Here is a 56,519-nt window from a genome sequence, read left to right as displayed (position 1 = left end):
CAGCTCGCGCAGGATGTCGATGTGGCCGTTGTGCCGGGCCGTCTCCTCGATGAGGTGCAGCACGATCCAGCGGAGGTCGACCGCGCTGCCGTCGTCCCGCTTCCGCTGTGCCTTGGTGTCCAGGTCGTGCGCGGCGATCAGCTCGTTGTGCCGCGCGCATTCCTCGGCGTACTCGTCGAGCAGCCGGGACAGCGGGAGGTCGACGGCGATCCGCATCTCGCGGTCGGGGTCCTCGTCGGTCCAGGGGCCCTCGTCCTCCTCCCCCAGGAAGACGACCCGGAACCAGTGGTACTCGACCCAGCGCAGATGGCTGATCAGTCCGCTCAGCGTCATCAGCGGCGAACCGGGCAGGTGCGCCCTGCGGGCGTCCTCGTCGGAGAGGTCCTCGCACTTTTCGCGCGCGGTGGCGCGGACGTAGTCGAGGAAGGTGGTCAGCTGGGTGCGCTCGTCCCAGGCGGGAGGCGTGTCGGTGCGTGTCATCGCCGCGATGATGAACCGGCGCCCGACTCGCTGTCGACCGGATTTTCGACGGCCTTGCCCCGGGGCTCCTGCTTGGGGAAGACGGTGTAGCTGACGGCGATGACCAGGTTGATGCCGATCACCCACAGCATGCGCAGCTGCCACGCCCGCAGCGAGCCGGTGTCGCCGTCGCCGCCGACGTACCAGACGGCGGCCTGGAGCAGCGCGCAGGCGACCAGCGAGGCCAGGATCCAGCGGCCCGCGACCTTCCACTCGTGGACCGCGCGGGCCGTGCCGTACTTCGGCGGCCTGACCGGCGGCGGGCCGCCGGCGAAGCGGTGGGCCACCCGGGCGTCGGCCCACTTGATGGTGGAGTGGCCGAGACCGACCGTGAAGCCGATGTAGACCGCGGCGAGGCCGTGCCGCCAGTCGGGTTCGGCGCCGTTCTTGAGGTCGATCGCGGTGACGGCGAAGAGCACGACCTCCAGCAGCGGCTCGCACAGCAGCAGGGCCAGGCCGGTGCGCGGCATCCGCAGCGCGTACCGGAAGGCCAGCCCGGCCGCCAGCAGCACCCAGAACGCCACCTCACAGGCGATGATCAGTCCGACGATCACGTTTCGCTCCCCTCGTTCACCCTTCCAGGCTCCCGGCCGGATCCGCCGGTTTCGTCGTCGGCGCAGAGGAATCCGCGGGTAAGCGAAAGTCGCAGTACGGCACCCTTCCCCGGGTGCAGGCGGCCCGCCCCGGCGCCGTGTTGGATAAGGGGCATGGCCCGCACGCTCCCCCGCCCGCACCACGACGACTGGTACATCGCCGTGGGCGGACTGCTCGGCGGGGTGCTGCTGTGGGCGCTGGGGATCCATCCGCGCGTGTCCTCGGACGACCTGGTGCTGTGGGGCGCGCCCTGGGCGCCGCTGGTGCCGCTGGCGGTGACGGCGGCGTGCGAGCCGTTGCGCCGCATCCGGCCGCGCACCGGCCTGCTGATCGGTACCGGCGCGCTGGCCCTGGACACGGTGACCCTCGGCAGCATCGTCACGATCGTGCTGTACACCGACCTGGTGTACGCGGCCGTCCTGTACGGCACCCCGGCCTCCGCCCGCCGCATCCCGTGGATCACCGGGATGCTCACGGTCCTCGGCGGGGTGGTCCCGGCGGCGCTGTGGCGGGATCCGCAGGGGCTGCTGATCGGGGTGGGCATCGGGGTGGTGGCGCTGGCCCCCGCCGCCACCGGGGCGACCGTGCGCGACCACCGCGAGGCCGCCGAGGCCGCCCGGCTGCGCGCCGAACAGACCGCGCTGCTGGCCGAGATGGACCGCACGCAGGCGGTCACCGCCGAACGGGCCCGGATGGCCCGCGAGTTGCACGACATGGTGGCCAACCATCTGTCGGCCATCGCCATCCACTCCACGGCGGCGCTCTCCCTGGACGACCCGAAGACCACCCGGGACGCGCTGGCCGTCATCCGGGAGAACAGCGTGGCGGGTCTGGCCGAGATGCGCCGGCTGATCGGCATCCTGCGCACCGGCTCCGGCGATCGGGAGCCCGCCGCTTCCCCCACGCTGGACGGCCTCGGCGCCCTGGTCGACCGGGCTCGGGCGGGCGGCCTGGACGTCACCCTGGACGCCGGTCACGGCAAGGTGCCGGCGCCGGTGGAACTGGCCGCCTACCGGATCGTGCAGGAGTCGCTGACCAACGCCCTCAAACACGCGGCGAAGGGGCGCGTCCAGGTCTCCCTCCGGCAGCACAGCGACCTGCTGGACATCCGGGTGACCAGCCCCTACCGGCCCGGCGACGGCCCCCGCGCACCCGGCTCCGGCTCCGGCCTCACCGGGATGCGCGAGCGGGCCGCGCTGCTCGGCGGCGCGTTCGAGGCCGGGCCGCGGGGCGCCCAGTGGGCCGTACGCGCCACCCTGCCGCTCACCGAAGGAGACTGAAGCATGATCCGTGTCCTGGTCGCCGAGGACCAGTCCGCCGTCCGTGCCGGGCTCGTCCTGATCCTGCGCAGCGCGCCGGACATCGAGGTGGTCGGGGAGGCGGAGGACGGCGAGCGGGCGGTCGAACTGGCCCGGAGCCTGCGGCCGGACCTGATCCTGATGGACGTTCAGATGCCCCGCCTGGACGGGGTCTCCGCGACCCGGCGGGTCGTCGCCGAGGGGCTCGCGGATGTGCTCGTGCTGACCACCTTCGACCTGGACGAGTACGTGTTCGGCGCGCTGCGGGCGGGCGCGGCCGGATTCCTGCTGAAGAACACCGAGGCGAGGGATCTGCTGGAGGCGGTACGGACGGTGGCGCGCGGGGAGGGGATCGTCGCGCCGGCCGTGACCCGGCGGCTGATCGCCGAGTTCGCCGCGGCGCCGGCGCGGGAGGCGGGGGCCGACCCGGCCGTGCTGGAGGACCTCACCCGGCGGGAGCGGGAGGTGCTGGGCTGTATCGGCGAGGGGCTGTCGAACGCGGAGATCGCGGCCCGCCTGGACATGGCGGAGGGCACGGTGAAGACGCACGTCAGCCGGTTGCTGGCCAAGCTGGAGCTGCGCAGCCGGGTGCAAGCCGCCGTCCTCGCCCGGGAGTTGGGGGTCTAGTACCGCTCGGCACCGCTCCGCCCCGGAATGGTCCAGACCTATTGACCTGTGGTCCAGACCTTTCTACCCTCGCAGCACCGTGGGCGTGAAGGCTCAGTCATGCCCCTGACACCCCCGATGACGAGGGAGGCGCAGCATGCGCTTCAGACACAGAGCCGCGGCAGGGTTCGCGACCCTGTTGCTCCCCCTGGCCGGTCTGGTCGGTCTCGCGAGCCCCGCGCAGGCCGCGACGAACGCGACGGCCGGCTTCACCAAGACGAGCGACTGGGGAACCGGCTTCGGTGGTCAGTGGACCATCAAGAACACCGGTACCAGCAGCATCAGCTCCTGGACCATCGAGTGGGACTTCCCCTCCGGCACGTCCGTCACCTCCGCCTGGGACGCGGACGTCACCGGCTCCGGCACCCACTGGACGGCGAAGAACAAGTCCTACAACGGCACCATCGCCCCCGGCGCCACCGTCTCCTTCGGCTTCAACGGCGCGGGCTCCGGCTCCCCGTCCAACTGCAAGCTGAACGGCGACAGCTGCGACGGTACGACGGTCCCGGGTGACGCGGCCCCGTCCGCCCCCGGCACCCCGACCGCCTCCTCCGTCACCGACACCTCGGTGAAGCTCGGCTGGAGCGCGGCCACCGACGACAAGGGCGTCAAGAACTACGACGTGCTGCGCGACGGCACCAAGGTCGCCACGGTCACCACCACGTCGTACACCGACACCGGCCTGACCGCCGGCACCGACTACTCCTACACCGTGCGGGCCCGCGACACCGCCGACCAGACCGGCCCGGTCAGCGGCGCGGTCAAGGTGCACACCACCGGCGGCGGCACCACTCCCCCGCCCAGCGGCGACAAGGTCAAGCTCGGCTACTTCACCGAGTGGGGCATCTACGGCCGCAACTACAACGTCAAGAACCTGGTGACGTCCGGCTCCGCGTCGAAGATCACGCACATCAACTACGCCTTCGGCAACGTCACCGGCGGCAAGTGCGCGATCGGCGACTCCTACGCCGACTACGACAAGGCGTTCACCGCCGACCAGTCCGTCAGCGGCACCGCCGACACCTGGGACCAGCCGCTGCGCGGCAACTTCAACCAGCTGCGCCAGCTGAAGGCGAAGTACCCGAACATCAAGGTGCTGTGGTCCTTCGGCGGCTGGACCTGGTCCGGCGGCTTCGGCGAGGCCGCGAAGAACCCGGCCGCCTTCGCCCAGTCCTGCTACGACCTGGTCGAGGACCCGCGCTGGGCCGACGTCTTCGACGGCATCGACATCGACTGGGAGTACCCGAACGCCTGCGGCCTGAGCTGTGACACCTCCGGTGCCGCCGCCTACAAGAACCTGATGGCCGCGCTGCGCGCCAAGTTCGGCTCGAACAACCTGGTCACCGCCGCGGTCACCGCCGACGGCTCGGCCGGCGGCAAGATCGAGGCCGCGGACTACGCGGGCGCCGCCCAGTCCGTCGACTGGTACAACGTGATGACGTACGACTTCTTCGGCGCCTGGGACGCCAAGGGCCCGACCGCCCCGCACTCCCCGCTCACCTCGTACGACGGCATCCCGAAGGCGGGCTTCACCACCGCCGACGCGATGGCCAAGTTCAAGTCGATCGGCGTGCCCGCGAGCAAGCTGCTCATCGGCATCGGCTTCTACGGCCGCGGCTGGACCGGCGTCACCCAGGACGCCCCCGGCGGCACCGCCACCGGCCCGGCGGCCGGCACCTACGAGCAGGGCATCGAGGACTACAAGGTGCTCAAGACGTCCTGTCCGGCGACCGGCACGATCGCGGGTACGGCGTACGCGCACTGCGGCAGCAACTGGTGGTCGTACGACACTCCGGCCACCATCGCGACCAAGATGGCGTGGGCCAAGAACCAGGGCCTCGGCGGCGCCTTCTTCTGGGAGTTCAGCGGTGACACCAGCAACGGCGAACTGGTGAGCGCCATCAGCAACAACCTGTAAGAGCGAACAGAACCACTTAAGCGACGTTGACGCTCCCCCCAGACTTCGTCCGGGGGGACCCCCACCCAGCGAGTGAATGTGGCTACGCCACATTCACTCGCTGTCCGGGCGGGGCTGCTTCCAGCCACGCGAGAAACCCGGTCAGCGCGTCTTCGCTCATGGCGAGTTCGAGGCGGGTGCCCCGGTGCGTACAGGCCAGCACCACCGCGTCCGACAGCAGCGCCAGCTCCTCCTCGCCCTCGGGCAGCCGGCGGCCGGCCACCTCGATCTGCGCGCGCTCCAGGACGCGGCGGGGGCGAAGCGCGTAGGAGAAGACCCGGTACCACTCGATGCGGTCGCCGTTGTAGCGGGCGACGCCGTAGCTCCAGCCCTTGCCGCCCGCGTCCGGTTTCTCCGCCACGTCCCAGCGCAGCGAGCAGTCGAAGGTGCCGCCGGAGCGCTGGATGAGCCTGCGGCGCAGTCCGAACAGGAACAGCCCCACCACCACGAGCGCGACCACGATCCCGCACACAGTCAGAGCGAGGATCATCGGCACCGACCTCCTCGTCTCCTAGGAACTGCTTCTGTCACTGAGTAATGAAACGGAAAAAACACCTACATCTGCCTCAGCCGCGACCGGCACCGGATTGCTCCGGGCCGGCCGCGGCTGAGTGACGTCAACGTACAGCGCGGCTGGTTCAGCGCGCCGCCGCAGCACGCAGTCGGACGTCCGCGCGGCGTTCGGCGGCGGCGTCGCCCTCCGCCTTCGCGCGCTCCAGCTCCCGCTCCGTGCGCTGGACATCGATCTCGTCCGACAGCTCGGCGATCTCGGCCAGCAGGGACAGCTTGTCGTCCGCGAACGAGATGAAACCGCCGTGCACCGCGGCGACGACCGTTCCACCATCACTCGTACGGATGGTCACCGGGCCCGACTCCAGCACACCGAGCAGCGGCTGGTGACCGGGCATGACGCCGATGTCGCCGGACGTGGTGCGCGCGACGACCAGGGTGGCCTCACCGGACCAGACCTGGCGGTCGGCGGCGACCAGCTCGACGTGCAGCTCAGCAGCCAAGGGTGGCTCCTCGGGTCACCACCCGGCGGTAGTGCCGGGTGTTGGGGTCAATTCTAGAGGGCGTGGATGAGGGGGCGGGACGCACCCGCCCCCTCACACGAGCGCGAGGCTCAGGAGACGCCCAGCTCCTTGGCGTTGGCCTTGAGGTCCTCGAGGCCACCGCACATGAAGAACGCCTGCTCGGGGAAGTGGTCGTACTCACCGTCGCAGATCGCGTTGAACGCGGCGATCGACTCGTCGAGCGGCACGTCCGAGCCGTCCACGCCGGTGAACTGCTTGGCGACGTGGGTGTTCTGGGACAGGAAGCGCTCCACACGACGGGCACGGTGGACGACGAGCTTGTCCTCCTCGCCCAGCTCGTCGATACCGAGGATCGCGATGATGTCCTGGAGGTCCTTGTACTTCTGCAGGATCGTCTTCACGCGCATGGCCGCGTTGTAGTGATCCGCCGAGATGTAGCGCGGGTCCAGGATCCGGGACGTGGAGTCCAGCGGGTCCACGGCCGGGTAGATGCCCTTCTCGGAGATCGGACGGGACAGAACCGTCGTCGCGTCGAGGTGGGCGAAGGTGGTGGCCGGGGCCGGGTCGGTCAGGTCGTCCGCGGGGACGTAGATCGCCTGCATCGAGGTGATCGAGTGACCGCGGGTCGACGTGATGCGCTCCTGGAGGAGACCCATCTCGTCGGCCAGGTTCGGCTGGTAACCCACCGCGGACGGCATACGGCCGAGCAGCGTGGAGACCTCGGAACCGGCCTGCGTGAAGCGGAAGATGTTGTCGATGAAGAACAGCACGTCCTGCTTCTGGACGTCACGGAAGTACTCGGCCATGGTGAGGCCGGCCAGCGCGACGCGCAGACGGGTGCCCGGGGGCTCGTCCATCTGACCGAAGACCAGGGCGGTCTTGTCGATGACGCCGGAGTCCGACATCTCCTCGATGAGGTCGTTGCCCTCACGGGTGCGCTCACCGACACCGGCGAACACGGAGACACCGTCGTGGTTGTTGGCGACGCGGTAGATCATCTCCTGGATGAGCACCGTCTTGCCGACGCCGGCGCCGCCGAACAGGCCGATCTTGCCGCCCTTGACGTACGGGGTGAGCAGGTCGATGACCTTGACGCCCGTCTCGAACATCTCGGTCTTCGACTCGAGCTCGTCGAAGTTCGGGGCCTTGCGGTGGATGCCCCAGCGCTCGCCCTCGTACTGCTCGTCGACGTTCAGCACCTCACCGAGGGTGTTGAACACCTTGCCCTTGGTGAAGTCACCGACGGGCACCGTGATGGAGTTGCCGGTGTCGACGACCGGGGCCTGGCGGACCAGACCGTCGGTGGGCTGCATGGAGATGGTGCGGACCAGGCCGTCACCCAGGTGCTGGGCGACCTCCAGGGTCAGCGTCTTCTTCTCGCCGGCGTTGGCCGGGTCGGCCACCTCGACGTGAAGGGCGTTGTAGATGTCCGGCATCGCGTCGACGGGGAACTCCACGTCGACGACCGGGCCGATGACCCGGGCGACGCGGCCCGTAGCCGTCGCGGTCTCAACAGTGGTGGTCATTATCGGTCACTCCCCGCGGTCGCGTCGGCCAGGGCGCTCGCGCCACCGACGATCTCGCTGATTTCCTGGGTGATTTCGGCCTGGCGGGCCGCGTTGGCAAGACGGGAGAGCGTGTTGATCAGCTCGCCCGCGTTGTCGGTGGCCGACTTCATCGCGCGCCGCGTGGCGGCGTGCTTGGAGGCGGCCGACTGGAGCAGCGCGTTGTAGATCCGGCTCTCCACGTAGCGCGGCAGCAGGGCGTCGAGGACGTCCTCCGCCGACGGCTCGAAGTCGTACAGCGGGAGGATCTCGCCCTTGGGCTTGGCCTCCTCGGCGACCTCTTCGAGACGCAGCGGCAGCAGCCGGGCGTCGAGCGCGGTCTGCGTCATCATCGAGACGAACTCGGTGTAGACGATGTGGAGCTCGTCCACGCCGCCGTCCGCCGTCTCCTTCTCGATGGCCTCGATCAGAGGCTCCGCCACCTTCTTGGCGTCCGCGTACGACGGCTCGTCGGTGAAGCCCGTCCACGACTCCGAGATCTTGCGCTCACGGAAGTTGTAGTGGGCGACACCACGGCGGCCGACGATGTACGTGTCCACCTGCTTGCCCTCGCGCTCCAGGCGCTCGGTCAGCTGCTCCGCCGCCTTGATGGCGTTGGAGTTGAAGGCGCCGGCCAGACCGCGGTCGCTCGTGAGGAGCAGGACCGCGGCACGGGTCGGGTTCTCCGCCTCCGTGGTGAGCGGGTGCTTGGTGTTCGAACCCGTACCGACCGCCGTGACCGCGCGCGTCAGCTCGGTCGCGTACGGCGTGGAGGCCGCCACCTTGCGCTGCGCCTTGACGACGCGCGAGGCGGCGATCATCTCCATCGCCTTGGTGATCTTCTTGGTCGCGCTGACGGATCGGATGCGACGCTTGTAGACCCGGAGCTGGGCTCCCATGAGTCAGGTCCCTTCCTTACGTCACTTGGAAGCAGCGGCAGGAGTGTCCTCGCCGAGCAGCTTCCCGTCCGAGGTCTCGAACTGCTTCTTGAACTCCGCCACCGCGTCGTCGATCGCCTGGATCGTGTCGTTCGACATCTTGGCGCCCTCGCGGATGGAGGTGAGCAGGCCCGCCTCCTTGCGGTGCAGGTAGTCCAGCAGCTCGCGCTCGAAGCGGCGGATGTCGGCGACCGGGACGTCGTCCATACGGCCGTTGGTGCCGGCCCAGACGGAGACGACCTGGTCCTCGGTGGACATCGGCTGGTACTGGTCCTGCTTCAGCAGCTCGACCATGCGCTGACCGCGCTCCAGCTGCGCCTTGGAGGCCGCGTCCAGGTCGGAACCGAAGGCGGCGAACGCCTCCAGCTCACGGAACTGGGCGAGGTCCACACGGAGGCGGCCGGAGACCTGGCGCATCGCCTTGTGCTGCGCGGAACCACCGACTCGGGAGACGGAGATACCGACGTTCAGCGCGGGGCGCTGACCGGCGTTGAACAGGTCCGACTCCAGGAAGCACTGGCCGTCGGTGATGGAGATGACGTTGGTCGGGATGAACGCCGAGACGTCGTTGGCCTTGGTCTCGACGATCGGCAGACCGGTCATCGAGCCGGCACCCATGTCGTCGGAGAGCTTGGCGCAGCGCTCCAGCAGACGGGAGTGCAGGTAGAAGACGTCACCCGGGTAGGCCTCACGGCCCGGCGGGCGGCGCAGCAGCAGGGACACGGCGCGGTAGGCGTCGGCCTGCTTCGACAGGTCGTCGAAGATGATGAGGACGTGCTTGCCCTCGTACATCCACTGCTGGCCGATGGCCGAACCGGTGTACGGCGCCAGGTACTTGAAGCCGGCCGGGTCGGACGCCGGGGCGGCGACGATGGTCGTGTACTCCAGGGCGCCGTTCTCCTCCAGCGCGCGGCGCACGCCGGCGATGGTGGAGCCCTTCTGGCCGATGGCGACGTAGATGCAGCGGACCTGCTTCTTCGGGTCGCCCGTGCGCCAGTTGTCGCGCTGGTTGATGATCGTGTCGACGGCCAGGGCGGTCTTGCCGGTCTGGCGGTCACCGATGATCAGCTGACGCTGACCACGGCCGATCGGGGTCATCGCGTCCACGGCCTTGTAGCCGGTCTCCATCGGCTCGTGCACCGACTTGCGCTGCATGACCGTGGGGGCCTGCAGCTCGAGGGCGCGGCGGCCGGACGTCTCGATCTCGCCGAGGCCGTCGATCGGGTTGCCGAGCGGGTCGACGACACGGCCGAGGTAGCCCTCGCCGACCGCGACGGAGAGGACCTCACCGGTGCGCTGCACCGGCTGACCCTCCTCGATGCCGCTGAACTCACCGAGGACGATGGCACCGATCTCGCGCTCTTCCAGGTTCAGCGCGAGGCCGAGGGTGCCGTCCTCGAACTTCAGCAGTTCGTTGGCCATGGCCGAGGGCAGGCCCTCGACCTTCGCGATGCCGTCGCCGGCAAGGGTGACCGTACCGACCTCCTCGCGCGAGGCCGCGTCCGGCTTGTACGACTGGACGAAGGTCTCCAGTGCGTCCCGGATCTCCTCCGGCCGGATCGTGAGCTCCGCCATCTGGGTTCCCTGCTCTCCTTGTTGGGCCCGAAGTTTCACTTTGGGGGTCTGGGGGCGACCCCCAGGAATCCTCTGCACGGCCCAACCAGGGCCGTAAGTACGTACTGCTTTTCTCGAAATATCGAGTTGCTGCTAGCTCGCCATGCGGCGGGCGGCCTCGTCCAGCCGGTCCGCGAGCGAGCCGTTGATGACCTCGTCACCGACCTGCACCCGGATGCCTCCGACGACCTCGGGGTCGACGTCGAGGTTCAGGTGCATCCGACGCCCGTAGAGCTTGGTCAGAGCGGCGCCGAGGCGCTGCTTCTGTCCGTCGCTCAGCGGCACCGCCGAGGTGACGACGGCGACCAGGCGGTCCCGGCGCTCGGCGGCGAGCTTGGACAGGGACTCCAGTCCCGACTCCAGGCTACGTCCCCGCGGCGCGGTTACGAGGCGCGTCACCAGACGCTCGGTGGCCGGCTTGGCCCGCCCGCCGAGGAGCCGGTTCAGCAGCTCGGTCTTGGCCGAGGCGCCGGCGGCACGGTCGGTGAGCGCGGCACGCAGCTCGGTGCTGGAGGAGACGATCCGGCCGAACCGGAACAGCTCGTCCTCGACGTCGTCGAGGGTGCCCGTCTTCTCCGCCGCCGTGAGGTCGGCGATGTCCGCCAGCTCCTCCAGCGCGTCCACCAGGTCGCGGGGCTGCGACCAGCGGGAACGCGCCAGCCCGGACACCAGGTCGGCGGTCGGGCCGCTGACCTGGCCACCGACCAGACGCTGGACCAGCTGGGCCTTCGCCTCTCCGGGCTGCGCCGGGTCGGTGAGGACCCGGCGCAGGCCGGCCTCGCGGTCGAGCAGCGCGGTGACGGCCGCCAGCTCGTCGGCGAGCTTCGCGGCGTCCACGGACGTGGAGTCCGTCAGCGCGTCGAGACGCTCACGTGCGGCTGCCAGGGCCTCGCGGCTCGCTCCGTTCATCGCGTGGCCTCGGCCTTCTCCTCAAGCTCGTCGAGGAAGCGGTCGATCACACGGCTCTGGCGGGCGTGGTCCTCAAGGGACTCGCCGACGAGCTTGCCGGCCAGTTCGGTGGCGAGCCTGCCGACGTCCTGACGCAGCGCGGAGGCCGCGGTCTTGCGGTCGGCCTCGATCTGGGCGTGACCGGCGGTGACGATCTCCTCGCGCTGCCGCTGGCCCTCGGCCCGCATCTCGGCGATGAGCGCGGCACCCTGCTCCTGCGCCTCCTGACGCAGACGCGCGGCCTCGTGCCGGGCCTCGGCGAGCTGGGCCTTGTACTGCTCAAGGACGCTCTGGGCCTCGACCTTCATGGCGTCGGCCTCTTCGATGCCGCCTTCGATCGCCGCGCGACGCTCCTCCAGAACCTTGTTGATGTTCGGAAGCAGCTTCTTCCAGAAGAAGAAGAACACGATGGCGAAGGCGATGGTGCCGACGAGCAGCTCGGGGCCGGCCGGGATGAGCGGGTTCTGCTCCGTCTCCTCGGCCGCCAGCTGTGCCAGGTTGGCGATCACATCAGTGCCTTTCGTCGAAACGTGTCGGTGGGTGGCTCAATTACCGACCGAACACGAACGGCATAACGATGCCGATGAGGGCGAGCGCCTCACAGAAGGCGAAGCCCAGGATCTGGTTGGCGCGGATCAGACCGGCCGCCTCGGGCTGACGGGCGAGGGCCTGGGTGCCGTTACCGAAGATGATGCCGACGCCGATGCCGGGGCCGATGGCCGCGAGGCCGTAGCCGACGGAACCGAGGGAGCCGGAGACACCAGCGGCGAGTTCGATGGCAGCGGACATGCCGTTTCTTCCTTCTCTTTTACGGACCGGTGGGGGTTGGCCACCGGACGACCAGGGGTGGTGGTGTGACTCAGTGGTGCTCGGCGAGAGCGCCCTGAATGTAGGAGCAGGCGAGGAGTACGAAGACGTACGCCTGGACAGCCTGGACGAAGAGCTCGAAGCCGATCATGGCGACCGTCATCACGAAGGACACGCCGGCGGCCGGGACCATCCAGCTGTTCAGCAGGTACCAGGAGGCGACGGTGAACATCACCAGCATCAGGTGACCGGCGAACATGTTGGCGAAGAGTCGCACCGCGTGCGTGAACGGGCGGACGATCAGGTTCGAGAGGAACTCGATGACCATGACCAGCGGAAGGACCCCGCCGAGCGACTTGTCGTACCCCGTGACGTTCTTGAAGAAGCCGACGAAGCCGTGGCGCTTGAAGGTCAGTCCGACCCAGAGGATCCAGACGAGCGCGGCCAGGACGACCGGGAAGGCGAAGACCGAGGAGACCGGGAACTGGGCCAGCGGGATCACGGACCAGATGTTCATGATCCAGATGAAGAAGAAGAGGGAGACCATGAGCGGCACCCACTTCTCGCCCTCGCGCTTGCCGAGGGTCTCGTACACGATGCCGCGGCGCACGAAGTCGTAGCCGGCCTCGCCGATCATCTGGAGCTTGCCCGGGACGACCTTGGCCTTGCCGAAGGCCGCCGAGAAGAACAGGACGACGAGCAGCGTGGTGATGAGCGCGAGCAGCATCACCTTGTTGAACTCGAACCCGCCGACCGTGGCGATCGGCTTGAACAGGAACGAGTGCAGGCCCGGAGCCGGGAAGCCACACCCGTTGTCGGACATGATCCGACAACTCCAGTCAAAGGCGAGCTGGGTCTGGTCAGCACTCACCGCGGGCTCCTTCGGCGTGACGCATGGGTTCGGCAACCTCGTTGTGTCGGCGCGGCACACGGCCGCGGATCGGCACCGGACTGGTGTTACGGATGTGGGGGCGGCTGGGGGGCATCGAGCCTCGCGATCGAGCAGGCGTCAGCTCAGATGCCCGCGCCCGCGATGCCGCAGTTGGCACCGGACGATAGCAGGAGATCTCACAAGCCTTTATCCCGCCCCTACCCCTCACGGCTTGGGCCCTGTCTTCTCGGGCTTCTCACTCTTCGCGGAGTCCGGGTCGATGTAGAAGATCTTGGCCTTCATGTGCGCGCGTGCCTGCGCGGCCATCCACACGACGGTCGCGACGACGAGCGACACGGCGAACGTCTTCGCGTTGAAGAGGGAGGTGTCCTTGAAAACAGCGACGAAAGTCAGGAGGAGCAGCAGCTGGGCGACGTAGAGCAAGAGCCCCATCGCCTGGAACAGCTGCGGGAGCGTTTTTGCCGTCCACTGCAGCACGAGGAGGCCGACTCCCATGAACAGGATGGCCAGCACCGTGCCGACGGCCGCCCCGAGCGCACCCTTGCCTCCCGCGACCGCGGCGCTCACGGCGACAGCGATCGCACCCGCGGCCGCTGTGGGCACAGCGATCCGCAGTAGGTTCCGGGCGTCATTGGACGGCATGGCGGCAACTCCGCTTTCACAAGGGGGCAGGGTGTCGTCATGGACGAGCGTAGTCCCGGGCTGAGTGATCGAGACCTCACACCCAAGGACCGTCGCACTCAGGTCCTTCGGTCCTATCCGGGGTTCTCGTGAACCGTATCACAAACTATTTGATGAGGTCTTTACCTGCTGGGTGTGCTTGCTGTCACACATGAGAGTGACAGTGCCCGTCTGTGCAAAAACCGAGCCGTCTTGTCTGGTATTAGGGGACTTTGCTCCCCCACGAGTTGGCAATGCTCTAGTCAGATTCTTACCTTGACCGGCTCACCGGCGATCAATGAAACGCGAACGAGCGCCGATCGCTGTTGCCCCGTTGACGCCTGAGACCCCGGCCGTGACCGCAGTGCGCTGGTCCGCCCCGGCGGTCTCCGGCTCCGTGCTGTCCGTCGCCACGGCCGTCTCGGGGGCGCGGCGGCGCCTGCGGTAGCGGGGCGGTACGAAGCGCTGGGCCCAGAGCGGGACGCGCGGGGTGAAGCGGGGCAGGAGCAGCAGGACCAGGCCCACCGCGCTCAGGAAGACCACGCCCAGCACGATCCACATCGACGCCGAGTTGACCGAGTAGGCGAGGGCCCCGAAGCCGATCAGCGCCGACCAGAAGTACATGATCAGCACGGCCCGGCTGTGCGAGTGGCCGATCTCCAGCAGGCGGTGGTGCAGATGACCGCGGTCGGCGGCGAACGGCGACTGGCCGCGCCAGGTGCGGCGGACGATGGCCAGGACCAGGTCGGCGGCCGGCACCGCGATGATCGTCAGCGGGAGCAGGAGCGGGATGTAGACGGGGACCGTCTGGTGCACCGCCGCCTTCTCCGAACCCGTGAACAGGGCCAGCGCGTCCGGGTCCACCTGACCGGTGATCGAGATCGCGCCCGCCGACAGCACCAGGCCGATCAGCATCGAGCCCGAGTCGCCCATGAAGATCCGCGCCGGGTGCATGTTGTGCGGCAGGAAGCCCAGGCACATGCCCATCAGGATGGCCGCGAACAGCGTGCCGGGGGCCGCGGCCTCGATGCCGTACGAGTACCAGATCCGGTAGGCGTACAGGAAGAACGCGCCCGCCGCGATGCACACCATGCCGGCCGCGAGGCCGTCCAGGCCGTCCACGAAGTTCACCGCGTTGATCGTGATGACCACCAGGGCCACCGTGAGCAGCGTGCCCTGCCACTGGGTCAGGGCGACGTTCCCGACGCCCGGGATGGGCAGCCACAGGATCGTCAGACCCTGCATGACCATCACGCCCGCGGCGATCATCTGACCGCCCAGTTTGATCAGCGCGTCGATCTCGAACTTGTCGTCCAGGACGCCGATCAGCCAGATCAGGGCCGCGCCGGAGAGCAGCGCGCGCGGCTCGTTCGACTTGGCGAAGACCTCGTTGAGGTTGGACAGGTGGTCCGCGACCAGCAGGCCCGCGCACAGGCCGAAGAACATGGCGATACCGCCGAGGCGCGGAGTGGGCTCCCGGTGCACGTCACGTGCCCGGATCTCCGGCATGGCTCCGGCCACGATCGCGAACTTACGCACCGGCCCTGTCAGCAGATACGTCACCGCGGCCGTGATGCAGAGCGTCAGCAGGTATTCACGCACGGGCTTCCCCACAGGTCTCGCTGGCCATCACAGCCCCACACCCTAGCGACGGATGCATATGGATGAGGACTGCCGGGTAGCGACGATGGTTGCACGCGTGGCTGTGCACCCCGGTCGGCTACCCCGGCTCAGCCGGGATACGGCGGAAACCGGCCGGTGAGTGCGCGCACCTCCTCCCGCGCCGCGGCCGGCTCCGTCCCGCCCCGCAGCACGGCCGCCAGCAGTGCCGCGATCCGCACCATCTCCGGCTCGCCCATCCCCTGGGTGGTCACCGCGGCCGTGCCCAGACGCAGCCCGCGGCCGTCGCCGTGCGGCAGCACACAGCAGTCCAGCACCAGGCCGGCCGCGAGGAGCCGGCCGCGCGCGGTGCGGCCGTCCACGCCGAGCGGGGCGGGGTCGGCGGTGATCAGGTGGGTGTCGGTGCCGCCGGTGGTGACGGCCAGCCCCTCGGCGGCCAGGTGACCGGCGAGCACCCGCGCGTTGGCGACCACCTGATGGGCGTACACGGTGAAGGCCGGTGTTGCCGCCTCGCCGAACGCCACGGCCTTGGCGGCGATGGTGTGCATCTGGGCGCCGCCCTGGGTGAACGGGAAGACGGCCCGGTCGACGCGTTCGGCCAGTTCGGCGCCGCACAGGATCATCCCGCCGCGCGGGCCGCGCAGCACCTTGTGGGTGGTCGCGCACACGATGTCGGCGTACGGCACCGGGTTGGGCGCCGCTCCCCCGGCGACCAGCCCGATCGGATGCGCGGCGTCGGCGATCAGATAGGCCCCGACCTCGTCGGCGACCTCGCGGAAGAAGGCGTAGTCGACATGGCGGGGGTAGGCGATCGAGCCGCACACGATCGCCTTCGGCCGGTGGTTGCGGGCCAGGTGGCGCACCTGGTCGTGGTCGATCAGCCCGGTCTCCGCGTCGACGCCGTAGCCGACGAAGTCGAACCAGCGGCCGGAGAAGTTGGCCGGCGAGCCGTGGGTGAGATGGCCGCCGTGGGGCAGGCCGAGGGCGAGGACGGTGTCGCCGGGGCGCAGCAGGGCCGCGTAGGCGGCCAGAACGGCCGAGGAGCCGGAGTGGGACTGCACGTTCGCGTGCTCGGCGCCGAAGAGGGCCTTGGCCCGGTCGATGGCGGCGCGTTCGGCGACGTCGACGATCTCGCAGCCGCCGTGGTGCCGGGCGCCGGGGTAGCCCTCGGCGTACTTGTTGGCGAGCGGCGAGCCGAGCGCCGCGAGCACGGCCGGCGAGCAGAAGTTCTCGGCCGCGATCAGCTGGAGCGTGGTCGACTGCCGCTCCAGCTCGGCGATGAGGATCTCGGCCATCGCCGGGTCCTGCCGCCGCAGGACGTCGGTCTCAAGGGCAGGGGTGACCGACATGGCGGGCTCCCGGGGCGGTCGACGGGGACGTATCCCCAATGTAGGCCCGGGTTGCGGCGCACGCGCGGTTGTTACGCCCGTTTATGTCGGATTATGCGGCGTCAGGTGCGCGCCGGTACGCCCGTCAGCGCCGTCACCACCGGGTCCAGCGCGTCCCGTATCTCGTCGCCGATGGACCGGAAGAAGGTCAGCGGGGCGCCGTACGGGTCGTACACCTCGTCCGCGTCGGCGGTCGGGGCGAGCAGCCAGCCGCGCAGCGCCGCCGCCGCCCGCACCAGGGCACGGGCCCGCAGGACCACGCCGTCCTCCAGCGGGGGCAGCGTGGCCGGGTCTATCGCGCGGACCAGCCGGGTGAACTCCTTCAGGGTGAAGGTGCGCAGGCCCGCCGAGTGGCCCATGGAGATGACCTGGGCGCGGTGGTCGCGGGTGGCGGTCAGCACCAGGTCGGCCATGATCACATGCTCGTCCAGCAGTTCCCGGCCGACGAAGCCGGCGGTGTCCGCGCCGAACTCGCCCAGCACGGTCTCCGCGTGGGACTCCATGGGCGCGCCCTCGTGACCCCAGGTGCCCGCGCTCTCCACGACCAGCCCGCCGCCGAGTACGCCGAGCCGCTCCGCGACGAAGTGGCGGGTCAGCCGCTCGGTGATGGGCGAGCGGCACACGTTGCCGGTGCTGACATGGAGGATGCGGAAGGTGTCGCGGGGGAACCCGAACGTCGTCGTCTCCTCCGCGCTGTAGCTCCCGCCGCCTATGCCACGCCCCGCTTCAGGGGCCGTCAATTCGCCACCTCAAGGTCGGGTACGACCTTCCGCAGCTCGTCCGGGGAGATCGCGCCCTCGCGCAGCAGCACCGGCACGGAGCCGGTGACGTCCACGATGGACGACGGGACGTTGCCGGGGGTGGGGCCGCCGTCGAGGTACACGGAGACGGAGTCGCCGAGCATCTCCTGGGCGGCGTCGCAGTTCTCCGGCGCCGGGTGGCCGGTGAGGTTCGCGGAGGAGACGGCCATGGGGCCGACCTCGGTGAGCAGCTCGATGGCGACCGGGTGCAGTGGCATGCGCACGGCGACCGTGCCGCGGGTGTCGCCGAGGTCCCACTGCAGGGACGGCTGGTGCTTGGCGACGATCGTCAGGGCGCCCGGCCAGAAGGCGTCGACCAGTTCCCAGGCCAGCTCGGAGAAGTCGGTGACCAGACCGTGGAGCGTGTTCGGGGAGCCGATCAGGACAGGGGTGGGCATGTTGCGGCCCCGGCCCTTGGCGTCGAGCAGCTCGGCGACCGCCTCCGAGGAGAACGCGTCGGCGCCGATGCCGTACACCGTGTCGGTCGGCAGCACCACCAGCTCGCCCCGGCGGACGGCGGACGCGGCCTCGCGCAGACCCGTCACGCGGTCGGTCGCGTCGTTGGTGTCGTATCGCCGTGCCATGTCTAGCGGGCCTCCTCGTACACGTACTGCGGGGTTGAAGTCTGCGGGGTGCTCACGGCAGCGCCTTGCGCGCGGTGGCGAAGCGCGGCCGGTTGTTCAGGTCGGGGTGGTCGGCCGCGTCGGCCCAGCCCCGCTCCTCGGTGAAGATCCACGGCACCTGGCCGCCCTGGGTGTCGGCGTGCTCGATCACGACGACACCGCCCGGGCGCAGCAGCCGGTGCGCGGTGCGTTCGATGCCCCGGATGAGGTCGAGTCCGTCCTCGCCGGAGAACAGGGCCAGCTCCGGGTCGTAGTCACGGGCCTCGGGGGCGACGTACTCCCACTCGGTGAGCGGGATGTACGGCGGGTTGGAGATGACCAGGTCGACCTGGCCGTCGAGGTCGGGGAAGGCGGTCAGCGCGTCGCCCTGGCGCAGGTCGACCCGTGATCCGGCCACGTTCTTCCGTGTCCACACGAGGGCGTCCTCGGACAGCTCCACGGCGTGCACGCGGGAGCGCGGCACCTCCTGGGCGAGGGCCAGCGCGATGGCGCCCGAGCCGGTGCACAGGTCGACGATGCAGGGCTCGACGACATCCATGGCGCGCACGGCGTCTATGGCCCAGCCGACCACGGACTCGGTCTCCGGCCGGGGCACGAAGACGCCCGGCCCGACCTGGAGCTCCAGGTAGCGGAAGTAGGCCCGCCCGGTGATGTGCTGCAGCGGCTCGCGCTGCTCACGCCGGGCGATGACCTCCCAGTACCGGGCGTCGAAGTCGGCGTCCTTCACGGAGTGCAGTTCGCCGCGCTTCACGCCGTGCACGAACGCGGCCAGCTCCTCCGCGTCGGTGCGCGGCGAGGGCACGCCGGCGTCGGCCAGCCGCTGGGTGGCCTGGGCCACCTCGGCGAGCAGCAGGTTCACGCGAGTCCTCCGTGTCGTACTCGTGCGTGCGTACGGGTCTTACGCGGCGGCGAGCTTCGCCGCCGAGTCGGCGTCGACGCAGGCCTGGATCACCGCGGCGAGGTCGCCGTCCAGGACCTGGTCCAGGTTGTACGCCTTGAAGCCGACGCGGTGGTCCGAGATGCGGTTCTCCGGGAAGTTGTAGGTGCGGATCTTCTCGGAGCGGTCGACGGTGCGGACCTGGCTGCGGCGGGCGTCCGCGGCCTCCCGCTCCGCCTCCTCCTGCGCCGCGGCGAGCAGCCTGGAGCGCAGGATACGCATCGCCTGCTCCTTGTTCTGCAGCTGGCTCTTCTCGTTCTGGCAGGAGGCGACGACCCCGGTCGGCAGGTGCGTGATGCGCACCGCGGAGTCGGTGGTGTTGACCGACTGGCCGCCCGGGCCGGAGGACCGGTAGACGTCGATGCGCAGGTCGTTCGGGTTGATCTCGACGTCGACCTCCTCCGCCTCGGGCGTGACGAGCACACCGGCGGCGGAGGTGTGGATACGGCCCTGGGACTCGGTGGCCGGGACGCGCTGCACGCGGTGCACCCCACCCTCGTACTTCATCCGGGCCCACACGCCCTGGCCGGGCTCGATCTGCCCGCGGGCCTTCACCGCGACCTGGACGTCCTTGTAGCCGCCCAGCTCGGACTCGGTGGCGTCGATGATCTCGGTCTTCCAGCCGACGCGCTCGGCGTAGCGCAGGTACATGCGCAGCAGGTCGCCGGCGAACAGCGCCGACTCGTCGCCGCCGGCGCCCGCCTTGATCTCCAGAATGACGTCCTTGTCGTCACTCGGGTCGCGCGGGACCAGCAGGAGGCGCAGCTTCTCGGTCAGCTCCTCGCGCTGCTTCTCCAGGTCCTTGACCTCGGCGGCGAAGTCGGCGTCCACGGCGGCAAGCTCGCGCGCGGTCTCGATGTCGTCGCCGGTCTGCTTCCAGGAGCGGTACGTGGCGACGATCGGGGTCAGCTCGGCGTAGCGCTTGTTCAGCTTGCGCGCGTTGGCCTGGTCGGCGTGGACCGACGGGTCGGCGAGCTTCTTCTCCAGGTCGGCGTGCTCGGCGACGAGTTCCTCGACGGCCTCGAACATCTTGGGCTCCTGATACTGCGGTGAAGAAAGGGGAAGGGCGGGCGACCAAAAACGCCGGTCCCGGGCACACCCCTGTCGGGGTGCGGCCGTGGACCGGCGAAATGGGGCTCGCTACTTCTTGGAGCCGGCAGCCTTGCCGAAGCGGGCCTCGAAGCGGGCCACACGGCCACCGGTGTCGAGGATCTTCTGCTTGCCCGTGTAGAACGGGTGGCACTCGGAGCAGACCTCGGCCCGGATGGTGCCGGACTCGATGGTGCTACGGGTGGTGAACGACGCGCCACAGGTGCAGCTGACCTGCGTCTCGACGTACGCGGGGTGGATGTCGCGCTTCAAGGTGTCTCCTAGGTTCCGGGAGGGCGCCGGGTCGCCGCCGCGGGATGCGGGAGCGTGAACCGGAGCCGACGTACCAGTCTGCCAGGACTGGGGCCATCCACCCAAACCGGGGGTGCGGTTGTTCTATTCCTGCGGATGAGCGCCCCGCGCGGGGTCAGCTCACCACGCCCTTCGCCTCGCCGGTGGCCGTGCCCTCGGTGGCCGACTTCGGGATCGGGCGGTCGTTCTTCAGGGCGTCCCACACCAGCTGCGCCTTGGCCTTCGCCAGGAGGACGCGGTTGGGGTTGGCCGGGTCGTACTCGACCGGCATCGTGACCATCTTCATGTGGGAGGAGCCGATGCCCTTGAGGCCGTCCGCGAAGTCCATCAGGGAGTTGACCGAGCCGATGTCGGAGTCGGTGGTGACGGCCTTGGTGGCGGTGTCGGCGAGGTCGTACAGCTTCTTCGGGTTCGTGAAGACGCCGACGTGCTTGACCTGGTCGATCAGGGCCTTGATGAACGCCTGCTGCAGCTGGATGCGGCCCAGGTCGGAGCCGTCGCCGACGCCGTGCCGGGTGCGGACCAGGCCGAGGGCCTGCTCGCCGCTGAGGGTGTGCGGGCCGGCCTTGAGCTTCAGGTGGCTCTGCGGGTCGTCGATGTCCTTGGTCGTGGTGACCTGGACCCCGCCGAGGTCGTCGATGAGCTTCTGGAAGCCCTCGAAGTCGACCTCCAGGTAGTGGTCCATGCGGATGCCGGTGATCGACTCGACGGTCTTGACCGCACAGGCCGCGCCGCCGGTGGAGTACGCCTCGTTGAACATCACCCCGGACGCGGCGGAGTGCGTGGTGCCCTGGGTGTCGGTGCACTGGGGGCGGTCGACCAGGGTGTCCCGCGGGATGGAGACCACGCTGGCCTTCTTGTGGCCCTCGTACACGTGGACGATCATCGCGGTGTCCGAGCGGGCACTGCCGTCGTCGGTGCCGCCGCCCAGCTTCTTGTTCTTGCCGGAGCGGGTGTCCGAGCCGAGGACCAGGATGTTCTCGGAGCCGTTGTCGATCTTCGTGGGCCGGTCGCTGCCGAGGGCCTGGTTGATGTCGACGCTGTGGAGGTTGCCGTTCAGCTTGAAGTACACGTACCCCGCGCCGGCACCGCCCAGCACGACCACGCCCGCGGTCGTCCAGGCCGCCCCGCGCAGGGCCTTGCTGCCCGTGCTGCGCGCCTTGCGGCGGCGTCCCTTGCCCCCACGGCGGGGTGCGGTCCTGCCCGGCTCGGATATCGCGGGCTCCGGCGTGCTCTCGGCGGCCACATCGCTCCTAGGTCTCGGCGGTCGGTGTTACCCCCTGAGGTCAGGGTCAGGCGCGGTCGTCACCGCTCCATCGTCGCTCCGCCTGGTCAGACGGAGAAACTCGGGAAAGGGTTGCACAACGCAAAGTACCCATCGCGTACGGCGATGGACACGCTGTGTAGTCGCCCGGTACCCGCCAAACCGCGCTCACCTGCGGATTCGCCCCCATATCGCACAGCCCTGGAAGCCGGTGCCCGCCGGGGCCCCTGTGGCAAAGATCTCGGACCACGCGTCGGCGGAGCCGTCGTCGCATCGGCCTTGGCCGCTCCTGAGCAGGTGAGGTCCTCCCCAGGGATGCCGAAGGCGATGTACGTGCCCCGCAGGAGCCCCGAACTGCCCTGGAACAGCGTCCGGTTGACGCTGCCGGGCAGGGGAAGCGGCGCCCGTGTCCGGCTCCTGGTCGAGCGTGGGCTCGCCGCCTGCGGCGCTGAGCGCGATCGAGAAGTGCGAGGGCCGCCTCCACGCCGAGCGCGTCACCCGGCCCGGAGGGCTCGGTGACCGGCACGAAGACGGTCGTCACCGCGTACGCGGTCCCCGCGACAGGCCCCTTCGCCGCGACAAGAGGGAACCAACGCACACAGCGCGAAGGGCCGCCCCCGGTCACGGGAGCGGCCCTTGCCACGTCGTACGGCGCGAGGTCAGTCGTTGCCCGGCGTCGGCGTCGTCTTCTGGATCTGCATCAGGAACTCGACGTTCGACTTGGTCTGCTTCATCTTGTCGAGAAGCAGCTCGATCGCCTGCTGCTGGTCCAGCGCGTGCAGCACCCGGCGGAGCTTCCAGACGATGCCCAGCTCCTCGGCACCGAGCAGGATCTCTTCCTTACGGGTGCCGGACGCGTCCACGTCCACCGCCGGGAAGATGCGCTTGTCGGCGAGCTTCCGGTCGAGCTTGAGCTCCATGTTGCCGGTGCCCTTGAACTCCTCGAAGATCACCTCGTCCATGCGGGACCCGGTGTCCACCAGGGCGGTGGCGAGGATGGTCAGCGAGCCGCCGTCCTCGATGTTCCGCGCCGCACCGAAGAACCGCTTCGGCGGGTACAGCGCGGTCGAGTCGACACCACCGGACAGGATGCGGCCGGAGGCCGGCGCGGCCAGGTTGTAGGCGCGGCCCAGACGGGTGATGGAGTCGAGCAGGACGACGACGTCGTGGCCCAGCTCCACCAGACGCTTGGCGCGCTCGATCGCCAGCTCGGCGACCGTGGTGTGGTCCTCGGCCGGGCGGTCGAAGGTCGAGGAGATGACCTCGCCCTTGACCGACCGCTGCATGTCGGTGACCTCTTCCGGACGCTCGTCGACGAGGACGACCATCAGGTGGCACTCGGGGTTGTTGTGCGTGATCGCGTTGGCGATCGCCTGCATGATCATGGTCTTGCCGGTCTTCGGCGGGGCCACGATCAGACCGCGCTGGCCCTTACCGATCGGCGAGACCAGGTCGATGATGCGGGTGGTGAGCACGCCCGGGTCGGTCTCCAGGCGGAGCCGGTCCTGCGGGTAGAGCGGGGTCAGCTTGTTGAACTCCGGGCGGCCACGGCCGTGTTCGGGCGCCATGCCGTTGACGGAGTCCAGGCGGACCAGCGCGTTGAACTTCTCGCGGCGCTCGCCCTCCTTGGGCTGACGGACCGCACCGGTGACGTGGTCGCCCTTGCGCAGGCCGTTCTTGCGGACCTGGGCGAGGGAGACGTACACGTCGTTCGGGCCCGGCAGGTAGCCGGAGGTCCGGATGAAGGCGTAGTTGTCGAGGATGTCCAGGATGCCCGCGACGGGGATCAGGACGTCGTCCTCGGCGAGCTGCGGCTCGGCGATCTCGTCGCGGCCACGACGGCCCCGGCGGTCGCGGTAGCGGCCACGACGGCCGCGCCGGCCGCCCTCGAAGTCGTCGTCGTCCTGCTGGCGGTCCTGCCGGCCGCCGCCCTGCTGCTGGCCCTGCTGCTGACGCTGCTGGCCGCCCTGCTGCTCGTCGCCCTTGTTGCGCCGGTCGCGGTCCCGGTCGCGGTCGCGGTCCCGGCCGCGCTCACGGCGGTCGCGGCGGCCACGGCCCTCGCCGTCGGCGTCGCCCTTGGCCTCGCCCTGCTGCGCCTGCGGCTGCTGCGCGGGCGTCTCGGCCTTGGGCTCGGCCTTGGCCTCGGCGGCGACGGTCTCGGTGCCGCTCGCGGCCGGGCTGCCCGCCTCGGCGGTGGCACGGCGGCGGCTGCGGCGCTCGGTCGGCGCGTCGTCGGAGGCCGGCTGGCCGGGGATCTCGATCTGCTGCTGGGCCACGGCCTTCTCGGCGGGGGCCGCAGCGGCCTTCTCCGCCTTCTTCTCGGCGTCCTCGCCGGTACGGGCCTTGGAGGTGGCCCGGCGCTTCGGCTTGGTCTCGGTGGCGGTGTCGGCCTTGGCGGCGGGGGCGCCCCCGGCGGCCTGCGCCTCCTTGATGACCTCGATCAGCTGGCTCTTGCGCATCCGCGCGGTGCCCCTGATGCCGAGGCCCGAGGCGACCTGCTGCAGCTCGGCCAGCACCATGCCCTCAAGGCCGGTACCGCGGCGCCGCCGGGAGCCGGCACCGGCGGCAGGCGCGGAGGCGTCCGTGGCGGGCGCGGCAGCGGTCTCCTCGACACGTGCGCCCATCAGATCGGTGGTGTCGCTCACGAAGGGTCCTTCCCTGGAGCGGACGTCGGCCTGTCTGGCTCGGCGACCGGTTGTGCTGTCCGGCTACGGTCCTGTCTTCTGTGAACCGTGCCGGGGCGGTGGTCCGCCAAAGCGGCGGAAGAAATGTGCGGTGATGGCGCTTCCGCGAGCCGTGGCACCCAGTGTCACGTGGCGTGGTAGCACCGATTCCGGAGCGTGCCCGCCGGCCCGCTCAGTGTCCGCATACGACGTACTGCCCAGGTACGACGCAAGGAACACGGAGTGGCGCGGGAGGCTCCCGGAAGAATGTCTGTCCCGGACGGGGACACGAGGCACCTCGCCATGGTGGGGTCGGGTGCAGACTTGAGGTTAACACTACCGGATCCAACAAACATTCCCCCTCTCCAAATCCGGCAACCGTACGCTTTTAAATGTCGCCGGAGGTCGCAAGCGGGAGCACGCTCGCTCCCTGGACGTCCAGGCTCAGCCGGTTGGCGGCCCAGTCGGCGCCGGCCAGTGCCTCCACCTTGTCGGCGGTGCCGACGTCGGCGAGGGCCATGACGGTGGGCCCGGCCCCCGAGATGACGGCCGGGATGCCGTCGGCGCGCAGCCGCTCCACCAGCGCGGCGCTCTCCGGCATGGCCGGGGCGCGGTACTCCTGGTGGAGGCGGTCCTCGGTGGCGGGCAGCAGCAGCTCGGGGCGCCTGGTCAGGGCCTCGACGAGCAGGGCGGCGCGGCCCGCGTTGGCGGCGGCGTCCACGTGCGGCACGGTGCGCGGGAGCAGGCCGCGCGCGGTCTCGGTCAGGACCGGCTTTCCGGGCACGAAAACCACCGGAACGATGGAATCGTTCGGCTCCATCCTGATGGCACGGGCGTTGCCGGCCTCCATCCAGGACAGGGTGAAGCCGCCGAGCAGACAGGCGGCCACGTTGTCCGGGTGGCCCTCGATCTCGGTGGCCAGCTCCAGGAGGGCGGCGTCGTCGAGCCGGCTCTCGCCGCCTATGGTCACGGCGCGGGCGGCGACGATGCCGGCGCAGATGGCGGCGGAGGAGGAGCCCAGGCCCCGGCCGTGCGGGATGCGGTTCGCACAGACGATCTCCAGGCCACGGGGCTGTCCGCCCAGCAGATCGAAGGCGGTGCGCAGGGAGCGGACGAGCAGGTGGCTCTCGTCCCTCGGCAGGGTCTCGCTGCCCTCACCCGCGATGTCGATGTGCAGCCCGGAGTCGGCCACCCGGACGACCACGTCGTCGTACAGCCCCAGCGCGAGGCCCAGGGCGTCGAAGCCCGGGCCGAGGTTGGCACTGGTGGCGGGAACGCGCACCCGGACGGCGGCGGCGCGGAACGCTGGACCGGCCATCGCTCGTTGACTCTCCTTGCACTGCGGAACTGTCGAATGACATGCGAGGTGAACGGAAAAACCCGAGCCGCCCCGGGACGGCGCTGTACTGCGGCACATGCGAGCGGGGCATATGCGGCGGGCGGGTTACATACAGCCTATCGAAGGAAGGTTCTGTGGCGACATAGGGCGCACAGGAGGCGCACGATGCGTGTCGTAAGCCCCCTGTGCCCCCGGTCAGGGGTTCCCCGGGCCCGGGGCACCTTTCAGGATGACCCGGGCCCAGGGGGGCGCTCAGGCGAGGCCGAGACGCTCGGCCGCGGTGGCCGCGTCGACCGGGACGGTGACCGGCTGCGGCGCGCCGGCCACGGCCCAGTCGGGGTCCTTCAGGCCGTTGCCGGTGACGGTGCACACGATGCGCTGGCCCGGGTCGACCTTGCCCTGCTCGGCGGCCTTGAGCAGCCCGGCCACGGAGGCGGCGGAGGCGGGCTCCACGAAGACGCCCTCCTGCGCGGCCAACAGACGGTAGGCACGCAGGATTTCACGGTCCGTCACCTCGTCGATGGCACCGCCGGACTCGTCCCGCGCGGCCAGCGCGTACTGCCAGGAGGCGGGGTTGCCGATCCGGATGGCGGTGGCGATGGTCGACGGGTCCTTGACGACCTCGCCGCGCACGATCGGGGCGCTGCCGGACGCCTGGAAACCCCACATCCGGGGGGTCTTGCCGGCGATGCCGTCGGCGGCGTACTCCTTGTAGCCCTTCCAGTAGGCCGTGATGTTGCCCGCGTTGCCGACCGGGAGGACATGGATGTCGGGCGCGTCGCCGAGCATGTCCACGATCTCGAAGGCGGCCGTCTTCTGGCCCTCGATACGCACCGGGTTGACCGAATTCACCAGCGCCACGGGGTAGTTCTCGCTCAGTTCCCGCGCGAGGGTGAGGCAGTCGTCGAAGTTGCCGTCGACCTGGAGGATCTTCGCGCCGTGCACGAGGGCCTGGCCCATCTTGCCGAGGGCGATCTTGCCCTGCGGCACGAGCACGGCGGAGACCATGCCCGCCCGTACGGCGTAGGCGGCGGCGGACGCGGACGTGTTGCCGGTCGACGCGCAGATGACCGCCTTCGCCCCCTCCTCCTTGGCCTTGCTGATGGCCATGGTCATGCCGCGGTCCTTGAAGGAGCCGGTGGGATTGGCCCCCTCCACCTTCAGGTGGACCTCACAGCCCGTGCGCTCGGAGAGCACCTGCGCCGGCACGAGGGGGGTGCCGCCCTCGCGGAGCGTCACGACCGGCGTGGTGTCGGAGACCGGCAGCCTGTCCCGGTACTCCTCGATGATTCCGCGCCACTGGTGGGTCATTGCTGGTTACTCTCCTTCAACCCGCATGATGCTGGCGACACCCCGCACGGTGTCGAGCTTGCGCAGTGCCTCGACGGTCCCGGAGAGGGAGGCGTCCGAGGCCCGGTGGGTGACGACGACGAGGGAGGCCTCGCCGTCCTTGCCCTGCTGCCGAACGGTGTCGATCGACACCCCGTGCTCGGCGAACACGGTCGCGACCTGGGCGAGCACGCCCGGCTTGTCCGCGACGTCGAGGCTGATGTGGTACCGCGTGACGACCTCGCCCATCGGGGAGACGGTCAGGTCGGCGTACGCCGACTCGCCGGGCCCGGTGGCACCGTTGAGCCGGTTGCGGCAGACGGCGACGAGGTCGCCGAGGACCGCGGAGGCGGTGGGCGAACCGCCGGCGCCCGGGCCGTAGAACATGAGCTGCCCGGCGGCGTCGGACTCCACGAAGACGGCGTTGTACGCGCCGCGCACGGAGGCGAGCGGGTGGGTGAGCGGAATCATGGCGGGGTGCACCCGCGCGGTGACGGAGGCCCCGTCCTTGGACCGCTCGCAGATGGCGAGCAGCTTGATGGTGCAGCCCATCTCCTTGGCGGAGCGGAAGTCGGCGGAGGTGACCTCGGTCATGCCCTCGCGGTAGACGTCGTCCAGGCGCACGCGCGTGTGGAAGGCGATCCCGGCGAGGATGGCGGCCTTGGCGGCGGCGTCGAAGCCCTCGACGTCGGCGGTCGGGTCGGCCTCGGCGTACCCGAGGGCAGTGGCCTCGTCGAGAGCCTCCTGGTAACCAGCCCCCGTGGAGTCCATCTTGTCGAGGATGAAGTTGGTGGTGCCGTTGACGATGCCGAGCACCCGGTTGACCTTGTCGCCGGCGAGGGACTCGCGCAGCGGCCTGATCAGCGGGATGGCACCGGCGACGGCGGCCTCGTAGTAGAGGTCCTTGCCGTGCTCCTCGGCGGCGGCGTGCAGGGCGGCCCCGTCCTGGGCGAGCAGGGCCTTGTTGGCGGAGACGACGGAGGCGCCGTGCTCGAAGGCGGTGGTGATGAGCGCCCGGGCGGGCTCGATCCCCCCGATGACCTCCACCACGACGTCGATGTCGCCGCGTTTGACGAGGGCGGTGGCGTCGGTGGTCACGAGAGCGGGGTCGATGCCCTCCCGGACCTTGGAGGGACGGCGGACCGCGACGCCGGCGAGCTCGACCGGGGCCCCGATCCTCGCCGTGAGGTCGTCGGCGTGCGTCGTCATGATGCGCGCCACCTCTGAGCCAACAACCCCACAGCCCAGCAGCGCCACCTTCAGCGGACGCGTACGCATCATCCGACCTCGTTTCCTCATACCGTCTACGGTTGGACCAGTCTCACTCACCGGACGGGAGTTTCTACCCTTCGTCCGGATCGTGAGACATCTATTTCATTTGTACGGGGGTGGCAGACCGCAGATCTTCCACCCCGCTGTCGTTCCGGCTCACCCGACGTCGAGACGCAGGAGATCCTCCTCCGTCTCGCGCCGGACGATCACCCGGGCCGCGCCGTCCTGTACGGCGACGACCGGCGGCCGGAGCACGTGGTTGTAGTTGCTGGCCATGGACCTGCAGTACGCGCCCGTGGCCGGTACGGCGATCAGGTCGCCCGGCGCCAGGTCCGCGGGCAGGAACGCGTCCTTGACCACGATGTCCCCGCTCTCGCAGTGCTTGCCGACGACACGGGCGAGCATGGGCTCGGCGTCGCTCGTCCGGGACACGAGGGCGACGCTGTACTCGGCGTCGTAGAGCGCGGTCCGGATGTTGTCGGACATGCCGCCGTCGACGGAGACGTAGGTGCGCAGCCCGTCGAGCGGCTTGACGGTGCCGACCTCGTAGAGCGTGAAGGCGGTCGGCCCGACGATGGCGCGCCCGGGCTCGACGGAGATCCGGGGCGTGCGCAGCCGGGCCGCCTCGCACTCACGGCCGACGATCTCGGTGAGCGCCTTGGCGATCTCGTGCGGCTCACGGGGGTCGTCGGCGCTGGTGTAGGCGATGCCGAGGCCACCGCCGAGATCGATCTCGGGCAGCTCGACGCCGTGCTCGTCCCGGATGTCCTTCAGCAGTCCGACGACGCGATGGGCGGCGACCTCGAAGCCGGACATGTCGAAGATCTGCGACCCGATGTGGGAGTGGATCCCGATCAGCTCCAGCCCGTCCAGCTGCAGCGCCCGCCGCACGGCCTCGGCGGCCTGCCCCCCGGCGAGCGGGATCCCGAACTTCTGGTCCTCATGGGCCGTGGCGATGAACTCGTGCGTGTGCGCCTCGACGCCGACGGTGATCCGGATCTGGACCTTCTGCCGCTTGCCCAGGGACTGCGCGGCATGAGCGACCCGCACGATCTCCTGGAAGGAGTCGAGCACGATCCGCCCGACACCGGCCTCGATGGCCCGGTGGATCTCCTCGGCGGACTTGTTGTTGCCGTGGAAGGCGATGCGCTCGGCGGGCATCCCGGCGGACAGCGCGGTGGCCAGCTCGCCCCCGGAGCACACGTCGAGATTGAGCCCCTCCTCGTCCAGCCACCGCACCACGGCCCGGGAGAGGAACGCCTTCCCGGCGTAGAAGACGTCGGCGTCCGGCCCGAACGCGGTACGCCAGGCACGCGCGCGGGACCGGAAGTCGGCCTCGTCGAGGATGTAGGCGGGGGTACCGAACTCCTCCGCGAGCCGGGTGACGGGGATCCCCCCGACGCTCACCACGCCGTCGTCGGCGCGCGTGACGGTCTGGGCCCACACCTTCTGGTCCAGGGCGTTGAGGTCGGCGGGCGGCGCGGAGTAGTGCCCCTCGGGCAGGACGTCGGCGTGGCGGGGCCCGGCGGGATGGGCGGAACGGCTCATGACTCTCAGACTCTCTGTCTCTCTCCGGGGCGCATCTGCTCTCGGTCGCCTCAGAGGTGTTCGGGTGCGTCGATGCCGAGCAGGGACAGGCCACCGGCCAGCACCGTCCCAGCGGCTTCGGCGAGGGCCAGCCGGGCACGGTGGGCGGCCGAGGGTTTCTCCTCACCGAGGGGAAGCACGAAAGGAAACAGGGGCAGCACGGCATCGGCGACGGTGACGAGATGCCGGGCAAGCCGGTCCGGGGCACGGTGGGTGGCGGCCGCGGTGAGGATGCGGGGGTGGTCGGCGAGGGGGCTGAGAAGAGCCCGGACGACGAGGGCGACGTCGGGCTCGGTACGGGGGGCGTCGGCGGTGCCCTTGCCGGCGCCGGCGTCGATGGGGGAGTCAGTGTTGAGGGGGCCGGGCTCGGCGGTGAAGCCCAGGCGGGCGGCGTTGCGGCTGAGGGAGCGGACGCGGGCGTGGGCGTACCGGACCCGGAAGAGGGGGTTGCTCTCCCGCTGGACCAGATGATCGGCGGTGATCCGGGGCCGGTCGTGCGGCGCGGGATGGAGCAGGGCCCACTGGGCGGCGTCGGCCCCGAGCGGAGCGGGATCCTCCGGCGCCGGCACGGGCCGCAGATTGACGGGCTCTCCGTGCTCGACGGTGGCCCGCCCGTCCTGGGTGGCGACGATCCGTACGACGGCGTCGGCGACGACCTCGGCCCGCACCTCGTACGGCACGCGCAGCGCGACGACCTGCCCGCCGAGGGCGTCTCCATGCCCGTACCGGACGCCCTGCTCCCGGATCTCGCGCACCAGGGCGGCGACGGGATCGGCTTGCCCGTCGAGGCTGAAGTTGAGGAACCCGGGCCCGGTGACGACGACGTCCCGGATCCCGTCGGCCTCGGCGAGACGGTTCTGCAGAATCTCGGCCACCCGCTGCGGGGGCTGCCCGGCCGGCCGGGCGAGCTGCAGCGCGATGGTGGTGGCGAATTCCCCGCACCCCCCGGGCCCCGGCTCGGTCACCACGGCCCGCTCGGGCACGGTCACACTCAGCTCCCCGTCAGCGACAGCACGACGCACCGCGTGCAGCACGGTGCGGGAGAGCTCGACGGGGGTCACGGGACAAGCGTAGGGGAGGAGGGGGGTGGGTACGCGAGGCGGTTATGCCTGCCGGCCTACGCCACCGGGCGCCCTGCCGCCATGGGGAACACCGGGACCGCCAGGTGCGGTGCTGCCGCTCGGGGCACTGTGCTCCTCGGGCCCTGAGCCACTACGGGAACCCCCGTGACCGTGGCCGCCGGAGTTTGCCTGCCCATCGGAGGCCCCACCATTGGAAGGGACACCCGGAGCCTGAGCCTGCCCGTACTCGGGAAAGCCGGAACCCGCGGCAATCCCCCCTCCTTTCACCCCGGGAACTTCACCGTCACCCCCTCCACCACCATCGCCATCCCGCCCCCCTCCGCCGTCTCCTCCGCGCTCCTCATGCCCGGGCTTCCGCTCGATGAGGTGCTTCACCAGCCGTACCAGCTCGGCGGGCTCGAAGGGCTTGGCGAGGAAGGCGTCCACGCCGACGTCGAGACCGGTCTCGACCTCGTACTGCGTACACGCGCTGATGATGGCGAGGGGCAGGTGGTTGGTACGGGGATCGGCCCGGAGCCGGGCGGCGGTGCGCAGCCCGTCCAACCGGGGCATGACGACGTCGAGCGTCACGACGTCGGGCCGCACCTGGTGCACCACGTCCAGACACTCGGCACCATCGGCCGCGGTCACGACCTCTAGCCCTTCCAGCTCGAGGTTGACCCTGATCAGCTGCCGGATGACCTTGTTGTCGTCCACAACAAGCACCCGACCCGAAGCGCCTGGCACAAGTCGAGAGTAGGTCCGGACCGGCCACCGCGTCCGGGTTTTCCCCACTTCCACCCCCTACAGGGGACCCGCCCACCCCCACCCGTGGAAACGGGTTCCTGATCACCCCCGCGGACCTGCTAATGTTCTACACGTCGCCGCGAGCGAGAAGCTCAACGCCCGACACGCCCCCGTAGCTCAGGGGATAGAGCAACGGCCTCCGGAGCCGTGTGCGCAGGTTCGAATCCTGCCGGGGGCACCCAGCATGAGGTGCCCAAAGACCCCGTCACCAGCGGAAACGCTGAGGCCGGGGTCTTCGCGTATGTGCAGGCGTGTGCGGCCCGGAGCGGCCGTATGTCGGGGTCTGTGGACGAGGCGTGGACGGGATCTTGAGGCGTTGTCCCAGGTGAGCCCGGAAAACGATGTGGCCCCGGACCCGGGACAGGTGTGGGGCCACAGCGCAAGGCGGTACCGACTCCTCTAGTCGGCGGTGACCCCCCAGTAGGCGATCTGCGCGGGCCTACCGTCGCGGTAGAGCACTGTGCAGTTCCCCTGGGCGCGGCCTGGGAAGTCCAACTGCTCGGAGTCGAGCGCGGCGTCCCACTCCTCGTAGGTGGGCCGGCCGTGAGGAGCCCACGCTCGAACCTCGCCATCGGTCAGCGGCCGCATGAACGGACCGTCATCGGTGTCCGCGGCCTCGATCATGCAAGGGAAGTCCAACACGGAGCCAGTGCCGCCGGTGAAGATGTACTCCTGCCACTCCGGGTCATGCCACAGTTCCTCGACGGACCGCCCCTCGAAGCCGTGGTTGTCCCGCGCCAGCTCGTCTTCCTGCTCCTGCCGGAACGCGGCCGCCAGATCACGCTGATACGGGCCCGTATGAGTCCATGCGTTGCCACCCATCCGCGTCCCCTCTCCACTCGAACTGCATGTTCAAGAGCGGAGCGTAAGAGACGGCACTGACAGGGCACCCAGCCCCGACGATGGTCCCCCTTTGGAGACGGCCACAGGCCCCGCAGGGGAGGCCGGCGGCTCGCTGAGACGCACCGGCTCAGGCCTGACCCCAAGCCTGGCGATGGCGAGCGACGCCGTACACCTGCTCCACCTGGTCGGCCGTGAGAACGCCTGAGAGCGGACCGAGGGCCGACACCTGGCGCTCCTGGTACCCGGACATCGAGCTGGCCCAGGTCGACTACCGACTCACCGAGACCGGCGCAAGCCTGACCCACCTCGTCAAGGCACTGGCCGACTGGTCACTCGAGCACCGAGACACCATCGCCCATGCCCGCCAGGCTTACGACGCGCAGCATCCCGACAACGAGATCCGATGACCGTCGGCGTCGACAACGTCATGACCCGCAACAGCCAACACAATGAGCCGAGCTGTCGGTGGGTGATGAGGCAGCAGGCGAGTTTGAGGAACGCTTCGTGGATGTCGGTTCGTCGTTCCCAGCGGATGCGCGGAGACGAAGCGCTCGATCACCCACCGATAGGTGCCCAGCCCTGTGTCGTGCCGGGTACTGCGGCGGGCGATGGCGGACACGATGCCTCGGTCGCGGACCTGCTTGCGGCGTGAGGGGGCGGCCAGCCCGGCCATGAATGGGCGGGATGGAATCCAGCAGGAGCAGCGTCGTTGCGGTCGCCATCGGCCAGCAGGACCGCACGCGGCGCGCTGTGCCCGTCGGCGATCAGGTGGTGCCCGCGCCGGCCGGGCCCCGCTCACCCGGCGACGGGCCTGTGTGCCCCTCCTTTTAAGGCCCTGACTGGAAAAACTGTGACAAAGCAGGGGGAATCAGCATGGGGTCCGCACCGATCTGGTGAGGATAGACATTGAAATCAGCAGTAGGGTCTGTTTCAGCGTAGGTATTGACGGCATAATCCGACATGAGATCCCGACCCAGCTTATCGAGCTCTTTGGCGGGCATCACAAGGTCGTCACCCCTGGTATTAAAACGTCGCCACTCGCCATAGAACCAATCGTTCCAGGTGGTAGAGGAGTGAGTCGACTTAATTGCCTTCCACTGGCACAGGTTTGTAAGTCCCCAAGCATAGGACCTGTTCATAGTGAATCCAAACCCGGGCTGGATCGCGAAATAGTAGTGCGGGGCTCGGCTTGTGCTGTAAAACGCCTTTATCGTACCTATGTCAATGACCGGTGAAAGTGCTGACGAAAAGGGCGTCTTATTTAATGACACGGTCCTTGTCTGTTGGCCGTCCCAGTAGGAGAAAGAGGGATTGAAGTCCGGGTTGCAGGATGTGACAGCGTATGCGACCACGCGGTTGTGTGGATCCGTCACAGCGTCAACCCAGTAATCGCTGCGAGGCTGGAAGGTGTTCTGAGTGAGATTGCCCAAGCTCGTCTTGCTGATGGCAGCCTGGATAGACGGTCGACCCAACTGTTCTTCAAATTTGCCAAGGGTATAACCAGCGTGAAGCTTGGCCAGCTTCGCGTACTCTCCAGATTGCCAATCGAAGTGTTGCTGATACCAGTGACCGCCGGTGACATATGCGGTAATAAAAGTACTCACTGCCGTGACCGCACTGCTGACGTAGAGAAGTACGACCAAAGGTAGACTGCGTTCGGTCAGGCTCTTGAAGCGCTCACCATATGTCAGTTTCTTTTCCTGCGCGCGCCCCGCATCCCTGTCGGCCATAGAGCAATTGTTGTCTCGCCGCGATGCCACATGCCATCGAAAGTACGCCGAACGCGTGAACGCGGAACCTACGGGACGCCTGCGTAGCGACGGTTTATCACCTCTGGCGAGTTTCCCGCGCGCCGGGCCACCTCGGCTACCGGGAGACCTGCGCGGAGCCGGTTCGTCACGCACGTGGCGCGGAGGTGGTACGGCTTTCGAGCCAAGGGCGAGGCCAGCGGTGGGGGCTGCATCGGGATCTGCGGAAGATCCGCCAGGACTTCAGCCGTGCGACGCCGTGTTCGACCGGTGCCCGCGCCGCGGCCGGCGCCTCGTTGAGGGTCTTTTCGGTGGGGGTGAGTTCGTGCAAGGGCCTGCGCTTGATGCCGGTGGTCAGCCAGGGGCCGGCGCCCTGGTAGGCGAGATCGGCCAGGGTGGGGACGCCCTGCCGCTCGCAGATGCGGATGATCTTGTGGGTGCGGGCGGCGGTCTGGTCGTGGGCTCGGCCCGGCAGCGCGGGTCAGAGCCACAGCAGCCGGCCGTCCGGATCGGTGACCACCTGCACGTTCACCCCTGGCGGGGGGGAGTCCTACGGCTTCTGCCAGCCCGCTCGCCTCTTGGAGCGGCCTACCGCGCACCAGGTTGTTCAGCCCGGGGATCGCGGTCCCTGCGTGTGGTGCTCACGCTTGCCCGTTGTCGCTTTCCCGGTCGCCGTCGGCGAGGTGCTCGCCCTGGCGAACGGGCGCGTCGGCTCTGCAGGGTCGGAAGCGGGCGAGGTATGCCGGGGTTGGGCCGCGGCGCTCGGTCAGGTGGAGGCCGGCGGCGTCGGCGAGCCGGTGCAGCTTGCCGAAGGGGATCCAGTGCCGGTCGAAGAACTCGCCGATCACCAGTCGCCCGCCTGGTGCCAGTACCCGTGCCGCCTCGCGCAGTACCCGATCCGGCTCGGGGATCTCGGCGAGCGCGGTCACGGCGTACATGGCGTCGAATGTCCCGTCGGCGTAGGGCAGTTCACGTGCGTCCGAGCGGGTGGGCGTGATCGTCGCCAGGCCGTCGCGCTCGGCGCGGCGCATCACGTGGTCGAGCATCTCCTGCTGGATGTCGAGCACATCGAGCCGTCCCTCCGGCCCGAGCTGCGGGGCGACGTGCAGCGACTGCAGGCCGGTCCCCGGGCCGATCTCCAGCATCCGCTCCCCCGGCCGCGGTTGCAGTACGGCGTCCATCCGGCCGGCTGTCAGGAACGGCAACGGCATGTCGAGCACGCGGCGTTGGGCGTACGGATAGGGCGCTGTGTCGCCCAGCCACCAGGCGGCGGTCAACGCGGCGCCGACGCCGGCGGCGACCGCCCAGCGGGTCCGGGCCGGGATCGGGGCGACGGGGGCGGTGGTGATGCGGTGCATGGTGTTCTCCGGTGGATCGGTTCGGTCCGTGGCATGTGGCCGGGCGGTCGGCGTCACGCGGGCCGGCTCAGCGTCCGCAGCGCCAGTCGGCCGCACAGCGCGGCGAGCGGCAGCTCGGCGCCGAGCGCCATGGCGACCGCGGTGGCGAAGTCGCCGCCCGGGGCCGCGGTCGTGGTGTCGAACCAGGCGTCCACCACAAGCAGCGTCGCGGTCGCGGCGGCTGCCAGGGCGTGCCGCCGGTCACCGCGGGCGGCGAGGAGGCCGGTGGCGATCAGGCCGAGCGCCTCCAACGCGTCGAGCCCGACCCAGGCGACCGGCCAGTGCGCCGCGGTCGCGGTGGCCGGCAGGCCGGTGGCCAGCACGTACAGCCACGGCAGCAGGGCGAGCCCGCAGGCGACCAGCAGCCACCCGGCCCGCCGCATGCCCCGCGCCGGGCGCGGCTCCTCCGCCTTTTCGTGGAGCGGGATGACCTCGGCGCGGTCGAAGTCCTCGGCACAGGCCAATTCGTCATTGCACGACACCAGTTGACGCATCGTCTTCCCTCGCTCTCCGCCGACTCTCCCCTTCACGTGCTCCACCCTCCGCCGCACACCAGGGCGCCGTCAGTCACGCAGGGTTCCGACCCGGGGTGGAGACAAGTGCAGCCCCGAACCGGGCGGGAGCGTCATGGCACGGGGGTGGCCTGCGGCTTTACCGTTTGACGCATGCAACTCACGACGTGGCTGCAGCTGGTGCCGGGCCGGCCGTTCCGCGGGGCGGGACGCCGGACCGCGCTCGCCGCCGCCGGCCTGCCGCTCCACCTCGCCGTGGTGCCACTGTGGCTCTGGCTGCTCGGCACGATGGCGGCGTCGGTGCGCACGCCCGGCGCGGTGGCCCTGACTCCGCTGCCCGTGCTGCTCACGCTCGTGGTGACACCCCTGCTGACCGTCGGGCAGCGGCGGCGCTACCGGGCGCTCGTCGGCAAGGACCTTCCGCGCCCCGCCGTACCCGGGCCGGGACGCAACTGGAAGTCGGCGGTGCGCCGGCTGACCGGCCGGGCCTTGTGGCGGCAGGTCTGCTACCACGCCGTGGCGGGTCCGCTGTTCGCCGTCCTGGACCTCGCCGTCCTCGCCGTCTGGGCCGCCGCTCTCGTGGCCGCCTCCCTCTACGTGTGGATCTGGGCGCTGCCCCCGCAGTGGCGGGTCACCGACCTCGGGTACACCACGCAGGCCGCGTACATCACCGCCGGCGGCCTCGCCCTGCTGTTCCTCGGGCCCGGGCTGACCGGCGCTCTGGTGCGGCTGGAGACCCGGGCGGCCGAGGTCCTGCTCGGCCCCAGCCGCACGGAGAAGCTGGCACGCCGGGTCGCCGACCTCGCCGAGAGCCGGGCCGGCGTGCTCGACGCCGCCGACGCCGAGCGGCGGCGGATCGAGCGCGACCTGCACGACGGCGCGCAGCAGCGCCTCGTCTCACTCGCCGTCAACCTGGGCCTGGCCAGGGCCACCCTCGGCGACCTGCCGGCGGATGCCCGCAAGGTGATCGACGAGGCGCACCGCGAGGCGAAGGAGGCGATCGCCGAGCTGAACGACCTGGTGCGCGGCCTGCATCCGGCCGTCCTTGAGGACCGCGGCCTCGACGCCGCGCTGTCCGGGGTCGCCGCCCGCCTCCCGATCCCGGTGCGCGTGGCGGTGGACCTGCCGCAGCGCCCCTCACCCACGGTCGAGGCCGTCGCGTACTTCGTGGTCTCCGAAGCCCTGACGAATGTGGTCAAACACGCCCAGGCGACCCGGGCGGACGTGACCGTGGAGCAGATCGGGGAGACACTGCTGGTGGTCGTCGCGGACGACGGCGCGGGCGGCGCGGATCTCGCGGCGGCCGGCGGCACCGGGCTCGCCGGGCTCGCCAAGCGCGTCGCGTCCGTCGACGGCACGTTCTCCTGCCGCAGCCCCGCCGGGGGCCCGACCGTCATCACCGTGGAGCTGCCGTGCGCGCCGTGATCGCCGAGGATTCCCTCTTGCTGCGCATCGGCGTGGTCAAGGTGCTGGAGGCGGCCGGCTTCGAGATGTGCGCGCAGGTCGCCGACGCGGAAGGGCTGCTGGCGGCTGTCGAGGAGCACCGGCCCGACATCGCCGTGGTCGACGTGCGCATGCCGCCCGGCTTCACCGACGAGGGAGTACGCGCCGCGCTGGTGATCCGCCGCCAGTACCCGCGTACCGCCGTGCTCCTGCTGTCGCAGTACGTGGAGGAGCGGTACGCCGCCGATCTGCTCGCCGCCAACACCTCGGGCGTCGGCTATCTGCTCAAGCAACGGGTCGCCGATGTCGAGGAGTTCGCCGAGGCGGTACGCCGGGTGGCGGCCGGCGGCACCGCGCTCGACCCTCAGGTCGTCGCGCAGCTGCTGGTGCGCCGGCACAGCGATCCGCTCGACCGGCTGACACCGCGCGAGCGGGAGGTGCTGGAGCTGATGGCGGGCGGCCGGTCCAACTCCGGCGTCGCCGCCGAGCTGGTCGTGAGCGAGAGCGCGGTCGCCAAGCACATCAACAGCATCTTCACCAAGCTCGACCTGCCCAAGGCCGACGCCGACCACCGCCGCGTCCTGGCGGTGCTGCGCTTCCTGGGCGTTGCGACCGCGTAGTACGCGATCCTGCCCGTATGCCCAGTCGACAACGGTGCTGATCGCCATGTGGTGGTCACCCGCGAGGGTGATCGGCCTGCTTTCCGGACGGGCGCCGGGTCTGCTGAAGGCCCTGCGCGAGGGCCGATCTCGCCCACCAGGGCGCCGGCCCCTGGCTGACCACCGGCATCAAGCGCAGGCCCTTGCATGAACCGTCGGCTCACCCGCCGTGGGCCGGCAAAGCGACCTGGACCTCGGCTCCTCGGCTCCTCGGCTCCTCGGCTCCTCGGCTCCTCGGCTCCTCGGCTCCTCGGCCAGATCCCTACTGGACCGGACCAGCCACCGTCTCGATCGGCAGAGGCGGCCATTTCGGCTCCTTCCGGGCAAGGCTTGCCAGCTCTTCCGGTGGTTCGGCGCCGTCCTGAACGGTCGTGACGTAGGCCTTTGCTTGCTGCAGGTTCAGTCGCGGGGCCTGCTTGCGCAGGTGGCTCATCGCGGCCACGACGCCTGCGGAGTGGAGGAGCGCGCGAACAGTGGAGGCCAGTGGATCAGGCGGTCTGATGCCCTTGGTCTGCAGGAGGTACTGCTCCTCCCAGCCCTCGTCCTCCCACCAGACGGCGGGCACGTAGTGGATGCTCCCATCGTGCCGGTCCACCAGGTAGTGGCCGCCGACGAAGCTGCCGCGCATGTCACGGGCCCGGGCCTGCTCCGCCGAGCGCCAGAAGACGAGCCAGCCGACCGTGCGTTCCTCCACGTGGTAGATGTCCGGCGTGGGGGGAGACCCCTTCCACGGCTGCGTCGGCAGCTCTCTGGCCAGGAAGGACTCGATGAGCTCAACGGCGCGTTCCTTGGAGATCACGGTCTCATCATTCGCCACGGGTCAACCGGTTTTCGGCTTGCCGAAAAAAAATCGGCCGGCGATGTCGAGAACCGCTGGGCGGCTTCGTCCCCGTGGTGAGTGTGACCACAATGGGTCGCATCCGTAGCGAGGAGACGCATCATGGCCAAGTACCTGCTGCTCAAGCACTACCGTGGCGCCCCGGCTCCGGTCAACAACGTGCCGATGGACCAGTGGACGCCGGAGGAGATCTCGGCTCATATGCAGTACATGCGGGACTTCGCGGACCGGCTGGAGAAGACCGGGGAGTTCGTCGACGGGCAGGCGCTCGCGCCCGAGGGGGCCTGGGTCCGGTACGACGGTGAGGGGCGGCCGCCGGTGACCGACGGGCCGTTCGCCGAGACCAAGGACCTCATCGCCGGCTGGATGGTGATCGACGTCGACAGCTACGAGCGGGCCGTCGAGCTGGCCGGGGAGCTGTCGGCCGCCCCCGGGGCCGGTGGGAAGCCGATCCATGAGTGGCTCGAAGTGCGTCCGTTCCTGGCCGCGAAGCCCAGCACCACGGAGTGACCTCATCGATGAACGAGGTCCTGCTCCGGAGTCTCACGCCCAGCGTGATCGGGGTCCTCGTCCGCCGCGGAGCCGACTTCGCGGCGGCCGAGGACGCCGTGCAGGACGCGCTGGTCGAGGCGGTCCGGGTGTGGGCGGCCGAGCCGCCGCGGGATGTGAAGGGGTGGCTGGTCACCGTCGCCTGGCGTAAGTTCCTCGACGCGGCGCGCGCCGATGCCGCACGTCGGCGGCGTGAGGACCGCGTTGAGGAGGAGCCGGCGTCGGGGCCCGCGCCCGCGGTGGACGACACGCTCCAGTTGTACTTCCTGTGCGCCCACCCGTCGCTGACCCCGGCGTCGGCGGTCGCGCTCACGCTGCGTGCCGTCGGCGGGCTCACCACCCGCCAGATCGCCCAGGCCTACCTGGTGCCCGAGGCGACCATGGCCCAGCGGATCAGCCGGGCCAAGCGGACCGTCTCGGGTGTGCGGTTCGACCAGCCCGGTGATGTCGCCACCGTGCTGCGGGTGCTGTATCTGGTCTTCAACGAGGGCTACTCCGGCGACATCGACCTCGCCGCCGAGGCCATCCGGCTCACCCGGCAGCTCGCGGCCTCGATCGACCACCCGGAGGTGGCGGGGCTGCTCGCCCTCATGCTGCTCCACCACGCCCGCCGCGCCTCCCGGACCGCGCCCGACGGGGGCCTGGTGCCGCTCGCCGAGCAGGATCGCGGGCGGTGGGACACGAAGCTGATCGCCGAGGGTGTCGGGATCCTTCAGGCGGCCCTCGCCCGTGACCGGCTGGGTGAGTTCCAGGCCCAGGCCGCCATCGCGGCGCTTCACGCCGACGCGCCCACCGCCGCGGAGACCGACTGGGTGCAGATCGTCGAGTGGTACGACGAACTCGTACGCCTGACCGGCAGCCCGGTCGTCCGGCTCAACCGCGCGGTCGCCGTCGGTGAGGCCGACGGACCGCGCGCCGGGCTGGCGGCGCTCGCCGAGCTGGACGACTCACTGCCCCGGTACGCCGCCGCCGCGGCCTACCTCCACGAGCGCGACGGCGACCTGGCGACCGCGGCACGGCTGTACGCCGAGGCGGCCGGGAAGGCGTCCAACCTCGCCGAGCGCGACCATCTGATGCGGCGGGCCGCCCGGCTCAACGCCCGTGGGCGTACCTGACGGGAGCCGATGTCCCCGGTCGTCCCGGCCGGTGGCGGGGTCACGTGAAGGCGAACAGGCGGGTGCCGGACAGCTGTTGCCGGGGCGCCGTCGTGCTGGTGAGTCGGTGCATGCCCACTCGGAAGCAGGCGTCGTGGGGGCGGCTGAAGGCCAGTTCCTGGAAGCCCTGGTCCTTGAGGCAGGTGCGGATCTCGTCGCTGGGGTCCGAGGGTTCTTCGTGGTGGCTCCGGGTCCAGATCACGATGCCGCCCTCGGTCAGCAGCGCCGGCAGTGCCGCGACGGTCCTGCGCATGTCCTCGGCGGGGACGTTGGCGAACACTCCGCAGACCAGCAGCACATGCGCCGGCGCGGCATCGAGGTAGGTGTCCGCCAGGCCCGCGTCGCCGGTCCGGACCTCCACGTGGGGCAGGTCCAGTGAGCCGGCGGTCGTTCTGGCCTGCCGGGCCAGTTCCGGGTTGAGCTCGGTGAGGACGGCTCTGACCCGCCGCCCCGCCTCGTGTGCGGCCAGTACCGGCAGCGTGTCCCGCCCGTCACCGCAGCAGAGGCTGATCAGCTGCCGTCGGCCGTCCTGTTCGGCCGGTGCCTCGCTCAACGCCCGGTCCAGAAAGCCCCGGACGACGACGAGCCGCCGGGCCAGGATGGACGCCGGGTCGTCGTATGTCTCATGCCAGCGAACCCAGTCGATCCCCATGTCGTCGAATCCCTTCCTCAGGCCGCCCTGCGGGCCTTGATGTTCAGCCGGACGTAGTCGATGACCGGCTCCGGCAGTCGTGCCGCCACCTCCGCCACGAACCGCCGGTGTTCGGTCTCTGGCAGGCGGTCGAGGTAGGGGCCGAGCACCATCGTGCTCAGGTAGTTGCGGAGCTGATCGCCCGGTTCCAGGCGGGCCGGGTCGTCGCGCAGGCTGACCTCGATGTCGGTGAATCCGGTCCGGGTGAGCCGTTCCACCGTCTCCTCCACGCCGGCGAAGTGCGCCGCGTCGGCCGGGCGGCCCAGCACCTCCTCGACGGCGCGGCGCACGCGGGCCACGCAGCCCTGCCCTCCGCACTCGGCGACGAACTGCCCGCCCGGCCGCAGCACCTGGGCGATGTTGGCGAAGAGCGTGCCGTGGTCGTGGATCCAGTGGAAGGTGGCCACGCTGAAGACCGCGTCGACCGGCCGGTCGATCGGAAGCGGCTCGGTGAGGTCGGCGTGGACGACGTCGACCCGGTCGAGCCGGCCGTTCAGGTTGGCGCGCAGCTTGTCGAGCATCGTCGTGGATCCGTCGACCGCCACCACCCTGCCGGACGGCAGGCGGTCGAGCAGGGGGCCGATGTCCCGGCCGGTGCCGGCGCCGGCGTCCAGGACGGTCTCGCCGCCGTCCAGGGTCAGGTGGCGCAGGGTGTACCGGCTCCACCCCTTGTGCGGCTGCGGCAGCGCGTCGTAGGTCGTGGCGTCCCATTCGCGGGGCATGCGGGTTCTCCGATCCGTCATCGTCGAGTGGTCAACGGGGGCGCCGGCGCGGGGGCGGCTGTGGCACTGTCGTGGGGGCCGCCGATCAGCGGCCGGGCCGGGCGGCCGTACCGCGGTGTCCGTGTTCACCGGGCCGCCCCTGGCCCCAGCCGCTCTCGCAGGTACGCCAGCGTTCCGCCGGCCAGCAGCACCTCCCACTCGCCGGCCGAGTGCACCTCGGCCCGCGCGGTGAAGCGGATTCCGCCGGCCGTGACGTCGACCCGGCCGGTGTGCCGGGCCTCGTCCAGGGCGATCCGGAACTCTTCGGTGCCGGTGATACCGAGTGCCGTCCAGGACCGGCCGGCGGGCAGGGTGAGCGGCAGGATGCCGACGGCGCACAGGTTCGCCCGGTGGATGCGTTCGAAGCTCTCCGCCAGCACCGCGCGGACTCCCAGCAGCCAGGGGCCCTTCGCCGCCCAGTCCCGGGACGAGCCCATCCCGTAGTTGCGGCCGGCCAGCACGATCAGTGGGGTGCCGGCGTCGGCGTACCGGGCCGCCGCCTCGAACACCGGCAACCGCTCGCCGGTGGGCAGGTGCAGGGTGTCGCCGCCGCTGTCTCCGCCGTCGCCGAGCAGCCGGTTGACCAGCCGTGGGTTGGCGAACGTGCCCCGCGCCATCACCTCGTGGTTGCCGCGCCGCGACCCGTACGAGTTGAACGCGCGCACGCCCCGCTCGCGCAGCCAGCGGCCGGCGGGCGAGAGGGGGGCGATGGCGCCCACCGGGGAGATGTGGTCCGTGCTGACGTCGTCGCCGAGCGCGACGAGCACCCGGGCGCCCTCGACCGGCCACGGTCGCGGCGGTGCGTCGACGTAGGCGGGCGGGCGGATGTACGTCGAGTCGGCGGAGAAGTCGAAGAGCGGGCCGTCCGGCGCCCGGAGGGCCGTCCAGGCCGGGGACTCGGGCAGGGCGCCGTACAGTCCGGGCGCCAGGGCGTCCGCCTCCAGCGCGGCGACCTCGGCCGGGTCGGGCCAGATGTCGCGCAGGTGCACGGGCCGTCCGTCGGCGCCGGTGCCGAGCGGGTCGCGCCAGGGGTCCAGCCGTACGTGCCCGGCGAGGGCGAGCGCCACCACCAGCGCCGGCGCGGCCAGGTAGCCGGCGCGGACCTGGGGGTGCACGCGGCCGGTGAAGTTGCGGTTGCCGCTGAGGGCGGCGGCCACCGTGAGCCCGGCCTCGTCCACCGCGTCGCCGACGCCCTCGGCCAGCGCGCCGCTGCCGCCGTTGCAGGTCATGCAGCCGTAGCCGACCAGGTGGAAGCCGAGCGCGGCGAGGTCGGCGAGCAGGCCGGTGCGGGTCAGGTAGTCGGTGACGGCCCGCGATCCCGGCGCCAGGCTGGTCTTCACGTGCGCCGGCACGCGCAGTCCGCGCGCCACCGCGTTGCGGGCGAGCAGGCCGGCCGTGAGCATGGCCCGCGGGTCGGAGGTGCTGGTGCACGAGGTGATCGCCGCGATCACGAGGTCGCCGTCGGTGACGCCGTCCGCGCTGCGGACCGGGCCGTCGTGCAGCCGGGCGAACGAGGCAGCGAGGCCGTCGGGTCCCAGCCATTCGTCGGGCCGGCTCGGCCCGGCCAGACCGGGCCGTACGGCGGTCAGGTCGACCTCGATGACCCGGCCGTAGCGTGGTTCCCGGCCGGTGCGCCACAGCCCCTGGTCACGGCAGTAGTCCTCGACGAGCCGGAGGTGCGGTTCCAGGCGGCCGGTGCGCCGCAGGTAGTCCACGGTCCGCTCGTCCACGGGGAAGAAGCCGCTCATGGCGCCGTACTCGGGTGCCATGTTGGCGATGGTGCAGCGGTCCGGCGCGGGCAGCGCCGCCACGCCGGGGCCGGTGAACTCGACCAGCAGGCCGCGTACGTTCTCGGCGCGCAGCCGCCGGGTGAGGGCGAGCACGATGTCGGTGGCCGAGACGCCCAGGGCGGGTGCGCCGGACAGCCGTACGCCGACCACGGCCGGGATCCGGATCGGCTGGGGCAGCCCCAGCATGAGTGCCTCGGCCTCCAGCCCGCCGACCCCCCAGCCGAGGACGCCGAGCCCGTTGACCATGGTCGTATGGCTGTCCGTGCCGATCACCGTGTCCGGCACCGGGCGCCCGTCGGGGTCCCGCGTCACCACGGTGGCCAGCCGCTCCAGGTTGATCTGGTGCACGATGCCCTGGCCGGGCGGGATCACCCGCACTCCGGTGAAGGCGGACTCCGCCCACTTCAGGAACGTGTACCGCTCGGCGTTGCGCTCCATCTCGCGCGCCTCGTTCAGGGCGAGGGCGTCGGGGCGGCGGGCCCAGTCCGTCTGCACCGAGTGGTCGACCACGACGTCGACCGGCAGGGTCGGGTCGACCCGGCCGGGCTCTGCCACGCAGGCCCGCAGCGCGGCCAGGTCGACCAGCAGGGGGATGCCGGTGTAGTCCTGCACCAGGACGCGGGCCGGGCGGAACGGCATCTCCAGGCCGGGCTCCTCCCCCCGGGCCAGCCGGGTGCCCAGCAGCGTGGCCCGCGGGGTGTCACCGGCGCGGAGCAGCGCCTCCAGCAGGACGCGTCCGAGGTACGGCACGTCGGCCAGGGCGAACCCGGCGGCCTCGGCGAATCGCGGTAGACCGGACCCGATGTTCATCGCTGTGCCCCGCTCCCCGGGAAGGCGCGGTGCCGTGGACCGACGTACTCCAGCAGCGGCCGGATCAGCACGTTGTTGCGGTGCTGCTCCAGCACCTGCGCCACCCAGCCCGCGATGCGGCCGATCACGAACATCGGTACGGCCATGTCGTCGGGCAGGCCGAGCATCCGGTAGGCGAGCCCGGCGTACAGGTCGACGTTGGGCGCCAGCCCGTGCCGCCGGTACGGCGCCATGGCCGCGGCCACGGCGTCCAGGACGCGCAGGCCGGAGTCGTCGCCGCGCTCGCGGCTCAACTCGCGCACGGTGTCGCGCAGATGGCGGACGCGGGGGTCCTCGGTGCGGTAGACGCGGTGGCCGAAGCCCATGACCGGCTCGTTGCGCCGCAGGGTCTGAGCGACGTAGCGCTCCGCGTGCTCCGGGGCGCCGACCCGGTCCACCAGGGTCACGGCCCGTTCCGCGGCGCCGCCGTGGACGGAGCCCGCGAAGGCGGCGATCGCGGCGGTGACGGACGCGTTCATGCCGGCCCGGCAGCCGGTCGTCACCCGGGCCACGAAGGCCGAGGCGTTCGAACCGTGGTCGGCGTGGACCACGAAGCCCTTGTCGACGAAGCGGACCGCGGCCGGTGTCGGCTCGGTGCCGAGCAGCGCGGTCAGGGACGCCTCGGCGTGCGAGAGGTGTTCGGGCGGTGCGGCGAACTCCCGGCCGCTGCGGTACGCGTGGTGGGCGGCGACCAGCATCGGTACGGCGGCGATCAGGCCGACACCGGCCACGCGCGCCTGCTCGTGGCTCTCGTCCTCGCCGCCGGTGCGGGCCGGGCCGTAGGCCTGCAGGGCGGGCACCGCGGTGAGCAGCGCGTCCATGGGATGCGCGTGGCGCAGCGAACGGAGCAGGTCGAGGACCGGCGGGGGCACGGAGCGGCCGGCCGCCAGTTCCTTGCGGAAGGCGTCGCGGGCTGTGGCGTCGGGCAGTTCGCCGTCGACGAGCAGGTGTGCGACGTCCTCGTAGGCCGCGTGCTCGACGAGGTCGTGGATGCTGTACCCGCGGTATTCGAGCACACCGGCGCCGCCGTTGATGTGGGTGATCTCGGTACGGTCGAAGGCGATGCCTTCCAGTCCGCGACGGACGGTCGGCCGGCGGGGGGTCGTCTCGCGCGGGGTCGCCTCGCGGGCGGGCGGGTCCTGGAGGGGGGTGTCCTGGGCGGGGGTGTCCTGGGCAGGCACGTCCCGGTCGGGCCTCTCGCCGACGGACGTCTTGCCCGCCGGCACGTCCCGGGCGGGCGTCTCCCGATCAGGTGTCTCGCCGGCGGGCGTGTCCCCGGCCGGCGCCTCCCCAGCCGGTGTCCCGTGGGGAGCCCTCGTGCCGGCAGGCGCGGTGTAGGGGGGCCGGCGGTCGGCGTACTTCCTGATCGCGGGGACCGAGCGGAGGTCGAGTGGGAGCCCGTCGTCCGTCGGTCGGCCGTACGCGTTCTCCAGCGCGACCATGAGGGCGACGTGCCCGAGCGAGTCCCACTGCCGGACCGACTGGTACTCCAGGCCGTCGGTCACCTGGTCGAGCGGAAGGTCGAGGGTGCCGGCGATCAGCTCTTCGACCGAGCTGATGTCCGTCTCCGCGGCGGCGGCCGACCCCTGCCGGCGCGCCGACCCCCGCTCGCGGAGCCATGCCCGCAGCGCATGCCGGTCGATCTTGCCGTTGCTGTTCAGCGGCATCCGGTCGACGGTGTGGACCGACCGGGGCACCATGTACGCCGGCAGCCGCGCCGCCACCGCCTCGATCAGCTGCGCGGGCGTCCGGGTGGTCCCGGACACCACGGCCGTGAAAGTGCTCTCGTCCGGCCACAGCAGACAGACCGCCTCGACGCTGCCGGCCCGGCGCAGGGCCGCCTCGATCTCGCCGGGCTCGATCCGATGGCCGCCGACCTTGATCTGCTGGTCGTTGCGGCCGAGGCAGACGTATTCGGTGCCGGCCCGGCGGACCAGGTCGCCGGTGCGGTAGTAGCGTCGGCCGGCGCGGTCGAAGAAGCGCTCGGCGGTCAGTTCGGGCGCCCGCCAGTAGCCCGGCGTGGTCTGCGGACCGGCCACACACAGCTCCCCCACCGCCCCGTCGCCGACCGGCCGCAGCGCCTCGTCCACGACCAGCGGGTGCAGTCCCGGGTACGGCTGCCCGATCGGCACGTTGTCGTGCACGCACAGGCCCGGGCTCACCACCGGGTCCCAGCGGTGCACGGCGCAGGCGATGGTCAGCTCGGTCGGCCCGTAGAGGTTCTCCACCGTCGAGTGGGGCGCCGCCGCCTGCCAGGCCTCGGCGCTGGCCCGCGGCAGCGGCTCACCGCAGAACAGGCTCCAGCGGAGTGTCGGCATGGACCCGGGCCGCAGTGCGTCCCTCTTGCGGAGGACGGCCGCCACCGAGGGCACCGAGAACCAGACGGTGACCTCGTTGCGTTCCAGGTAGCGGGCCGGGCTGATCAGTTCGATCGGGTCCATGGCGCACACCGCGGCGCCGTGTTCCCAGGCCATGAACAGGTCGAACACCGACAGGTCGAAGGTCTGCTCGAAGGTCTGGCTGAACCGGTCGGCCGGCTCGATGCCGTAGCGCTGCTGGTTGTGGTCGAGGAAGGCGCGCGCATTGCCGTGGGTGATGGGTACGCCCTTGGGTGCGCCGGTGCTGCCGGACGTGAAGAGCAGATAGGCGAGGTCGTCCGGGCCGGCCGTCACGGGGTCGGCGAGCGGCGCGGCGGCGGCCAGGTCGGTTCCGGACATGAGCCGTACGCCGGGCAGTTCGGGGCGGGCGGAGCCGGGCAGCAGCACGGCCGGCGGGCGTGCCAGGCCGGCGAGGAGTTCGGGCAGCTGCTCCGCCGCCGCGTCGTCGGCGATGATCGCGTCGAGTTCGGCCCGCTCCATCATGTCGCGGGTCCGCCGGACCGGGAACCGGGGGTTCAGCGGCACGAATCCGGCACCGGCCCGGAGCGCGGCCAGCACCCCCAGATACGACGTCCGGCTGCGATGCCCGAACACGCCGACCCTGACGACGCGGCGGCCGGCGGCGTCGACGAGCCGGGCGGCCCATCGGCGCGCGATGTCGTCGCACTCGCCGTAGCTGAGGATCCGGCCGCCGACGACGAGGGCGGGCCGGTCGGGCGCGTCGGCCGCGTGCCGCCGGAATCCGGCGCCGAGCAGGGGGGCGTGCACAGTGGTCACCTCAGTCCGTCTTGTGAGGGTGGGATCCGGATGGCACCGACGAGCGGGACGGGCCGGGAACACCGCGCGGTGGTGCGGACCGTGCGGTGCGAGAGGCCGGCGCGAGGGGCGCCGTACGGCGGTCGGTGGTACGGCGGGTGGTCTGGCGGTTCATGCCGAAGGCGCCGGCCCTACGACGCGACCCCCGCGGCAACCACGACGGCCCCGGCCCCGTCAGTAGACGGCAACGGCCCGTTCCGCTTCCTCGACCCCCTCACCGATCTGGAGCACCTCGCCGACCAGCTCTTCCAGTTCGTGGGCCCGTCGCCTGCTCTTGGCGATGGCGATGCACTCCGTCTTGTCCGTGTCGGCCGGTCCGTGTGCCACGACGACGATGCCCTCGCCCGACTCCGGGTCGAAGTGGATGCCTCGGCTCCGCAGGGCGTCGATCGTCGCCGGGAACGACGCGGGCTTGATGTTCCGTACGGACGTGAGGACGTGGTGGTCGGCGTAGCGGCGGCCCAGCAGCCGGGTGCCGATGGTGTGCGGGACGAGCCCGCCGCTCCAGCGGGCATTGATCTCGTTGAAGATGAGACGTCCGTCGTCGGTGACGATCACGTCCATGTTCATGTACCCCCGCTGCCCCAGGGCGGCCACGGCCGCGGCGAACCACGCCGCGTGCGTCAGCGCCTCCCCCAGCGTCGCCGCCGGGACGTCCGCGGGGATCTCAAGGCCGATCCACTCCCACGAGGGCACACCGTTCTTCTCGGTCAGCCTCCGCTTGAAGCCGGGGTTGCTGAGGAACTCCACCCGGCCGCCCTTGCCGACGAAGTATTCGAAGAAGAAGGCGTGGACGGCGTCGTGGTAGCTCTCGACGACGAGCACCGGTTCCTGCGCCTCCGTCAGTTCCGCCCAGAGCGCGGCGGCAGCGGCGAGGTCGGCGGGGACGGGACGGGTCTCGCGGACGCCGGGCAGCGGGGTGAGGGGGCCCGCCGAGGTGAAGGCGATGTTCCCCGCCCCGCCGGCGGCGTTGTCCTGCTTGACGACGACGGTGCCGGTCTCCGCCAGGAGGCTGTTGACGGCACGGAGGAGTCCCTCCGGGGAGCGCACGATGGCTCCCGGTGCGAGCGGCAGGCCGGTGCCGACCGCCAGTTGCCGGAAGTGCGACTTGCGGTTGAGCAGATCGGCTCCGCGTTCGGCCGCGAATTCCCACTCGGTACCCGTGTCGATGCCCAGGAGGCGGGCGAGTTCGGCGACACCCTCGGTCATGTTGCAGGGCATCAGCGTCCATGAGGCATCGCCGGCGACGCGGTCCCGGAGCGCGGCCACGAGGTCCTCTTCCAGGAGCACGTCGTCGTACAGTTTCCGGCCGCGGGCGAGGACCGTGACGGAGTCCAGGTCGTATCCCGCCGTGCCGGCCACGTACGCGAAGAATTCCTTGTCCAGGTCGACCGGGCTGACGACGATGTCGTCCGCGTCGGCGTACCACATCGCGCGCGTGCAGGCCCGGCCGAGGTGGTTCGGGTACCTGTCGGGGATGTCGCTGACGAGCGGAAGTTCCACGTGGTAGTTGAGAATCAGGATTTTCGGCATGCCGGTGCCCCGCTTTCTTGACGCGATGGATATTCAGTGCCGGAATTCGAGCAGCCAGTGCGGATGGCTGCCCTGATCGTCCTCGGCCAGGGTTTTCATCGTCAGGCCGGCGTCGGCGGCCTTCTGCTCCAGCAGTCGCAGATCTCCGTTGCCGCAGAACCCGAGCGTCAGGCGCCCGTTCTCCGTCAGGTACGTGGACCCCTCGCTCAAGTAGCGGGTGTGGGCGACGTATCCGGGGTCGAAAACGGAGCGTTCGTGGTCGGTCAGCGTGGCGCCCTCCTCAAGGAAGACGCCGGGCGAGTTCCAGAAGATCAGGTCGAACCGCTGCCCCTCGTCCAAGGACGCGAAGACGTCGCTCCGGCGCACCTCGACGCGGCTTTCGACGCCGTGCCGCCGGGCGTTGAGAAGGGTGTTCTCGACGGCTGTCGGATTGATGTCGACAGCCGTCGCAGAACGGTACGTCCCCGCCTTCACGCCCAGCACGGACAGCGCGCCGGAGCCGCATCCGATCTCCAGGAAGCTCTCCACCGGCCCGAGTTCCTGAAGCCGCTCCCAGAAGAACCGGCTGGATCTGACGCGCTGCATGGGGTAGACGCCCGGCAGCAGAGTCCAGGTGCTGCCGAGGAATTCCACCTCCTCCCGCTCAAGCACCTCCCATGAGTTCACGCCGAACCGGTCGTCCGGATTCTTTTCGGCAGGCGTCGGCATTCTCGGACCTCTTCCCTCTCGGCGGCTGCGACCAGGGCGGTGCTTGATACGGCCAGGGCGGTGCTCGATGTGCGGCGGTGGGGAACGGTTACGCGGAAAGGGCGTCCGTGCCGTCCGTGTGGACGATCGAGGCGGGGTGGTTCCCGTTCGCCACGACGAAGGACGCGACGTGCACCTGGGTGCCGAGCGGTGCGAATCCGGCCATGGCGCCGGTCGTCATCACGACACCGGGCGGCATGGGCACGGCGTAGGTGTCCGTGCATCCGCCGCCGGTCGCGTTGTACACGGTCACCATCGTGTGCCGGGACATTCCGACCCGGTCCATGAGCCCACCGGGGATCTCGGCGCTGCCCAGCAGGCAGTTGTCGTTCGTGTCGTTGACGACCAGGCCGGTGACCAGGCTGTTCAGCATCACGCGCGGCATCAGCGCGTCCCGCAGCAGGGACTCCTCCGACGGCGTGTCCACGACCTCGTCGGGCCGGCCGAGGCGCTCGTGCTTGAGCGTGCCGCCCTTGAAGCCCTCGCCCGGGACGATGCCGTAGTCCACGATGTGCAGGTCTCCCGAGCGGTGCAGGCGCTGGCCCGCCTCGTCCAGACGGGTCTCGGAGATGACGCAGACCAGGTCGCCGGAGGACAGGAAGTGCCCCAGGCTGCCGCGGGCCTCCACCTCGTCGGTCTCGGACGGGACGACGAAGGTGCGGACGCGGTTCTGCCGGTTGTCGCCTCCGATGAGGGCCACGATGATGGACTCGCCGATCACCAGGTCGCTCGCTATGCGCAGCTCCTCCGGGAGCGCCAGGCCCTCGTTGATCCCCTGGCCGGTCACCGGTCCGGTGGCGGGCCCGCCGACATCGACCCGCAGGTTGTGGATGGCGCTGCGCTTGCAGGAAGTGGTGATGCTCATGACACAGCCTACTTTCTCATTGCTTTCTTGCAGAGGAACAGATGCCTGTCAGGCCAGATCCAGATGGGCATGCCGCTTACCGCTGATTTCGAGATACCGCAGGGCCACGAGGGCCACCGCCAGATATCCGAGGGCCTTCAGGAGTTCCAGCGACACCAGGTGCCCGATCTGCCCGTCGCCGGCCAGCACCCGGCGGGCCGCTTCGATGCCGTAGGTCATCGGCATCGCTTTTCCGAGGACCTGGAGAACCGGCGGGAGAACCGTCAGCGGAATATTGACGCCGCACAGGAGCAGCATCAGGTTCAGCGTCAGATTGCCGATGAGCGGGGCCTGTCGGGTGCGCAGTCCGATGGCGCCTATCACCAGACCGAAAGCCCCGCACGAGGTCGAGGTGGCCAGCAGGACCAGCACCAGGGGCAGGACACTACCCGACGGTACCCGCAGATCGGTGAAAAGAACACCGACCACGAAAAGGAATACGGTGGTCAGAAATCCGGTGAGAACCGCCGGGATGAGCCGGCCGGTGAAGACCAGTACCCGGTTGGCGGGCGTGGCCAGCAGCGCCGGCAGCGATCCGCCCAGGCGCTCACCGCTGACGGACATCGCCGGCGCGAAGAGCCCTGCCACGGCGCACGACACGATGGCGTTGCCCACCACGTAGTAACTGATCGGACGGGTGCCGAGATAGTCGCCGAGATAGGCGAACCAGACGAGCTGGACGAGTGGCACACCGATGAGGGTCGGAATGAATGCCGACGGGGTCAGCCAGCGGAACAGCGCTCGATAGGAACGGAATCCGGCGAGGAAGAGGATCCGGGCCGCGCTCACTGCAGCGCCAGAGTACCGCGCTTGCGCGCCAGCCATTCGAACCTCCTCAGCAGCAGACAGGCCAGGCCGACGTAGATGACCGACTGAATGACCATCAGGGACATCGCCCGGTACGGCGGATCCGCGTCGAGCGCCGCACCGAGCACGGATTTCACGCCCCAGGTCGGGGCGAGGCAGTAGGACACGTACCGAAACGCTCCGGGCAGCCGGTCGATCGGGACGAGCATTCCGCTCAGCATCCAGATCGGGTACTCCAGCAGATTGGCCAGGGACTGCGCGGTCGGATAGAGGATGAAGGCGCAGGCGAGCACCATGCCGAGCAGCGCGACCGACAGCACCGTCAGGACGACGGCCAGGATCAGCAGCAGCGGATGGCTCAGCTGAAGCGGCATGTGGAAGAGCAGGGCGCTCCAGGTGAGCGTGGTGAAGAGCGAGTAGACGCCCCCTGTGGCGGACGCCAGCATGAAGGGCAGGACGGACATCATCGTGGCCGTCGGCGAGGCCACCAGCGGCTCCAGCACCCCCATGTGCCGCAGGCGGGTGATCGCGCTGCCGGCCCCCAGCAGCGTGGTCGACCACATACCCATGAGCCCGGCGCTCAGGGCGATGGAGACGGCCTGGGCGGGCCGGTGCGAGCCCTGGAACATGAAGTGGCCGATCGACGCGAACACCAGCGGCAGGACCACGGTGAGGAAGACGAAGAAGCGGTCGGCACTGAGGACGCGGAGTTCGAGCAGCCAGGCCCGGGCCAGATGGCCCAGGCTCGTGCGGAGCCGGACCGTCATGACGCCGCGTCCGCCACGAGGGCCACGTAGGCGTCCTCCAGGGTCGGTTCACGCCGGGAGATGTTCAGGACGCGCACGCCGTCGAGCCGGTCGAGCGCCAGCGCGGTGAGGTCCGCGGTCCCGGAGCAGTGGATGTTGACGAGCTGTTCGCCGCCGTGGGTCTCGATGCTGACCGAGGTCACCCCGGGCAGTTCCCGCAGCCGTCGCAGCTGCTCGTCCCCGATCCCGTTCGTGGACGCGCTGAGTACCGTGCCACCGCCCGACAGCCGCTTGAGCGAGTCGGGGGTGCCTTCGGCGACCTTGCGGCCGGCGGCCAGGACGACGACACGGTCGCACAGCTCGTCGGCCTCGAACATGTAGTGCGTGGTGAGCAGTACCGTCCGGCCGTCGCACACCTGCTCCCTGACCAGGGCACGCAGTTCCCGGGCGCCGACGGGATCGAGGCCGTTGCTCGGTTCGTCCATGATCACGACGTCGGGGTCGTGCAGCAGTCCGCGGGCGATGTGCAACCGCTGCTTCATGCCGCGCGAGTACGTCTCCACGCGCTGCCGCTCCCGGCCCGTCAGCCCGACCCGGTCGAGCAGCTCCGGAATGCGGCGTCGCTGCTGGCGATACGGAATGCTGTACAGGTCGGCGAACAACGCCAGGTTGTCCCACGCCGAGAGGCGGTTGTAGAGGCCACCGTCCCCGCCGAGAACAATTCCGGTGCGGCGCCGGACCCGCTGTGTCTCGGTCACCACATCGCATCCCATGACCCTGGCGTTTCCGGCCGTGGGCAGCAACGTTGTCATGAGGACCCGAACCGTGCTGGTCTTTCCGGCACCGTTGGGGCCGAGCAGGCCCAGCAGCTCTCCCCGGTCGGCGTGAAAGGAGAGATCCTGGATGGCGGTCTTCACCGTCCCGTTCGCACCGCGGAAATCACGGCGCAGCCGGGAGACTTCGATTGCAGGTTGACTCATGTCGAGCGGTTCGCTCCAGTCGGCGCGTCATTCCGGCCCTGATATCCGTTGATCGGGGGTGGGGACACAACGTGCCCCCACCCCCGGCTGCGACGTCCGTCAGCAGAGGACGGTCGACAGCTGAGCCGGGTCGCGGATCTCGTCCTGGATCATGGTCCTCTCCTTCCTGTGTGCGACAAGGCCCGTACGTGTTTCCCGAACGAGCCGATCCGGAGTCTCACCGGTCCTGATACACGCGAGATATACGAGAGATCCGCCGGGCGGGAGCGTGCGCCGCGGGCAATGCGGGAGGCCGGCAGCGTGTATCTCGGCTGGATCTGCTGTTGTGACACTGTGGGCAAGCGAAAGAGAGGAACCGCCCCATGGCACAGCAAGGTGTCCTGCCTTACCTCCGCAAGGAGAACGGCGAGTTCGGCGAGCCGCGCGTGCTGGACGTCGTCGGTCTGCGGGACGCCTGGCTGCCCTGGATCTCACTGCAGGACCATCCGACCGCGTCGTACCTGGGGCGGAACGCGGTCAAGGCGTGGGAACGGACCCGGCGTACCGACCCCGGCGACCTGCTCGCCCGCCCCTGGCTGTCGACCATCGCCGCCGGGGGCCTGCGGAAGTTCGTCCTCGCCCAGGCCCGGACCCCCGATCTGCTGGCGCGGGCCGACGGGCCCTTCCCGCCGCCGCTGCGGGAGTTCCGCGACGTCTGGCAGGAGTGGCTCACCGGTGACGACCCGCTGCGCAGGCTCCAGGCGACGTCGATCCTCGGCGCGCTCACCGCGACCCTGCCGGTCGCGCGCACCGAGGACCCCGACCTGGCCGACGGGGACCTGATCCACCAGCACTACTGCTTCGAGCGGGCGAAGGTGCTCCGTATCCGCGACCCTGAGGACGCCCACGCCGAGGCGCTGCTGGAGGAGGTGGCCCGGCGGGCGGCCGAGCCGGTGATCCGCACCATGGCGACCATCAACGTCCTTTGGTACATGCTGCGTTTCGGGATACGTCAGGACACGATGCCGTCCTGGGTGGAGTACGGCGTCGCCCAGCTCCCGGCGCTCCACGCCGAGCACCCGGTGTGGCTGAGCCAGGTCATCGCGAGCCGCTTCCATCGCCTCAAGGCCCTCTTCCACGTCCGCCAGGGCGATGACACGGCGGTACTGGCCGCCTTGGAAGAGGCCACCACGGCCGACGAGGAAGCCCGCGCCGACGCCCAGGCCGATCCGGACTCGGCGTATGTGTGGGCCGAGGGCCACGGTCTGCTGCTCAACGCCAAGATGCGGTACCAGACCCGCCGCAAGGGGGACCCGGACGAGATCGCCGACATCGTCGCCGAGCTGGAGCGGACCGACCCGAACTCCTCCACGCAGCGGTACGCCATCGGCGACCTGTACGCGGCTGCCGGCCGGCTGCCCGAGGCGGCGGATCACTTCGAACGCACCGCGCAGATCGGCACGGTCCTGGGTGCCACCGCCGCCTTCCAGGCGTATCAGTGTCATGCGGAGACCGGTGACACCGAGGGGGCGCACCGGTCCCTGCTGCTGCTCGCCGACCTGGACCCGAGCGCCGATGTGGACCACTATGCGCGGACGGTGGGATGACCGGTACGCGGTGCCTACGGCTGCGTGGCGGGGCTGTCGCCCGGTCTGCCCCGGACGATCTGCCGGTAGATGTCGTCCAGGGCGGCGCCGGGTCTGATACCCAGCTCCTTGGCGAAGACCTGCTGCGCCTTCCGGTACACGGCCAGCGCTTCGCTGGGACGGCCCAGGCCGAGCTGGGCGCGCATCGCGACCTCGTACAGCCGCTCACGGAAGGGGTGGTTGATGACCTCGCGGCTCGCGTGCTCGGCCACGTCCTGGTGGCGGCCGAGGGCCAGGTCGGCCTCCATCAGCGATTCGAACACGCCGAGCCGGCGGTCCCTGAGCCAGTCCGTCACGGCCTGGAGACGATGCGACAGCCGGACCCCGTTCAGCACGTCGCCCCGCCACAGCGCCAGCGCCTCGCGGAATTTCTCCGCCGCGGTTTCGCTGTCCGCCGCCTCCAGCGACTGGTACCCGGCCAGCCTTAATTCCTCGAAACGGGACACATCCAGCTCCTCCGGATCACAGTGGAACACATAGCCGCCGGCCACCTGGTTCAGCCGGTGGGCTTGCGTGCCCAGAACACGGCGGATTTGCCAGACGTACGTCCGGACGTTCCGGATCGCCGATTTGGGCGGTTCGTCGTCCCATAGCGTCTCGACGATCTGGTCCACCGGTATCACTTTGTTCGCATTCAGCAGGAGGAAGGAGAGCAGCTCCGCCTTTTTCCCGTGGATGGCGACAGCCCCGGCCTCCGCAGTGGCCACGCTGGTCTCACCCAGAATGCGAAAGATCGTCGCGTCGCCGGCAGCCGGAGACGGGTCATTTTCGGCTTGATTCAGAAATTTGGCAGCCAAACGCCGCCACCCCGCTTCTGTCGGCTGTAACGATTCACTTAATGATCTTCAGTGGCCGAATCACTGTCAACCATCGAGAAGGCAATTCACACTGCTGCAACAGTAGGCGAGACCATGGCATTGTCGTTGCTATTTTTTGGTCTTGGATTTGCGTATTTCACAGATTCACCACACAGTTGGGGGCGGTCTCGGTGAGACCGCCCCCAACTGTGTGGTGCCCGGAAGTGCTTACCCCGCGAGGCACTGCGCGCCGAGCAGCACCTTCAGGTCACCGAAGAGCGCCGGGCTGGGCGTCACCCGGTGCCGGTCGAGGCGGAGGACGGTGGTCTTGCGGGGGCCCTGGAGCTTGATGCGGACCTCGCTGTCGCCCTTGTGGTGGCTGAGGATCTC

General features: G+C 70.3%; 50 protein-coding genes, 1 tRNA gene and 5 pseudogenes (1 of these 56 running past the window's edge). 10 read left to right on the top strand and 46 right to left on the bottom strand.

What is annotated here, in order from left to right; genetic code table 11:
• A protein-coding gene (locus ABZ937_RS28595; RefSeq protein ID WP_361696207.1) for a DinB family protein crosses the window boundary here: on the bottom strand, positions 1-480 show its 5' portion. It extends 24 nt beyond the left edge of the window; 480 of the gene's 504 nt are visible here — the first part of the coding sequence; it begins with the start codon at positions 478-480; its stop codon lies beyond the left edge, outside the window.
• Positions 477-1,073 carry a hypothetical protein gene (locus tag ABZ937_RS28590; protein WP_361696205.1) on the bottom strand — a complete coding sequence of 199 codons (597 nt, stop codon included), beginning with the start codon at positions 1,071-1,073 and terminating at the stop codon, positions 477-479. Before ABZ937_RS28590 ends, ABZ937_RS28595 begins: the two co-directional genes overlap by 4 nt.
• A gap of 153 nt (positions 1,074-1,226) precedes the next feature.
• On the opposite strand from ABZ937_RS28590, the gene ABZ937_RS28585 reads away from it, so the two are divergent.
• From ABZ937_RS28585 to ABZ937_RS28575, 3 genes are all read left to right on the top strand, one after another.
• Entirely contained in the window at positions 1,227-2,393 is a 1,167-nt protein-coding gene (locus ABZ937_RS28585; RefSeq protein WP_361696204.1) for a histidine kinase, read from the top strand.
• A gap of 3 nt (positions 2,394-2,396) precedes the next feature.
• Positions 2,397-3,038 carry a response regulator transcription factor gene (locus ABZ937_RS28580; RefSeq protein ID WP_361696203.1) on the top strand — a complete coding sequence of 214 codons (642 nt, stop codon included), beginning with the start codon at positions 2,397-2,399 and terminating at the stop codon, positions 3,036-3,038.
• A gap of 136 nt (positions 3,039-3,174) precedes the next feature.
• Positions 3,175-4,995, top strand: a complete 1,821-nt coding sequence (locus ABZ937_RS28575; protein WP_361696202.1) for a glycoside hydrolase family 18 chitinase — start codon at positions 3,175-3,177, stop codon at positions 4,993-4,995.
• 82 nt (positions 4,996-5,077) lie between these two features.
• Here the strand turns inward: ABZ937_RS28575 and ABZ937_RS28570 are convergent, their stop codons facing one another.
• From ABZ937_RS28570 to ABZ937_RS28450, 25 genes and pseudogenes are all read right to left on the bottom strand, one after another.
• Positions 5,078-5,524 carry a DUF2550 domain-containing protein gene (locus ABZ937_RS28570; RefSeq protein ID WP_361696201.1) on the bottom strand — a complete coding sequence of 149 codons (447 nt, stop codon included), beginning with the start codon at positions 5,522-5,524 and terminating at the stop codon, positions 5,078-5,080.
• Between the two features lie 148 nt (positions 5,525-5,672).
• Complete coding sequence (locus tag ABZ937_RS28565) at positions 5,673-6,047, bottom strand: F0F1 ATP synthase subunit epsilon (protein ID WP_067129289.1); 375 nt, start codon at positions 6,045-6,047, stop codon at positions 5,673-5,675.
• A gap of 110 nt (positions 6,048-6,157) precedes the next feature.
• Positions 6,158-7,594 (bottom strand): F0F1 ATP synthase subunit beta, encoded by a 1,437-nt coding sequence (atpD, locus tag ABZ937_RS28560; protein ID WP_361696200.1) that lies wholly within the window; start codon positions 7,592-7,594, stop codon positions 6,158-6,160.
• On the bottom strand, positions 7,594-8,511 hold the full coding sequence (locus ABZ937_RS28555) for a F0F1 ATP synthase subunit gamma (protein WP_361696199.1): 918 nt from the start codon (positions 8,509-8,511) through the stop codon (positions 7,594-7,596). The genes atpD and ABZ937_RS28555 overlap by 1 nt, the downstream gene beginning before the upstream one ends.
• A gap of 21 nt (positions 8,512-8,532) precedes the next feature.
• The gene (gene atpA, locus ABZ937_RS28550) at positions 8,533-10,125 is read right to left on the bottom strand and encodes a F0F1 ATP synthase subunit alpha (RefSeq protein ID WP_361696198.1); all 1,593 of its coding nucleotides are present in this window, start codon (positions 10,123-10,125) and stop codon (positions 8,533-8,535) included.
• A gap of 132 nt (positions 10,126-10,257) precedes the next feature.
• On the bottom strand, positions 10,258-11,073 hold the full coding sequence (locus ABZ937_RS28545) for a F0F1 ATP synthase subunit delta (RefSeq protein ID WP_361696197.1): 816 nt from the start codon (positions 11,071-11,073) through the stop codon (positions 10,258-10,260).
• The gene (locus ABZ937_RS28540) at positions 11,070-11,621 is read right to left on the bottom strand and encodes a F0F1 ATP synthase subunit B (protein WP_361696196.1); all 552 of its coding nucleotides are present in this window, start codon (positions 11,619-11,621) and stop codon (positions 11,070-11,072) included. The genes ABZ937_RS28545 and ABZ937_RS28540 overlap by 4 nt, the downstream gene beginning before the upstream one ends.
• Positions 11,622-11,661: 40 nt before the next feature.
• Positions 11,662-11,901: an ATP synthase F0 subunit C gene (gene atpE, locus ABZ937_RS28535; protein WP_361696195.1), complete on the bottom strand. Its 240-nt coding sequence runs from the start codon at positions 11,899-11,901 to the stop codon at positions 11,662-11,664.
• A gap of 70 nt (positions 11,902-11,971) precedes the next feature.
• Positions 11,972-12,742: a F0F1 ATP synthase subunit A gene (atpB, locus tag ABZ937_RS28530; RefSeq protein WP_361696194.1), complete on the bottom strand. Its 771-nt coding sequence runs from the start codon at positions 12,740-12,742 to the stop codon at positions 11,972-11,974.
• Positions 12,743-13,015: 273 nt separating this feature from the next.
• Positions 13,016-13,453 (bottom strand): hypothetical protein, encoded by a 438-nt coding sequence (locus ABZ937_RS28525; RefSeq protein ID WP_361696193.1) that lies wholly within the window; start codon positions 13,451-13,453, stop codon positions 13,016-13,018.
• Positions 13,454-13,756: 303 nt separating this feature from the next.
• The gene (locus tag ABZ937_RS28520; RefSeq protein WP_361696192.1) at positions 13,757-15,073 is read right to left on the bottom strand and encodes an MraY family glycosyltransferase; all 1,317 of its coding nucleotides are present in this window, start codon (positions 15,071-15,073) and stop codon (positions 13,757-13,759) included.
• Positions 15,074-15,201: 128 nt separating this feature from the next.
• Positions 15,202-16,440 carry a serine hydroxymethyltransferase gene (glyA, locus tag ABZ937_RS28515; RefSeq protein WP_361696191.1) on the bottom strand — a complete coding sequence of 413 codons (1,239 nt, stop codon included), beginning with the start codon at positions 16,438-16,440 and terminating at the stop codon, positions 15,202-15,204.
• A gap of 101 nt (positions 16,441-16,541) precedes the next feature.
• Positions 16,542-17,219, bottom strand: coding sequence for a protein-tyrosine-phosphatase (locus ABZ937_RS28510; RefSeq protein WP_361696190.1), 678 nt, complete (start codon positions 17,217-17,219; stop codon positions 16,542-16,544).
• On the bottom strand, positions 17,216-17,863 hold the full coding sequence (locus ABZ937_RS28505; RefSeq protein WP_361696189.1) for an L-threonylcarbamoyladenylate synthase: 648 nt from the start codon (positions 17,861-17,863) through the stop codon (positions 17,216-17,218). The genes ABZ937_RS28510 and ABZ937_RS28505 overlap by 4 nt, the downstream gene beginning before the upstream one ends.
• Before the next feature lie 52 nt (positions 17,864-17,915).
• The gene (gene prmC / locus ABZ937_RS28500) at positions 17,916-18,761 is read right to left on the bottom strand and encodes a peptide chain release factor N(5)-glutamine methyltransferase (protein WP_031171939.1); all 846 of its coding nucleotides are present in this window, start codon (positions 18,759-18,761) and stop codon (positions 17,916-17,918) included.
• Positions 18,762-18,800: 39 nt separating this feature from the next.
• Positions 18,801-19,868, bottom strand: a complete 1,068-nt coding sequence (prfA, locus tag ABZ937_RS28495) for a peptide chain release factor 1 (protein WP_361696188.1) — start codon at positions 19,866-19,868, stop codon at positions 18,801-18,803.
• 111 nt (positions 19,869-19,979) lie between these two features.
• Complete coding sequence (rpmE, locus tag ABZ937_RS28490) at positions 19,980-20,201, bottom strand: 50S ribosomal protein L31 (protein ID WP_030740744.1); 222 nt, start codon at positions 20,199-20,201, stop codon at positions 19,980-19,982.
• A gap of 154 nt (positions 20,202-20,355) precedes the next feature.
• Complete coding sequence (locus ABZ937_RS28485; RefSeq protein ID WP_361696187.1) at positions 20,356-21,486, bottom strand: LCP family protein; 1,131 nt, start codon at positions 21,484-21,486, stop codon at positions 20,356-20,358.
• Between the two features lie 677 nt (positions 21,487-22,163).
• Positions 22,164-24,149: a transcription termination factor Rho gene (gene rho / locus ABZ937_RS28480; RefSeq protein ID WP_361696186.1), complete on the bottom strand. Its 1,986-nt coding sequence runs from the start codon at positions 24,147-24,149 to the stop codon at positions 22,164-22,166.
• Positions 24,150-24,555: 406 nt separating this feature from the next.
• Positions 24,556-25,485: a homoserine kinase gene (gene thrB / locus ABZ937_RS28475; protein WP_361696185.1), complete on the bottom strand. Its 930-nt coding sequence runs from the start codon at positions 25,483-25,485 to the stop codon at positions 24,556-24,558.
• Positions 25,486-25,758: 273 nt separating this feature from the next.
• The gene (gene thrC, locus ABZ937_RS28470; protein WP_361696184.1) at positions 25,759-26,817 is read right to left on the bottom strand and encodes a threonine synthase; all 1,059 of its coding nucleotides are present in this window, start codon (positions 26,815-26,817) and stop codon (positions 25,759-25,761) included.
• Positions 26,818-26,823: 6 nt separating this feature from the next.
• Positions 26,824-28,116 (bottom strand): homoserine dehydrogenase, encoded by a 1,293-nt coding sequence (locus tag ABZ937_RS28465; RefSeq protein WP_361696183.1) that lies wholly within the window; start codon positions 28,114-28,116, stop codon positions 26,824-26,826.
• Positions 28,117-28,263: 147 nt separating this feature from the next.
• Positions 28,264-29,655, bottom strand: coding sequence for a diaminopimelate decarboxylase (gene lysA / locus ABZ937_RS28460; protein ID WP_361696182.1), 1,392 nt, complete (start codon positions 29,653-29,655; stop codon positions 28,264-28,266).
• Positions 29,656-29,705: 50 nt separating this feature from the next.
• On the bottom strand, positions 29,706-30,755 hold the full coding sequence (gene nrtL, locus ABZ937_RS28455; protein WP_361696181.1) for an ArgS-related anticodon-binding protein NrtL: 1,050 nt from the start codon (positions 30,753-30,755) through the stop codon (positions 29,706-29,708).
• A 381-nt stretch (positions 30,756-31,136) separates the two neighbouring features.
• Positions 31,137-31,556 (bottom strand): annotated as a pseudogene (locus ABZ937_RS28450) (response regulator); the annotation flags it as partial.
• 112 nt (positions 31,557-31,668) lie between these two features.
• Between ABZ937_RS28450 and ABZ937_RS28445 the strand changes: the two are divergent.
• Positions 31,669-31,740 (top strand) — tRNA-Arg (locus tag ABZ937_RS28445).
• Between the two features lie 221 nt (positions 31,741-31,961).
• Here ABZ937_RS28445 and ABZ937_RS28440 read toward each other — a convergent pair.
• Positions 31,962-32,384: a hypothetical protein gene (locus ABZ937_RS28440; RefSeq protein ID WP_361696180.1), complete on the bottom strand. Its 423-nt coding sequence runs from the start codon at positions 32,382-32,384 to the stop codon at positions 31,962-31,964.
• Positions 32,385-32,532: 148 nt separating this feature from the next.
• Positions 32,533-32,658, bottom strand: a pseudogene (locus tag ABZ937_RS28435) (NERD domain-containing protein); the annotation flags it as partial.
• Between ABZ937_RS28435 and ABZ937_RS28430 the strand changes: the two are divergent.
• Positions 32,636-32,812 (top strand): annotated as a pseudogene (locus ABZ937_RS28430) (transcriptional regulator); the annotation flags it as partial. The pseudogenes ABZ937_RS28435 and ABZ937_RS28430 overlap by 23 nt on opposite strands.
• Positions 32,813-32,852: 40 nt before the next feature.
• On the opposite strand, the pseudogene ABZ937_RS28425 reads toward ABZ937_RS28430, so the two are convergent.
• The 5 genes and pseudogenes from ABZ937_RS28425 to ABZ937_RS28405 form a co-directional block, all read right to left on the bottom strand.
• Positions 32,853-33,223: pseudogene (locus ABZ937_RS28425) on the bottom strand (IS5/IS1182 family transposase); the annotation flags it as partial.
• A gap of 9 nt (positions 33,224-33,232) precedes the next feature.
• Entirely contained in the window at positions 33,233-34,135 is a 903-nt protein-coding gene (locus ABZ937_RS28420; RefSeq protein WP_361696179.1) for an ETEC_3214 domain-containing protein, read from the bottom strand.
• A gap of 166 nt (positions 34,136-34,301) precedes the next feature.
• Positions 34,302-34,688, bottom strand: a pseudogene (locus ABZ937_RS28415) (transposase family protein); the annotation flags it as partial.
• 106 nt (positions 34,689-34,794) lie between these two features.
• Entirely contained in the window at positions 34,795-35,511 is a 717-nt protein-coding gene (locus ABZ937_RS28410; protein WP_361696178.1) for a methyltransferase domain-containing protein, read from the bottom strand.
• A 53-nt stretch (positions 35,512-35,564) separates the two neighbouring features.
• Positions 35,565-36,044, bottom strand: a complete 480-nt coding sequence (locus tag ABZ937_RS28405) for a hypothetical protein (protein WP_361696177.1) — start codon at positions 36,042-36,044, stop codon at positions 35,565-35,567.
• A 171-nt stretch (positions 36,045-36,215) separates the two neighbouring features.
• Between ABZ937_RS28405 and ABZ937_RS28400 the strand changes: the two genes are divergently transcribed.
• Positions 36,216-37,487: a histidine kinase gene (locus ABZ937_RS28400; RefSeq protein ID WP_361696176.1), complete on the top strand. Its 1,272-nt coding sequence runs from the start codon at positions 36,216-36,218 to the stop codon at positions 37,485-37,487.
• On the top strand, positions 37,475-38,125 hold the full coding sequence (locus tag ABZ937_RS28395; protein WP_067360243.1) for a response regulator transcription factor: 651 nt from the start codon (positions 37,475-37,477) through the stop codon (positions 38,123-38,125). The genes ABZ937_RS28400 and ABZ937_RS28395 overlap by 13 nt, the downstream gene beginning before the upstream one ends.
• Before the next feature lie 301 nt (positions 38,126-38,426).
• Here ABZ937_RS28395 and ABZ937_RS28390 read toward each other — a convergent pair whose 3' ends face one another.
• The gene (locus ABZ937_RS28390; protein WP_361696175.1) at positions 38,427-38,963 is read right to left on the bottom strand and encodes a hypothetical protein; all 537 of its coding nucleotides are present in this window, start codon (positions 38,961-38,963) and stop codon (positions 38,427-38,429) included.
• 141 nt (positions 38,964-39,104) lie between these two features.
• Here ABZ937_RS28390 and ABZ937_RS28385 point away from each other — a divergent pair, with 141 nt between their 5' ends.
• Positions 39,105-39,512: a YciI family protein gene (locus tag ABZ937_RS28385; RefSeq protein ID WP_361696174.1), complete on the top strand. Its 408-nt coding sequence runs from the start codon at positions 39,105-39,107 to the stop codon at positions 39,510-39,512.
• 8 nt (positions 39,513-39,520) lie between these two features.
• A complete protein-coding gene (locus ABZ937_RS28380) occupies positions 39,521-40,666 on the top strand; it encodes a sigma-70 family RNA polymerase sigma factor (protein ID WP_361696173.1) in 1,146 nt (381 codons plus the stop codon).
• Positions 40,667-40,706: 40 nt separating this feature from the next.
• On the opposite strand, the gene ABZ937_RS28375 is transcribed toward ABZ937_RS28380, so the two are convergent.
• The 10 genes from ABZ937_RS28375 to ABZ937_RS28330 all read right to left on the bottom strand — a co-directional run bounded on the left by ABZ937_RS28375 (position 40,707) and on the right by ABZ937_RS28330 (position 53,707).
• A complete protein-coding gene (locus tag ABZ937_RS28375) occupies positions 40,707-41,357 on the bottom strand; it encodes a class I SAM-dependent methyltransferase (protein WP_361696172.1) in 651 nt (216 codons plus the stop codon).
• A gap of 17 nt (positions 41,358-41,374) precedes the next feature.
• Entirely contained in the window at positions 41,375-42,118 is a 744-nt protein-coding gene (locus ABZ937_RS28370; protein ID WP_361696171.1) for a methyltransferase domain-containing protein, read from the bottom strand.
• A 125-nt stretch (positions 42,119-42,243) separates the two neighbouring features.
• The gene (gene acnA / locus ABZ937_RS28365; protein ID WP_361696170.1) at positions 42,244-44,757 is read right to left on the bottom strand and encodes an aconitate hydratase AcnA; all 2,514 of its coding nucleotides are present in this window, start codon (positions 44,755-44,757) and stop codon (positions 42,244-42,246) included.
• Complete coding sequence (locus tag ABZ937_RS28360) at positions 44,754-47,951, bottom strand: amino acid adenylation domain-containing protein (protein WP_361696169.1); 3,198 nt, start codon at positions 47,949-47,951, stop codon at positions 44,754-44,756. Before ABZ937_RS28360 ends, acnA begins: the two co-directional genes overlap by 4 nt.
• 213 nt (positions 47,952-48,164) lie before the next feature.
• Positions 48,165-49,523 (bottom strand): peptide ligase PGM1-related protein, encoded by a 1,359-nt coding sequence (locus ABZ937_RS28355; protein ID WP_361696168.1) that lies wholly within the window; start codon positions 49,521-49,523, stop codon positions 48,165-48,167.
• A gap of 33 nt (positions 49,524-49,556) precedes the next feature.
• Positions 49,557-50,189, bottom strand: coding sequence for a methyltransferase (locus tag ABZ937_RS28350; RefSeq protein ID WP_361696167.1), 633 nt, complete (start codon positions 50,187-50,189; stop codon positions 49,557-49,559).
• 130 nt (positions 50,190-50,319) lie between these two features.
• On the bottom strand, positions 50,320-51,135 hold the full coding sequence (locus ABZ937_RS28345; protein ID WP_361696166.1) for an aspartate 1-decarboxylase: 816 nt from the start codon (positions 51,133-51,135) through the stop codon (positions 50,320-50,322).
• Positions 51,136-51,183: 48 nt separating this feature from the next.
• Entirely contained in the window at positions 51,184-51,999 is an 816-nt protein-coding gene (locus ABZ937_RS28340; RefSeq protein ID WP_361696165.1) for an ABC transporter permease, read from the bottom strand.
• Positions 51,960-52,748, bottom strand: coding sequence for an ABC transporter permease (locus tag ABZ937_RS28335; protein WP_361696164.1), 789 nt, complete (start codon positions 52,746-52,748; stop codon positions 51,960-51,962). Before ABZ937_RS28335 ends, ABZ937_RS28340 begins: the two co-directional genes overlap by 40 nt.
• Positions 52,745-53,707, bottom strand: coding sequence for an ABC transporter ATP-binding protein (locus ABZ937_RS28330; protein ID WP_361696163.1), 963 nt, complete (start codon positions 53,705-53,707; stop codon positions 52,745-52,747). The genes ABZ937_RS28335 and ABZ937_RS28330 overlap by 4 nt, the downstream gene beginning before the upstream one ends.
• 362 nt (positions 53,708-54,069) lie before the next feature.
• On the opposite strand from ABZ937_RS28330, the gene ABZ937_RS28325 reads away from it, so the two are divergent.
• Positions 54,070-55,293 carry a hypothetical protein gene (locus ABZ937_RS28325; RefSeq protein WP_361696162.1) on the top strand — a complete coding sequence of 408 codons (1,224 nt, stop codon included), beginning with the start codon at positions 54,070-54,072 and terminating at the stop codon, positions 55,291-55,293.
• Between the two features lie 14 nt (positions 55,294-55,307).
• Here ABZ937_RS28325 and ABZ937_RS28320 read toward each other — a convergent pair whose 3' ends face one another.
• Positions 55,308-56,129 (bottom strand): BTAD domain-containing putative transcriptional regulator, encoded by an 822-nt coding sequence (locus ABZ937_RS28320; RefSeq protein WP_361696161.1) that lies wholly within the window; start codon positions 56,127-56,129, stop codon positions 55,308-55,310.
• Positions 56,130-56,519 lie beyond the last annotated feature (390 nt).

Source organism: Streptomyces sp. NPDC046727 (genome assembly GCF_040645635.1).
Lineage (GTDB): Bacteria > Actinomycetota > Actinomycetes > Streptomycetales > Streptomycetaceae > Streptomyces.
This window is presented reverse-complemented; position numbering and strand designations above follow the sequence as displayed.

Excerpts from the sequence above, each read along its gene's own strand:
- acnA (WP_361696170.1), bottom strand. The coding sequence starts at position 44,757 with ATGAACATCGGGTCCGGTCTACCGCGATTCGCCGAGGCCGCCGGGTTC.
- ABZ937_RS28355 (WP_361696168.1), bottom strand. The coding sequence starts at position 49,523 with ATGCCGAAAATCCTGATTCTCAACTACCACGTGGAACTTCCGCTCGTC.
- ABZ937_RS28380 (WP_361696173.1), top strand. The coding sequence starts at position 39,521 with ATGAACGAGGTCCTGCTCCGGAGTCTCACGCCCAGCGTGATCGGGGTC.
- ABZ937_RS28405 (WP_361696177.1), bottom strand. The coding sequence starts at position 36,044 with ATGCGTCAACTGGTGTCGTGCAATGACGAATTGGCCTGTGCCGAGGAC.
- ABZ937_RS28335 (WP_361696164.1), bottom strand. The coding sequence starts at position 52,748 with ATGACGGTCCGGCTCCGCACGAGCCTGGGCCATCTGGCCCGGGCCTGG.
- ABZ937_RS28505 (WP_361696189.1), bottom strand. The coding sequence starts at position 17,863 with ATGGCACGGCGATACGACACCAACGACGCGACCGACCGCGTGACGGGT.
- ABZ937_RS28400 (WP_361696176.1), top strand. The coding sequence starts at position 36,216 with ATGCAACTCACGACGTGGCTGCAGCTGGTGCCGGGCCGGCCGTTCCGC.
- ABZ937_RS28330 (WP_361696163.1), bottom strand. The coding sequence starts at position 53,707 with ATGAGTCAACCTGCAATCGAAGTCTCCCGGCTGCGCCGTGATTTCCGC.
- ABZ937_RS28570 (WP_361696201.1), bottom strand. The coding sequence starts at position 5,524 with ATGATCCTCGCTCTGACTGTGTGCGGGATCGTGGTCGCGCTCGTGGTG.
- ABZ937_RS28440 (WP_361696180.1), bottom strand. The coding sequence starts at position 32,384 with ATGGGTGGCAACGCATGGACTCATACGGGCCCGTATCAGCGTGATCTG.
- atpD (WP_361696200.1), bottom strand. The coding sequence starts at position 7,594 with ATGACCACCACTGTTGAGACCGCGACGGCTACGGGCCGCGTCGCCCGG.
- ABZ937_RS28385 (WP_361696174.1), top strand. The coding sequence starts at position 39,105 with ATGGCCAAGTACCTGCTGCTCAAGCACTACCGTGGCGCCCCGGCTCCG.
- thrB (WP_361696185.1), bottom strand. The coding sequence starts at position 25,485 with ATGGCCGGTCCAGCGTTCCGCGCCGCCGCCGTCCGGGTGCGCGTTCCC.
- ABZ937_RS28575 (WP_361696202.1), top strand. The coding sequence starts at position 3,175 with ATGCGCTTCAGACACAGAGCCGCGGCAGGGTTCGCGACCCTGTTGCTC.
- atpA (WP_361696198.1), bottom strand. The coding sequence starts at position 10,125 with ATGGCGGAGCTCACGATCCGGCCGGAGGAGATCCGGGACGCACTGGAG.
- ABZ937_RS28525 (WP_361696193.1), bottom strand. The coding sequence starts at position 13,453 with ATGCCGTCCAATGACGCCCGGAACCTACTGCGGATCGCTGTGCCCACA.
- atpE (WP_361696195.1), bottom strand. The coding sequence starts at position 11,901 with ATGTCCGCTGCCATCGAACTCGCCGCTGGTGTCTCCGGCTCCCTCGGT.
- ABZ937_RS28410 (WP_361696178.1), bottom strand. The coding sequence starts at position 35,511 with ATGCACCGCATCACCACCGCCCCCGTCGCCCCGATCCCGGCCCGGACC.
- ABZ937_RS28375 (WP_361696172.1), bottom strand. The coding sequence starts at position 41,357 with ATGGGGATCGACTGGGTTCGCTGGCATGAGACATACGACGACCCGGCG.
- ABZ937_RS28325 (WP_361696162.1), top strand. The coding sequence starts at position 54,070 with ATGGCACAGCAAGGTGTCCTGCCTTACCTCCGCAAGGAGAACGGCGAG.
- ABZ937_RS28580 (WP_361696203.1), top strand. The coding sequence starts at position 2,397 with ATGATCCGTGTCCTGGTCGCCGAGGACCAGTCCGCCGTCCGTGCCGGG.
- ABZ937_RS28465 (WP_361696183.1), bottom strand. The coding sequence starts at position 28,116 with ATGATGCGTACGCGTCCGCTGAAGGTGGCGCTGCTGGGCTGTGGGGTT.
- prfA (WP_361696188.1), bottom strand. The coding sequence starts at position 19,868 with ATGTTCGAGGCCGTCGAGGAACTCGTCGCCGAGCACGCCGACCTGGAG.
- ABZ937_RS28340 (WP_361696165.1), bottom strand. The coding sequence starts at position 51,999 with ATGGCTGGCGCGCAAGCGCGGTACTCTGGCGCTGCAGTGAGCGCGGCC.
- ABZ937_RS28585 (WP_361696204.1), top strand. The coding sequence starts at position 1,227 with ATGGCCCGCACGCTCCCCCGCCCGCACCACGACGACTGGTACATCGCC.
- ABZ937_RS28345 (WP_361696166.1), bottom strand. The coding sequence starts at position 51,135 with ATGAGCATCACCACTTCCTGCAAGCGCAGCGCCATCCACAACCTGCGG.
- ABZ937_RS28370 (WP_361696171.1), bottom strand. The coding sequence starts at position 42,118 with ATGCCCCGCGAATGGGACGCCACGACCTACGACGCGCTGCCGCAGCCG.
- ABZ937_RS28545 (WP_361696197.1), bottom strand. The coding sequence starts at position 11,073 with ATGAACGGAGCGAGCCGCGAGGCCCTGGCAGCCGCACGTGAGCGTCTC.
- ABZ937_RS28420 (WP_361696179.1), bottom strand. The coding sequence starts at position 34,135 with ATGGCCGACAGGGATGCGGGGCGCGCGCAGGAAAAGAAACTGACATAT.
- glyA (WP_361696191.1), bottom strand. The coding sequence starts at position 16,440 with ATGTCGGTCACCCCTGCCCTTGAGACCGACGTCCTGCGGCGGCAGGAC.
- thrC (WP_361696184.1), bottom strand. The coding sequence starts at position 26,817 with ATGACCCACCAGTGGCGCGGAATCATCGAGGAGTACCGGGACAGGCTG.
- lysA (WP_361696182.1), bottom strand. The coding sequence starts at position 29,655 with ATGAGCCGTTCCGCCCATCCCGCCGGGCCCCGCCACGCCGACGTCCTG.
- atpB (WP_361696194.1), bottom strand. The coding sequence starts at position 12,742 with ATGTCCGACAACGGGTGTGGCTTCCCGGCTCCGGGCCTGCACTCGTTC.
- ABZ937_RS28555 (WP_361696199.1), bottom strand. The coding sequence starts at position 8,511 with ATGGGAGCCCAGCTCCGGGTCTACAAGCGTCGCATCCGATCCGTCAGC.